Annotated in this window: 48 protein-coding genes (1 of these 48 cut by a window edge); 20 read left to right on the plus strand and 28 right to left on the minus strand. The window is 44.3% G+C overall.

Annotated features, from left to right (window positions below; genetic code table 11):
* The 4 genes from BMX56_RS20540 to BMX56_RS20555 all read left to right on the plus strand — a co-directional run.
* On the plus strand, positions 1–109 hold the 3' portion of the coding sequence (locus BMX56_RS20540) for a DUF2442 domain-containing protein (RefSeq protein WP_090651542.1). 107 nt of this gene lie to the left of the window's left edge; only the last 109 of its 216 coding nucleotides appear in the window; its start codon lies off the left edge, out of view; its stop codon occupies positions 107–109.
* Positions 110–197: 88 nt separating this feature from the next.
* Positions 198–1,202, plus strand: a complete 1,005-nt coding sequence (locus tag BMX56_RS20545) for a hypothetical protein (protein ID WP_090651543.1) — start codon at positions 198–200, stop codon at positions 1,200–1,202.
* A 296-nt stretch (positions 1,203–1,498) separates the two neighbouring features.
* Positions 1,499–3,886, plus strand: coding sequence for a DUF2339 domain-containing protein (locus tag BMX56_RS20550; protein ID WP_090651544.1), 2,388 nt, complete (start codon positions 1,499–1,501; stop codon positions 3,884–3,886).
* The gene (locus BMX56_RS20555) at positions 3,855–5,093 is read left to right on the plus strand and encodes a DUF3999 family protein (protein ID WP_090651545.1); all 1,239 of its coding nucleotides are present in this window, start codon (positions 3,855–3,857) and stop codon (positions 5,091–5,093) included. The genes BMX56_RS20550 and BMX56_RS20555 overlap by 32 nt, the downstream gene beginning before the upstream one ends.
* A gap of 258 nt (positions 5,094–5,351) precedes the next feature.
* Here BMX56_RS20555 and BMX56_RS20560 read toward each other — a convergent pair whose 3' ends face one another.
* The 3 genes from BMX56_RS20560 to BMX56_RS30620 all read right to left on the minus strand — a co-directional run bounded on the left by BMX56_RS20560 (position 5,352) and on the right by BMX56_RS30620 (position 10,048).
* Entirely contained in the window at positions 5,352–6,281 is a 930-nt protein-coding gene (locus BMX56_RS20560; protein WP_090651546.1) for a TIGR01777 family oxidoreductase, read from the minus strand.
* 4 nt (positions 6,282–6,285) lie between these two features.
* Positions 6,286–7,104, minus strand: coding sequence for a DCC1-like thiol-disulfide oxidoreductase family protein (locus BMX56_RS20565; protein ID WP_090651547.1), 819 nt, complete (start codon positions 7,102–7,104; stop codon positions 6,286–6,288).
* Between the two features lie 142 nt (positions 7,105–7,246).
* Positions 7,247–10,048, minus strand: a complete 2,802-nt coding sequence (locus BMX56_RS30620; protein WP_090651548.1) for a PKD domain-containing protein — start codon at positions 10,046–10,048, stop codon at positions 7,247–7,249.
* Positions 10,049–10,440: 392 nt separating this feature from the next.
* Between BMX56_RS30620 and BMX56_RS20575 the strand changes: the two genes are divergently transcribed.
* Positions 10,441–11,133 carry an OmpW/AlkL family protein gene (locus BMX56_RS20575; RefSeq protein ID WP_090651549.1) on the plus strand — a complete coding sequence of 231 codons (693 nt, stop codon included), beginning with the start codon at positions 10,441–10,443 and terminating at the stop codon, positions 11,131–11,133.
* Positions 11,134–11,290: 157 nt separating this feature from the next.
* Here BMX56_RS20575 and dnaA read toward each other — a convergent pair whose 3' ends face one another.
* From dnaA to BMX56_RS20590, 3 genes are all read right to left on the minus strand, one after another.
* Entirely contained in the window at positions 11,291–12,718 is a 1,428-nt protein-coding gene (gene dnaA / locus BMX56_RS20580) for a chromosomal replication initiator protein DnaA (RefSeq protein WP_090651550.1), read from the minus strand.
* A gap of 435 nt (positions 12,719–13,153) precedes the next feature.
* Positions 13,154–14,698: an acyl-CoA mutase large subunit family protein gene (locus BMX56_RS20585; RefSeq protein WP_090651551.1), complete on the minus strand. Its 1,545-nt coding sequence runs from the start codon at positions 14,696–14,698 to the stop codon at positions 13,154–13,156.
* 6 nt (positions 14,699–14,704) lie between these two features.
* Positions 14,705–15,235, minus strand: a complete 531-nt coding sequence (locus tag BMX56_RS20590) for a DUF7935 family protein (protein ID WP_090651552.1) — start codon at positions 15,233–15,235, stop codon at positions 14,705–14,707.
* Between the two features lie 93 nt (positions 15,236–15,328).
* On the opposite strand from BMX56_RS20590, the gene BMX56_RS20595 reads away from it, so the two are divergent.
* Together BMX56_RS20595 and BMX56_RS20600 are read left to right on the plus strand one after the other, a co-directional pair.
* Entirely contained in the window at positions 15,329–15,676 is a 348-nt protein-coding gene (locus BMX56_RS20595) for a HesB/IscA family protein (protein ID WP_090651553.1), read from the plus strand.
* Positions 15,677–15,951: 275 nt separating this feature from the next.
* The gene (locus BMX56_RS20600; RefSeq protein WP_090651554.1) at positions 15,952–17,190 is read left to right on the plus strand and encodes an ABC transporter permease; all 1,239 of its coding nucleotides are present in this window, start codon (positions 15,952–15,954) and stop codon (positions 17,188–17,190) included.
* Between the two features lie 119 nt (positions 17,191–17,309).
* Here BMX56_RS20600 and BMX56_RS20605 read toward each other — a convergent pair whose 3' ends face one another.
* From BMX56_RS20605 to BMX56_RS20650, 10 genes are all read right to left on the minus strand, one after another.
* Complete coding sequence (locus BMX56_RS20605) at positions 17,310–17,777, minus strand: phosphatidylglycerophosphatase A family protein (RefSeq protein WP_090651555.1); 468 nt, start codon at positions 17,775–17,777, stop codon at positions 17,310–17,312.
* Positions 17,778–17,894: 117 nt separating this feature from the next.
* Positions 17,895–18,713, minus strand: a complete 819-nt coding sequence (locus BMX56_RS20610; RefSeq protein WP_090651556.1) for a TerC family protein — start codon at positions 18,711–18,713, stop codon at positions 17,895–17,897.
* 37 nt (positions 18,714–18,750) lie between these two features.
* The gene (locus BMX56_RS20615) at positions 18,751–19,713 is read right to left on the minus strand and encodes a hypothetical protein (RefSeq protein ID WP_090651557.1); all 963 of its coding nucleotides are present in this window, start codon (positions 19,711–19,713) and stop codon (positions 18,751–18,753) included.
* 410 nt (positions 19,714–20,123) lie between these two features.
* Positions 20,124–21,266: a toxic anion resistance protein gene (locus tag BMX56_RS20620; RefSeq protein ID WP_090651558.1), complete on the minus strand. Its 1,143-nt coding sequence runs from the start codon at positions 21,264–21,266 to the stop codon at positions 20,124–20,126.
* Positions 21,267–21,359: 93 nt separating this feature from the next.
* Complete coding sequence (locus BMX56_RS20625; protein ID WP_090651559.1) at positions 21,360–21,974, minus strand: TerD family protein; 615 nt, start codon at positions 21,972–21,974, stop codon at positions 21,360–21,362.
* A gap of 5 nt (positions 21,975–21,979) precedes the next feature.
* Entirely contained in the window at positions 21,980–22,534 is a 555-nt protein-coding gene (locus tag BMX56_RS20630) for a TerD family protein (RefSeq protein WP_090651560.1), read from the minus strand.
* Positions 22,524–23,369, minus strand: a complete 846-nt coding sequence (locus tag BMX56_RS20635; RefSeq protein ID WP_090651561.1) for a phosphoribosyltransferase family protein — start codon at positions 23,367–23,369, stop codon at positions 22,524–22,526. Before BMX56_RS20635 ends, BMX56_RS20630 begins: the two co-directional genes overlap by 11 nt.
* A complete protein-coding gene (locus tag BMX56_RS20640) occupies positions 23,369–24,061 on the minus strand; it encodes an HAD family hydrolase (RefSeq protein ID WP_090651562.1) in 693 nt (230 codons plus the stop codon). Before BMX56_RS20640 ends, BMX56_RS20635 begins: the two co-directional genes overlap by 1 nt.
* 162 nt (positions 24,062–24,223) lie before the next feature.
* Positions 24,224–24,898, minus strand: a complete 675-nt coding sequence (locus tag BMX56_RS20645; protein WP_090651563.1) for a TerD family protein — start codon at positions 24,896–24,898, stop codon at positions 24,224–24,226.
* A 107-nt stretch (positions 24,899–25,005) separates the two neighbouring features.
* Positions 25,006–25,581: a TerD family protein gene (locus BMX56_RS20650; RefSeq protein ID WP_090651564.1), complete on the minus strand. Its 576-nt coding sequence runs from the start codon at positions 25,579–25,581 to the stop codon at positions 25,006–25,008.
* Between the two features lie 267 nt (positions 25,582–25,848).
* Here BMX56_RS20650 and BMX56_RS20655 point away from each other — a divergent pair, with 267 nt between their 5' ends.
* The 3 genes from BMX56_RS20655 (at position 25,849) to BMX56_RS20665 (ending at position 29,907) form a co-directional block, all read left to right on the plus strand.
* Positions 25,849–26,259 (plus strand): DUF1801 domain-containing protein, encoded by a 411-nt coding sequence (locus BMX56_RS20655; RefSeq protein ID WP_090651565.1) that lies wholly within the window; start codon positions 25,849–25,851, stop codon positions 26,257–26,259.
* A 231-nt stretch (positions 26,260–26,490) separates the two neighbouring features.
* On the plus strand, positions 26,491–29,169 hold the full coding sequence (locus BMX56_RS20660) for a ThuA domain-containing protein (protein ID WP_090651566.1): 2,679 nt from the start codon (positions 26,491–26,493) through the stop codon (positions 29,167–29,169).
* Between the two features lie 162 nt (positions 29,170–29,331).
* Complete coding sequence (locus BMX56_RS20665; RefSeq protein ID WP_090651567.1) at positions 29,332–29,907, plus strand: DUF6438 domain-containing protein; 576 nt, start codon at positions 29,332–29,334, stop codon at positions 29,905–29,907.
* 502 nt (positions 29,908–30,409) lie between these two features.
* Here BMX56_RS20665 and recO read toward each other — a convergent pair.
* Complete coding sequence (recO, locus tag BMX56_RS20670) at positions 30,410–31,135, minus strand: DNA repair protein RecO (RefSeq protein WP_090651568.1); 726 nt, start codon at positions 31,133–31,135, stop codon at positions 30,410–30,412.
* Positions 31,125–31,493: a diacylglycerol kinase gene (locus BMX56_RS20675; protein ID WP_090651569.1), complete on the minus strand. Its 369-nt coding sequence runs from the start codon at positions 31,491–31,493 to the stop codon at positions 31,125–31,127. Before BMX56_RS20675 ends, recO begins: the two co-directional genes overlap by 11 nt.
* A 211-nt stretch (positions 31,494–31,704) precedes the next feature.
* Between BMX56_RS20675 and BMX56_RS20680 the strand changes: the two genes are divergently transcribed.
* From BMX56_RS20680 to BMX56_RS20690, 3 genes are all read left to right on the plus strand, one after another.
* Positions 31,705–33,576 (plus strand): M61 family metallopeptidase, encoded by a 1,872-nt coding sequence (locus BMX56_RS20680; RefSeq protein ID WP_090651570.1) that lies wholly within the window; start codon positions 31,705–31,707, stop codon positions 33,574–33,576.
* A 3-nt stretch (positions 33,577–33,579) separates the two neighbouring features.
* Positions 33,580–34,878, plus strand: a complete 1,299-nt coding sequence (locus BMX56_RS20685) for a M20/M25/M40 family metallo-hydrolase (RefSeq protein ID WP_090651571.1) — start codon at positions 33,580–33,582, stop codon at positions 34,876–34,878.
* A gap of 174 nt (positions 34,879–35,052) precedes the next feature.
* Positions 35,053–35,577, plus strand: a complete 525-nt coding sequence (locus BMX56_RS20690) for an AAA family ATPase (protein ID WP_090651572.1) — start codon at positions 35,053–35,055, stop codon at positions 35,575–35,577.
* Between the two features lie 113 nt (positions 35,578–35,690).
* On the opposite strand, the gene BMX56_RS20695 is transcribed toward BMX56_RS20690, so the two are convergent.
* From BMX56_RS20695 to ileS, 4 genes are all read right to left on the minus strand, one after another.
* Positions 35,691–37,619, minus strand: a complete 1,929-nt coding sequence (locus tag BMX56_RS20695) for an LTA synthase family protein (RefSeq protein ID WP_090651573.1) — start codon at positions 37,617–37,619, stop codon at positions 35,691–35,693.
* Between the two features lie 354 nt (positions 37,620–37,973).
* Complete coding sequence (locus tag BMX56_RS20700; RefSeq protein WP_090651574.1) at positions 37,974–38,579, minus strand: lipoprotein signal peptidase; 606 nt, start codon at positions 38,577–38,579, stop codon at positions 37,974–37,976.
* Positions 38,580–38,963: a TraR/DksA family transcriptional regulator gene (locus BMX56_RS20705; protein WP_090651575.1), complete on the minus strand. Its 384-nt coding sequence runs from the start codon at positions 38,961–38,963 to the stop codon at positions 38,580–38,582.
* On the minus strand, positions 38,964–42,368 hold the full coding sequence (gene ileS / locus BMX56_RS20710) for an isoleucine--tRNA ligase (RefSeq protein WP_090651576.1): 3,405 nt from the start codon (positions 42,366–42,368) through the stop codon (positions 38,964–38,966).
* 83 nt (positions 42,369–42,451) lie between these two features.
* Between ileS and BMX56_RS20715 the strand changes: the two genes are divergently transcribed.
* Positions 42,452–42,652 (plus strand): hypothetical protein, encoded by a 201-nt coding sequence (locus BMX56_RS20715; protein ID WP_090651577.1) that lies wholly within the window; start codon positions 42,452–42,454, stop codon positions 42,650–42,652.
* Positions 42,653–42,919, plus strand: a complete 267-nt coding sequence (locus BMX56_RS20720; protein WP_090651578.1) for a hypothetical protein — start codon at positions 42,653–42,655, stop codon at positions 42,917–42,919.
* A 193-nt stretch (positions 42,920–43,112) separates the two neighbouring features.
* Here BMX56_RS20720 and BMX56_RS20725 read toward each other — a convergent pair whose 3' ends face one another.
* Together BMX56_RS20725 and BMX56_RS20735 are read right to left on the minus strand one after the other, a co-directional pair.
* Positions 43,113–43,889 carry an SDR family oxidoreductase gene (locus tag BMX56_RS20725; RefSeq protein ID WP_090651579.1) on the minus strand — a complete coding sequence of 259 codons (777 nt, stop codon included), beginning with the start codon at positions 43,887–43,889 and terminating at the stop codon, positions 43,113–43,115.
* A 241-nt stretch (positions 43,890–44,130) separates the two neighbouring features.
* A complete protein-coding gene (locus tag BMX56_RS20735) occupies positions 44,131–46,467 on the minus strand; it encodes an efflux RND transporter permease subunit (RefSeq protein ID WP_090651581.1) in 2,337 nt (778 codons plus the stop codon).
* A 266-nt stretch (positions 46,468–46,733) separates the two neighbouring features.
* Here BMX56_RS20735 and BMX56_RS20740 point away from each other — a divergent pair, with 266 nt between their 5' ends.
* Positions 46,734–47,015: a hypothetical protein gene (locus tag BMX56_RS20740; protein WP_090651582.1), complete on the plus strand. Its 282-nt coding sequence runs from the start codon at positions 46,734–46,736 to the stop codon at positions 47,013–47,015.
* A gap of 100 nt (positions 47,016–47,115) precedes the next feature.
* Here the strand turns inward: BMX56_RS20740 and BMX56_RS20745 are convergent, their stop codons facing one another.
* Positions 47,116–48,645 (minus strand): serine hydrolase, encoded by a 1,530-nt coding sequence (locus BMX56_RS20745; RefSeq protein ID WP_090651583.1) that lies wholly within the window; start codon positions 48,643–48,645, stop codon positions 47,116–47,118.
* A gap of 104 nt (positions 48,646–48,749) precedes the next feature.
* Between BMX56_RS20745 and BMX56_RS20750 the strand changes: the two genes are divergently transcribed.
* Positions 48,750–50,933, plus strand: a complete 2,184-nt coding sequence (locus BMX56_RS20750) for a S9 family peptidase (RefSeq protein ID WP_090651650.1) — start codon at positions 48,750–48,752, stop codon at positions 50,931–50,933.
* Positions 50,934–51,148: 215 nt separating this feature from the next.
* Here the strand turns inward: BMX56_RS20750 and BMX56_RS20755 are convergent, their stop codons facing one another.
* The 3 genes from BMX56_RS20755 to mutY form a co-directional block, all read right to left on the minus strand.
* Positions 51,149–52,642: a serine hydrolase gene (locus tag BMX56_RS20755; protein ID WP_090651584.1), complete on the minus strand. Its 1,494-nt coding sequence runs from the start codon at positions 52,640–52,642 to the stop codon at positions 51,149–51,151.
* A gap of 145 nt (positions 52,643–52,787) precedes the next feature.
* Positions 52,788–53,204: a single-stranded DNA-binding protein gene (locus tag BMX56_RS20760; RefSeq protein ID WP_090651585.1), complete on the minus strand. Its 417-nt coding sequence runs from the start codon at positions 53,202–53,204 to the stop codon at positions 52,788–52,790.
* A 24-nt stretch (positions 53,205–53,228) separates the two neighbouring features.
* The gene (mutY, locus tag BMX56_RS20765) at positions 53,229–54,275 is read right to left on the minus strand and encodes an A/G-specific adenine glycosylase (RefSeq protein WP_090651586.1); all 1,047 of its coding nucleotides are present in this window, start codon (positions 54,273–54,275) and stop codon (positions 53,229–53,231) included.
* Positions 54,276–54,624: 349 nt separating this feature from the next.
* Between mutY and BMX56_RS20770 the strand changes: the two genes are divergently transcribed.
* The 3 genes from BMX56_RS20770 to BMX56_RS20780 all read left to right on the plus strand — a co-directional run bounded on the left by BMX56_RS20770 (position 54,625) and on the right by BMX56_RS20780 (position 57,556).
* Positions 54,625–54,918, plus strand: coding sequence for an HU family DNA-binding protein (locus BMX56_RS20770; RefSeq protein ID WP_076378439.1), 294 nt, complete (start codon positions 54,625–54,627; stop codon positions 54,916–54,918).
* 9 nt (positions 54,919–54,927) lie between these two features.
* Positions 54,928–55,773 (plus strand): tetratricopeptide repeat protein, encoded by an 846-nt coding sequence (locus BMX56_RS20775; RefSeq protein ID WP_090651587.1) that lies wholly within the window; start codon positions 54,928–54,930, stop codon positions 55,771–55,773.
* A 232-nt stretch (positions 55,774–56,005) separates the two neighbouring features.
* Entirely contained in the window at positions 56,006–57,556 is a 1,551-nt protein-coding gene (locus BMX56_RS20780; RefSeq protein WP_090651588.1) for an Rne/Rng family ribonuclease, read from the plus strand.
* Positions 57,557–57,671: the final 115 nt, after the last annotated feature.

The following is a 57,671-nucleotide window of genomic DNA, read 5'->3' on the forward strand; positions in this document are numbered from 1 at the left end:
GGAGTGGTTCCCCAAACTGATGAACGCTACCGACGAGGAACGTGACGACTGGAAACAAACAGATAAAGGCATCCACTTTAATCAATTGGATGTGGACGTGACTTTATAGAGTCAAGATACAAGAATCAAGAATCAAGAGTTTTGAATGCAGACGATTTGTCTTGATTCCTGACTCTTGATTCTAATATCTAATTCTTATGCTATTCGAAGAGTTTTTTAAAAAGAAAAAGATTGACCTTGCTGCCTTACAAGTAGCCGAGGGATCATTGTTTTCGGAATTTAAAGATCACTTTGAGCAAATGGGCGAGAAAAGTTTTGATCATACCAAAAAATACTGGTTCAATAAACTAAGGCGCCGGTTTCCGTTGGCACCCGAAATTAAAACCGAACGGTTACACATTGCCAATCCTTTGGCCGAACAAACGATTACCGATGGTTTGACAACACCCGCAACACCATCTCCAAAAGTTGGTTTTACGCCAAAATTCAGGGCCACAGCGGTGCCACCAAAACCTGTTGAAGAAAAGCCTGAAGAAACGACACCGGCAGGTGCATCAATACCATCCGAAAATATGGTACCCAAACCAGCATTTAAACCACGTTTTAACCCGGGCATGGTGAAACCCAAAGCGGTTGAAGGTGCAGATGCTATTGAACAAAAAACGGATGTTGCAGGTGGAGCGGCTACACCGCCCGCAGAAACACCTGCTGCGAAGCCTCCCGGTTTTAAACCACGGTTTAACGCGGCAATGGTAAAGCCAAAACCCGCTGAAGAAAAGGATGCCCCTGCTGATGAGCCGGAAGTAAAAGAACAGTCACCTGTACCAGCCGCCGAAACGCCTGTTGCCAAACCCGGCTTTAAGCCACGGTTTAACGCGGCCATGATGAAGCCAAAGCCTGCCGAAGAAAGCGATGCCCCTGCTGATGAGCCGGAAGTAAAAGAACAGCCACCTGTACCAGCCGCTGAAACGCCTGTTGCCAAACCCGGCTTTAAGCCACGGTTTAACGCGGCCATGATGAAGCCAAAGCCCGTTGTAGAAGAAGATGTAACTCCGGCGCCCGAAGTAAAAACCGAACCCCTTGCACCATGGCCACCTGAAGCAGAAAGCGCCGGGCCCGCCACAGAAACGCCTGCCGCTAAGCCAGTTTACAAGCCCAAATTCAACATGAAAAACCTGCCGAAAAAACCGGACCAGGAATAGTTTTCCCGGTAAAGTATGCTGTAAACTTTCCTGAAGTTATGAAAATGCAAATGGTGCATATCGCGACGCGGGGCTAAAAAATGAAAGAATAAACTTCGCCCTCTGTACGGCGTAACCCGGCGGGTGGTCGGCCGGCGCTGCGTAGCCGGCGTTCAAACTGATGTTGATGTAACCGCACTACATTCTGCCTGTCGCAGTTATGCATCTTTGCGTTCAGGAACAAACCCCTCTTATTTGTTAAAAACACGTATTAATATCATAATTCCGCTATCTTTAATTTTAATAAACCTAAGGCTATGGATTTTTTTATCGTTGTTTTACTCATATTGATTATTGTTTTAATTGTAAATAACAAAAGCAGTGTTGGCCGCCATATAGAAGCGCTTGAAACCCAGGTACTGGAGTTAAAGCGGATGATTGAGCATTTGCGGGTATCCAAACTGACGGAAGACCATCCCAAACGCGAAGAGGTTGCTAAACCTGTTATCAAAGACATTCCCGTTATAAAGGCCCCCGAACCTCCTGTTTTACCGGTTCCTCCAGTAATAAAACCTGAGCCGGAACCTGTTAAAGTTGAAAGACAACCCCAAGTAATCAGCGATAGCATACCTGCTATTAACCGCCCTGTAAAAACAAACGCACCCACCCCACCGGTACCCGAACAGCCACAGCTTTCCTTTTTTGAACGCTACCCCGATCTGGAGAAATTCATTGGCGAAAACCTGGTTAATAAAATAGGTATAGCCATATTGGTGTTGGCCATTGGCTACTTTGTAAAATTCGCTATTGATAGCGGCTGGGTTGGCCCTGCCGGCCGTGTAGGTATTGGTATTGCCTGCGGCGCTATATTGGTAGGTATTGCCCATTGGTTACGCAACAGTTATAAAGCGTTCAGCTCGGTATTGGCTGGTGGCGGTTTGGCCGTGTTTTATTTTACCATAACGCTGGCCTTTCACCAGTTTCACCTGTTCAGCCAAACCGCGGCATTTATTATCCTTATTGTTATTACCATTTTCGCGGTGCTGCTTTCATTGCTATACGATAAGCAAGAACTTGCGGTTATAGCGCTTGTTGGCGGTTTTGCCAGCCCCTTTATGGTGAGCACAGGCAAAGCCAATTACGATGCTTTATTTATTTACCTGCTCATACTGAATACCGGCCTGCTCATCATTGCCTATTATAAAGCATGGCGGGTGCTCAATATCGTATCATTCGCATTTACGGTCATTGTATTTGGCGGGGTTGTGTATACGCTCACGGCCCCAACCTATCATTACGGGTTAATTTACGGCAGTATATTTTATGTACTTTACTTCGCCATCAATGTGGCCAATAACGTTAAGGAGAAAAAAAAATTTATCGGGTCAGATTTCAGCATCCTGCTAATCAATACCGGGCTTTATTTTGCGGCCGGCTTGTACCTGCTCACCGCAATGCACCAGGAGCAATTCCGCGGGTTGTTTTGCATTAGTTTGGCAGTAGTAAATCTCATCCTGTCATACATCCTGTTCCGTAACCGCAAGGTTGATACCAATGTATTGTACCTGCTTATTGGCATTACGCTCACCTTTATATCGCTGGCTGCGCCTATTCAACTGCATGGCAACAGTATTACCCTGTTCTGGGCTGCCGAAACCGTGGTGCTTTACTGGTTATATCTCCGTTCGTCAATCAAATTAATGAAGCTTACCTCGCTTATTTTATGGATAGCCATGTTGCTAAGCCTGCTGATGGACTGGTCCCAGATTTACCCCGATCACCTTATTAAGCTAACCGTTATTGCAAACAGGGGCTTTATTACAACGCTGGTAGCCGCCATCAGCTCGTTCCTCTTATCGGTGCTGGTAAGCCGCGGCGAAAGTGACGACACCGGGATAAAATTCAGCAAGCATATATTCAGCTCCGTAGGGTTGGGGCTGTTATTTTTAAGCGGCCTTGTCGAGATTAACCACCAGTTTTTAAACAGGTATCCAGATACATCGCTCAATATATTGTACATGATGCTGTATACGCCGGCTTTTATACTGGGCTATTACCTGGTATCGTTAAAAGTACCGGCAATTCAATTTAGTAACAACATCCGGATAGCCATACTTTGGGTTTGTATTATCATATACCTGGTTTTAATGCCGCAGTATTTTGGCTTATTAGCAGATATCCTCACCGGCAAAAAAACACCTTCGGGCCATTTTGCAGCACACTGGATAAGCGCCGTGCTTATCGGCCTGTTATTTTACCGTACCATCCGCCTTTGCCAAACCACTATGGACGAAGGGATGAAAACGCTTTTCACCTGGATCCTGAGCGCCGGCATTGTAGTGTTTTTAAGCCTGGAGTTTTGCCTGCTTAGTAACCTGTTATTTTACAGCAATATGCACTCCATTGAACGTGTAGAAACGGTGTACGTTAAAACCACGCTGCCTATATTATGGGGCTTGCTGTCTTTCGTCCTTATGTGGCTGGGTATGCGTAATAAAATGCGCACCATGCGGATAGTATCGTTAACCCTGTTTTCGGTAACGCTGCTCAAACTGTTTACTTATGATATTGTAGATATACCGCAGGCCGGAAAAATAGCGGCATTCTTTTGCCTGGGCGTACTGCTGCTTATTATATCCTTCATGTACCAAAAGGTTAAAAAAATTATTGTCGATGATGAAACTGCTAAAAACAAGGAAAACTAACATTGCCTTAACCGTTTTTTTTTGTGGATTGATGTTTACGGCATCGGCGCAAAAAAGCTTTAAATATGGCGCTGCCCTGCAACAGGTGGATAGTACGGGCTTTTACCGCATCAGCCTGAAACCCGGCTTTGTGGCCAAGGCCGGGAATGACATGGCCGATATCCGCATTGCCGATGCCAAAGGCAACTTTGTGCCTTACATACAGGCCGGCAGCCTGCCGCAAAGAAATCAGCAAAGCTTTGTTGTTTTTAACCGGGTAGATGCGCGCCTGCCGGCCGATACAGGCACCACTTATGTAGTTGAAAATAAAACAGGCCTGGCGCTTGATAGGCTGTGGATAAAACTGCAAAATACCGCCGTGCAACGCAAGGTAAACCTGATGGGTAGCGACGACCTGCAGCAATGGTTTGCCATACAGGAAAACATCCCCTTGCAGGAGGCAGTACAAAACAGCGAAGGCTCCTACATGCAATTGCTCTCGTTCCCGGCCAGCAGCTATCGTTATTTGAAAATGCTGGTAAACGATAAAAACAAAACCCCTATTAAGTTTTTGCAGGCCGGTATTTATACCGAATATGCCAAAACGCTGGCTTATACACCCATCCCCTCGCTTCGGTTTACGCATGCCGACAGCAATAAAACCACCTTTATCAGCATAAAACTAAATGATAATTACCAGGTAAATAAGCTGCATTTAAATATCAGCGCGCCTAAATACTTCAAACGGAACATAACGGTGTACCAAATTATTGGCGGCTATAAAGAAGTTGTTGCCGAAGCTGAATTAAATTCGACCAAAAATAACGACCTGTTGTTTTCTGCGAAGGCCAGCCAGCTGTTGTTACAGATAGCCAATGGCGATAACCAGCCATTAACCATTACCGGCATTGATGCTTACCAAACCGACCAGTACCTGGTAAGTTATCTTGATGGCAAACAAAGCTACCGCCTGCTTGCCGGCGATTCGACCGCGCAGACACCAGAATACGACCTGAAGTTTTTTGCCGATAGCATAAAGGATAATATCCCAACCATTAGCCACGGAGCTGTTGTTAAAAACAATACTGTTTTGCAGGCCCAGGCCAAAGCCGGAAAGGATTATACCGTATTGATTTGGGTGGCCATTATAATTGCTTTGGGGCTTTTGCTACTGCTTACTTTGAAAATGACGAAAGAGGTGGGGAAGAAAGTGGGGGATGATATTTAAATGCGGGCTGTTACTCCTCAATATATTTTGCTGATTTTCAGGTTTTGCAATTTTTAAGGGGAAAATGAGGTGCATCAAACGTAGACTCGCCAGCGTTCAAAGCTGATGCTTATTTGATCTCAAATACGTTATGGATGCAGAATTTTCGGCAAACGCTATTTCCCCGATCTGTGTCCTCACAGATTAATGTTCTCCGTTTGATCCGGTAAGCCGACAGCATAGCGGCAAGATGCCTGTGAGGACACAGGCATCCGATTCCTACCCCCTTATACTCAAAATATCATGTATCGCATATTCCGCCTTTTCATACTGAAACGTAAACCCGGCATCCAGTAAGCGCTGCGGTTTTACCCAGCGGCTTTTTAATATCAGTTCCGGCTCTGTACCGATAACCAGGGCGCCAATCTCCAACAACCATTGTGGTGCGGGCAGGCCAACAGGCATACCATATGCTTTGCGGATGAGTTGCATAAAGTCGGCGTTCTTTTCGGCATAGGGTGCGGCGCAATTGTAAACGCCTTCCGTTTCGGGATGATCAAGCAAAAATTGGGTGCTGCGGGCTACATCGTGCTCATGCACCCAGGCAAGGTATTGTTGCCCGCCGCCTTGCCGGCCTCCCATTCCCATTTTTACCAGGTTGAGCAGGCGCGGAAAAACACTGCCGCTGCGACCAAGCGCGATGCCCAGGCGCAAAGCTATTTTACGGGTGTGAGGCGTTTCGCACTTAAAGAAAGTGCTTTCCCAGATGTTGCATACGTCGATACTGAACCCGTAACCTATCTCGCCGGTTGCTTCGTCCTGCGGATGGTCTTCTGCGTGGCGGTAAATGGTGGCAGCGGTAATGTTGATCCACAGTTTTGGCGGGTCAACCATTTTATGGATGGCATCGCCTAATAATTTGGTAGGTATAACACGTGAGGCGATGATCGCAGCTTTGTTCTTTTTGGTATAGCGGCAGTTTACATTTTTACCGCAAAGGTTAATGAGCATATCGGCGTGGATGAGCTGTACTGTCCAGCCATTTTCTGTTTTGCCATCCCAAACTACCGTGCGGATGTTATCAACAGCGGGAGCTTGTTTGCGGGCCAGGATAATAACCTCATCGGCCAAATCTTTATAATATTGGGCCAGCACAGTACCCAGGTAACCATTGCCACCCGCCAATACTATCTTTTTGTATGCTTTCATGATGTCAGTTTAGGATAAGGATCAATAAAACAATGCGGTAAATTACCCAGCTGATGGTCATTACCCGGCCCAATTGCAGCAGCTTTGTACGGCGGATGTGCTCTAAAAACATCAGCCCGGCCACACCTATAAAAAACATGGTGCACATTAACGGCCCGGGATGAAACCAATGGTTAACAGCAAGCGGGATAAGCAGCAGCAAACTGCCGGCAAAAGAGATAGTCATCATGTTGCCCAGGTAGGCCCAAAGCTTGTTTTTGGCATAGGTGCTGACTATAATGGCCTGGAAAATGATTTGTCCGCCGCAAATCAGGTATTCGCGGTAAGCATTGCCCGGCGGTACCATGCCCACCAGCAAATGCGCATAGCGGGTTAATATATACGCGGTGCAAAACCAGGTAAACAGCAGGTAGGCTATCCGGTAATGGAGTTTAAAAGAAGGTTTGTAAGCAAAGTCCGTATCCTCATGAACCGGCGGAATGATAACCCGCCTGTTGTAGGAGATAAAAGCATATACCTTACTCATCAGCCAAACAAAAGGTTTAAAAGCAAATAAGGGTGTAAATACCGGCCAGGCGTTGCCCAATATTTTAAACAGGCTTTGGATGCCATAAGTAACCTCGCCGCTTTTTAGGTTGATAAGGGCTATTTCGTTAACGGCACGTTGCCTGTCATAAACCGGGCAGGTGTTTTGGGGCATGGTCTGGTAAGCAGTCCTGCCACCATCATCAAGCATGCCGGTTTTTACAAAGGCTTTGGTATAAACACTGCACATGGGGCATTCGGCATCAAAAAGGATCATGTGGTTGTTAAGCGTTTTCATTGTTGCGGGTATTGTTGTTGATTAACAATACAAACATACAGTTTATTTTATATTTTCAATAATTATTGAAAATATAAAATAAAAAAACAAATAGGTTATTTTCAACCGTCACGTCCTTTAATTTTTAGTCTGCTTTTGCAAATTACCTGACAATAGTCAACGACCCCGACATGGTACTCCTGCCATGTTTGGGGTTGATGATATAGTAGTATACGCCACCGGGCACGGCTGCACCATTGTAGGTTCCATCCCAGGGGACAGCATACCCTACCGAAGCAAATAACCTGGCGCCGTAGCGGTTATAAACTTCAACCGTGCAGTTAGTGTAGGTGTTCAGGTATTTGATATTCCATTGGTCGTTAACGCCATCGCCATTGGGCGAGAAGGCATTAGGTACCACCGGCCCCTGCAATACCGAAACATTCACCTGCCCGCTTACCTGGCAGCCCGAGTTGTTGGTTACCGTGAGTGTATAGGTGATATCGTCGGTAGGTGTAACCGTTGGGTTTAACAAAGTAGCATCATTAAGATAAGTTGCCGGCGACCATAAATATGTGAGGCCGGTACCCGTTGCAGTAGCCGGCAGCTTGGCAGTTCCGCCCGATAATACTGTTATATCTGGCCCCGTAGTAATAACCGGGATAGGATTTACCGTAATAGCCTGGCTTGCCGAGACCGGGCAGGAATTTGTGGCTGTATAAACATAAGTTATAGTAAAAGTGCCTGCCCCTGCTGCAGCCGGATCAAACAAACCAGCACTGCTTACCCCTGTGCCCGAGTATACACCCGTACCGGCTACCCCGGCAGTTTCCTGGGCGGCCAACTGTACAGTGCCGCCGTTAACACATACTGCCGATGGCGCGGTAAATGTTATATCGGGTACGGCAAGCAGCGTAATGGTTTTATCCATAACGGATACACAGCTACCGCCAGAATAAGCTACCATGCGCACCTGGTAGTTTTGCGTGGCCGGGGTATGGAAAGCCGTATAGGTGTGGTAATATAGCTTGCCGTAGGCCGGGCTTTCATCGGTTTCAACTGTGCCGGGGTTATTGCCATAATCATAATACCACTCTATTTTGGTAATACTGCCAAAATCCACAGTAGAGGTGTTGGTGAAGCTTACCTGCTGATCGCTGCACAGCGCCGATGAATTGGCTACAGTAAATGATGCTACCGGTATGGATCCATTTACGGTAAAACTTTGGGTGATGGTGGATGTACAGCCACTTGCCGATGTTACCGTAAGCGTAACCTGGTACACCGCCGCCCGGGTATATTTATGCGACGGGTTTTTCAGGGTGGATGTATTGGGATTGGCGGTAGTTGCGTTGGCATCGCCAAAATTCCACAAATAGGTAAAACTACCGGTGGTGTTATCGGCAATAGTGCTGTTATCTGTAAACGTAGCCGATGCATCGGCCAGGCAAACATCGGGCATACTGAATGCCGCTACCGGCAGCGGACTTACTGTAAGGCTTTTTGTAAGCACAGCCGTACACCCGCCCGTATTGGTAATGGTTAGCTTTAAACTATAAGTGCCTGCATTGGCGTACAGGTGAGTAAAAGCTGTATTGGTGGTTTTGGTTTCGGTTGTGCCGTCGCCGTAATCCCAAAGCCAGGTTGTAATTGTACCCGTGCCTGTTGTTGATTGATCGGTAATGGTAACCGCTTGGGTTAAACAATCGGGCGTGGTAAAGCTGAACGCCGCTACAGGCAACGCATTAATAGTTACGGTTTTGGTAGCAACCGACGGTGTGCAGCCAGTATTGCCTGCTACGGTAAGTGTTACTGTATAAGTGCCGGTTTTAGCGTAGGTATGTGTAGGGCTTTGTAATGCCGATGTTTGCCCGTCGCCAAAGTTCCAGGCCCATGATTGTATGGTTGATCCGTTGGTTACCGAGGCATCGGTAAATACATTTGCCGTGCCCAGGCAGGTTTGATTGGCAACGGTAAATGCGGCTACCGGCGCCGGGGTAACTGTCAGCGTTAAATTATTGGATGCCACAACGCAACTGGCCGATGTGATATTTGCTGTTATAGCCGAAACCAGGCGGTATAGGTAGGTACCGGCCGTGGTAGGTGCGGTTATAGTATAAGTAGTTGCTGTGCCAGCGGTGCTTAGGTCTGTCCATGCGCCATTGGTATATACCTGTAGTTTTTGCACATAGCCGCTGGCCAGCGTACTGGTGGCCTTGATGGTATAGGTTTGTGCCGAGCCCGCACAAGTGGTTTCGGTACCTGTGGTTGAACCGTTGAAAGCCGCCGAAACCGTTGATCCGTAAGGACTAAAGGTAATGTCATCTACCGCAAAATCGTTACCCTGAGTGCCGCTGGCATTACTTACCAGTTTAATTACTACGTCGCCTGTACCCGCTGGTAAGGTAAAGTTTGCGGTATAATTATGCCATACGTTACCGGTAGGTACATCGCCGGTTGATACGCCGGTACCTAATTCGGTTACACCATCGGCAGCGTAAATATGAAAAACCATATTAGGCAGTATGCCGCCGGTTGATAATACGTTTTTTATCCAAACGCCAAACTGGTATTGGGTATTGCCGCATAATCCGGGTACAGTTCGGGTATAAACTGTGCCGGCCTGTACGTTGCCGTTTACCACCATCATATAGCCGTTGGTATTGCCAGTTGTTTCATAGTCGTGATCATAACTGGTTACAAAGCCGCCGTGTACCGTAGTATTACTTTGGCTGGCTATGGTGTAATAGTTTTCGCCAATTTGCCCGCTTGCACTGTAAACATAAGTGGTAGATCCCGAATCGGCCGACAGCGCGCCCGCTCTGGAGGCGGTGCCCGATCCAAAGGTTATTTTAACAACCGGATCGCCCAGGCTTTGTGCCCCGGCCCGGCGGAATGAAAACAGGCTGAACAAAAAACATGCGATAAGGGCAAGCAACTTGCCGGGTTTTAAAGTAAACAACATCTATAAGCACAATTAATTATGGGTGAATTGGCGCAACAATACCAGCTGAGTAAGCGAACAGCCAATTTGTACTAAAGATGTTGTAACAACGGCGTATTTATAGCGATGTATCGATTAACGGGCTATTTCAATCGGTAAATGAAACACAACATCACAACATTTAAACTATTGCAGGCTTAAGCATTGGGTAGTTTTTTTGCTGGTTTATGCAGCCGATAGTAAACGGTTAATCAACGGTATGCGAGCCTTTTTAGGTGCATAAGTATGCCGCTGTAAAATTAGCGGTCAACCATCTAAACAGCCATGATTAGTATCATTTTGCTTCATGGCGTTAGGCATATTTAGATATTTTGAAGCAAATACCTTTGACCTGTAATTAAAAATTAAACAACATGAACAAATTATTATTATCCGTTTTTTCAATATTAATGATAACCTCTTTAAGGGGTTTTGGTCAACAAAAAAATGAGTTGGACGTACGCGTTCGCGGCGTATATGTTGCCCCGCAGGAAAGCGCAGCTATTGGTGTAATTGGCGGCGGTATCAATATCAGCAAGGTTGTTATTCCCGAAATTGACTTTACGTACTTCTTTATGAAGGATTTTTCGGCCGAACTGATATTGGGCACATCAAGGCATAAAGTAAACACCACGGCCTCAAATTTAACGGCTATTGGCGGTAGTTCGTCTGCCGATGTTACGTTGGGCAAGGTTTCGCTGTTGCCGCCAACGCTTACACTGCAATATCACCTGCCAACGGGTACTGCATTTAAACCATACTTAGGCGCAGGGGCCAACTATACTATTTTTTATAATGCCAACGCAGGCGGAGTGGTAAAAAACGTTAGCTATCAAAACAAATTTGCCTTCGCCACGCAGGCGGGATTCGATTATGATCTGAATAAGAAATTCTTTTTGAACATAGATGTTAAGAAAGTGTTCTTATCAACCAACGCTACCGTTGACGCATCAAATTTAACACCGGCATCAAATCCGGAACTGGCGCCTGCACTTGCCGGTATCAAAGCTGATGTTAAAATTAATCCGTGGCTGATTGGCATTGGTTTTGGCGCCCGGTTTAAATAAAAATCAGGTAACGATATCAACAAACAACTAATTGCAACCATCGCAGGCAACCATGCTTACGGTGGTTTTTGTATTTATATTATATGTTGGTTTTTTATCAAAAAAAAAGCCCTGCATGTTGATACAGGGCCTATCGTAATATGATTTAATAGGTCGTTTAGGACATTTTTAGCTTCTTTTGGATGTCGGCAACGTAGCCTTTGAACTTTTTATCGGTATCAATCAAATCTTCTACTGTTTGGCAGGCATAAATCACAGTAGAGTGATCGCGGCCACCAAAGAAATTCCCTATTGATTTTAATGAACTTTTAGTATGCGCTTTGGCCAGGTACATCGAAATTTGACGGGCCTGCACAATTTCGCGTTTGCGGGTTTGCGATTTTACCATCTCGATAGGTACTTCAAAGTATTCGCAAACCAGGCTTTGTATATACTCCATCGAAATTTCTTTTGATGAATTCTTCACAAAGTTTTTCAACATTTGTTTAGCAAGGTTCAGGTCAATTTCCTTGCGGTTAAGAGTTGATTGTGCCAGTAATGATACCATTGCGCCTTCCAGTTCACGTACATTGTTATCAATATTATGGGCTACATATTCAATAACATCGTTTGATAGTTCGATACCATCCTGGTAGATCTTATTTTTAAGGATAGCCATACGGGTTTCCAGATCAGGGATCTGTAAATCGGCCGACAGGCCCCATTTAAACCTTGATAACAGGCGTTCTTCTAAACCAGCCAAATCCTTTGGCGCTTTATCTGATGTAATGATCAGTTGCTTGCCGCTTTGGTGCAAGTGGTTAAAAATATGGAAGAAAAAATCCTGAGTTTTTTCTTTACCGGCAAAGTTGTGCACGTCATCCATAATGAGTACATCAATGGCCTGGTAAAAGTTAACAAAATCGTTAATGTTATTATGTTTAAGCGCGTCTACAAATTGCTGTGTAAATTTCTCGCACGATACATAAAGTACCAGTTTATCGGGCAGTGAACGCTTTATTTCGTTACCGATGGCCTGGGCAAGGTGTGTTTTACCTAATCCAACGCCGCCATAAATCATCAATGGGTTAAATGAAGTACCACCTGGTTTGGCGGCTACAGCATAACCGGCCGACCGGGCCAAACGGTTACAGTCGCCTTCAACAAAATTTTCGAAGGTATAGTTCCTGTTTAACTGCGGGTCGACATTCAACTTTTTGAGGCCGGGTATCACAAAAGGATTTTTAATATCCTTATTTATAGAGATAGGGATCGGCATCGACTGATTTTTTGACTCTGCTCCGTTTCCGTTCGAGGGCATATTAGTTGTATAGGGTTTACTTGATGATGATTGCTCAACAACAATATTGTACTCTAAACGCCCTTCATCGCCCAATTGTTTTTTAATTGTTTTGCGCAATAACCCTACGTAGTGCTCTTCAAGCCATTCGTAAAAAAACAAACTTGGTACTTGTATCGTCAAGACACTCCCTTCCATTCTCAAGGCTTTTATCGGCTCGAACCAGGTTTTAAAGCTCTGGGCCGGTATGTTGTCCTTTATGATCTGAAGACAGCTATTCCAAACGTTAGTACAAGTTTTTTCCATAGTAAATATAAGTAATTATTTGATTTCCAACCCCTCAGTCAACTTCTTTTGGGACTGTTACGGAACATCAAATGTGTCCAAAAAAAGTGTATAAAAAAATTAAATTTTCACTTTTTTAACATTTCGTTAGTTATCAACAAAAGTTGTTTTTAAGTATAAAATTTGTATATAACGCAATGTTTTGTAATAAAAAATGCAATTGAATTATTTTAAAATTAATTTTTAGGCTTTTTGATTAATCCGTTAAAAACCACCTGGATAGCCCCGCTTTTTTTGCTGCTATATGGTAAAATAAAGGCAATTGCTTAGCCATTTTAGCCTTTTACGTTGCACTAAAAACTAAAGCACTGGTTTAATGCTTATTAAAAATAAAAGCTGTTCTTTTGTTAATTATGGCACGGTACCCGCACAAATTCTGAAGCCACACCCGCGATACTAATATTCCCCAAAAACCTCCCGCAGTATATCCGCGATTTCTCCTAAGGTAGCATAATTTTCAACCGAAGATACTATAAAAGGCATTAAATTTTCTGTGCCCTCTGCTGCTATTCTTAATTGTTGTAAAGTTGTTTCAACAGCCTGGTTATCCCTTTTGTTTTTGAGTTTTTTAATTTTTTCTATCTGCATTTTGCGGATGGAGTCGTCAACCCTGAACACGCCCGAGGGAGCATCTTCCTGCTGGGTAAATTTGTTTACGCCAACCAGAATTTTTTCGCCGCTTTCGATATCGATCTGGTACTGATAGGCCGATGCGGCTATCTCCTGTTGAATATAATCCTGCTCAATGGCTTTAACGGCGCCGCCCATTGCTTCTATTTTATCCAGGTATAATTGCGCAGCGGCTTCAACCTCGTCGGTCAGGGCTTCTATAAAATATGAGCCCGCCAGCGGGTCTACGGTATCGGTAACTCCACTTTCAAAGGCGATGATCTGCTGGGTGCGCAGGGCTATTTTAGCAGCTGCCTCCGTTGGCAAGGATAGTGCTTCGTCATAACCATTGGTATGCAGCGATTGTGTGCCTCCTAATACTGCGGCCAAAGCCTGGTTGCTTACCCTGATGATATTATTAAGCGGTTGCTGTGCGGTTAAGGTTGATCCACCAGTTTGGGTATGGAAACGCAGTTTCTGCGCCCCGGCATCGGTTGCCCCTAATTCTTTGGTAATATGCGCCCACATTCGCCGTGCGGCCCTGAACTTAGCTATCTCCTCGAAAAAGTTATTATGGCAGTTAAAAAAGAAAGAAAGGCGCTTGGCAAATACATTAATGTCCAGCCCTTTTTCAAGTGCCGCCTTTAAGTAGGCTTTACCATTGGCCAGGGTAAAAGCCAGTTCCTGTACCGCCGTTGAACCCGCCTCGCGAATGTGGTAACCGGATATGGATATGGTATTCCATTTGGGCACCTCCTTGCTGCAATACTCAAATATATCGGTAATTAACCGCATGGATGGCGTGGGCGGGTATATATAGGTACCGCGCGCGGCATACTCCTTTAATATATCGTTTTGAATGGTGCCCGAAATCTGACTTAAATCTGCTCCTTGCTTTTTTGCTAACGCGATGTACATGGCCAGCAAAATAGCAGCAGTGGCATTAATGGTCATGCTGGTGGTGATATCCTTTAGCTGGATGCCATCAAACAATATCTCGATATCTTCTAACGAATCGATGGCGACGCCAACTTTGCCTACCTCGCCTTCGGAAAGCTCATGGTCGCTATCATAACCAATCTGTGTAGGCAGGTCAAACGCTACCGAGAGGCCATTGGTGCCCTGGCTTAATAAATAATGATACCGTTTGTTTGATTCTTCGGCCGTTGAAAACCCCGCGTACTGGCGCATGGTCCAGGCTTTACCCCGGTACATATCTTTTTGAATGCCGCGTGTAAAAGGGAACTGGCCGGGCAGTTCGTCCATTTTGGAAGGTTCGGTGTAAACCTCCTTTATTTCGATACCCGATGTGGTGCTGAATTTTTTAGCCATCGTGGTTTAAAATAATTCTTCCAGGTCCTGTCGTACCAGGTTAACGGCTATCTCATACGGATCATCTTCCAGCTGACTTAGGTGGATGAGCACCGTTTTGCTCAAATCCATTGCGGTGGCGTTTTGGGGAAGTCCTTTCACCGCGTTGTTCACCAGGCTCAGGGTATCGTCCTTTACTCTTTTCATCACGGCCCAAACCCGGCTGCTTACATAAATTTGCTGGGTAACATTGTGCTGAAACTCGGTACGGATCTCGTTAACAATAACAATATGTAAATCGGCAGCCGAAAGGCCGCCCGCATTAAGACGGATGAGCATGTTGGCCGGATTGATACGGTCGATAAATAACACAACACGCTCATAAGCCTGTAACCGTAAAGGTAGGGTTTGGCTGCTTACACTGCGCTTAAGCTCCAGCAGCTGCACCTGGTTTTGTTTATCAAGATGGGGCTTAACCAGGTAAAAGGCTATCCATATAACACCGGCACCGGCAATGGTAAACTTTAAAATATCTAATAAATATTGGGTTGTAAGCATGGTTATTAAAATGTTATACAGAGGTCATAAAATAGCTGTGGATGTAAAAATCCACATTTTACCTTATATTTGTATAGTTAAATATAAAATAAGATGAGTACTGCTGTTGAAATTTTGCCGGTATCATTTACACCGGGCGCCGTTAAGGAACTTTTTAAATTGAAGGACCAGCAAGAGATTGGCGAAGAGTTTGGCCTGCGTGTTGGCGTTGAGGGTGGTGGCTGCTCGGGTATGAGCTACGTACTGGGCTTTGATCAGAAAAAAGATGGCGACCAGGAATATATTATTGACGGCATAAAAGTATTTATGCACAAAGCCCACGGGATGTACCTGATGGGCATGCAAATAGATTTCCAGGATGGCTTAAATGCCCGTGGCTTTACATTTAACAACCCTAATGCAGCAAGCAGCTGTGGTTGCGGAACATCGTTCTCGGTATAAAAATAGAGTCAGGAGTTAAGAACAAAGATTCAAGACTAACAATATTTAAGAAAAGCAGTCAGGTATAAAGTAATGTAAATTTGTAATTTTATTACTTACGATATTTAGGCAACTCGGTGAGTTGCTTTTTTTATTGGTGTGCAAAATAGCGTGAGTCTTATCTATGGAATCCATCATTGCTGTTTTTATTGTTAAACGTATTTACTTTTAAATCGCTGTAACAAACCGGTAGGCTTGTTAGTCATATAACTGCTTATTATTACATAATTACGCCCATGCCGGTAAAAACCTCTTACAGAGAAAATATTTCGATAGCGTTACAATCCATTGCCGGTAACAGGTTACGTACATCGCTTACGGCTTTAATTATTGCCATTGGCATTATGGCACTGGTGAGTATTTTAACGGCAATTGAAGGCATCAGGCAATTTACCAACGATGCGTTTGCCGATTTGGGGGCTAATTCCTTCACCATCCAAAACCGGGGCGAAGGGTTAAACTTTGGCAATGGCGGCCACCGTAAAATGTACCCGCCCATTACTTATGACCAGGCCGACCGTTTTAAAAAGACCTTTAAACTGCCCGTTACCATTGCCGTTAATATTGATGTTACAGGCACCGCTGTTGCTAAATTCGGCAGTGAAAAAACAAACCAGAATATCTCGATATCCGGCTCAAACGAAAACTACCTGGCCACCAGCGGCAAAAAGCTTTCTTTCGGCCGTAATTTTTCAACTTCCGAACTTGAGCACGGATCAAACGTGGTGCTCATTGGTGATGAGATTAAACAAAAACTTTTTAAACACTCCGACCCGGTTAACCAAAACGTTTTTATTGGTGGCAACAAGTATAAAATAGTAGGCGTAATTGCTTCAAAAGGGTCAAGCTCATTTGGTGGCGACAAGTTTTGCATTATCCCGATATTAAAAGCCAAGCAAATTGACACCAATAAAAACGCATCCTATACGGTTACTGTTAAAGTGAAAGGCCCCGGAGCTTTGGATGCTACTATTGGCGAGGCAACCTCATTATTCAGAAATGTGCGGGGGCTTAATGTGGCCAGTCAGGATAATTTTGAAATATCACGAAGCGATTCGATCCAGAAGGAATTATCCGGTCAGCTGCAGGGGATTACAGCAGGAGGGTTTGCCATTAGTATTATAACGCTGATTGGCGCAGCCATAGGCCTCATGAATATTATGCTGGTATCGGTAACCGAACGTACCCGCGAAATAGGGGTGCGTAAAGCCATAGGCGCCACACCCGCCGTAATACGTAAACAGTTTTTAATTGAGGCCATAGTAATTTGCCTCATAGGTGGGGCCGCGGGTATTGTATTAGGTATGGCTGCCGGTAATGTCATTGCCGTTCAGATAAGCGGAACTTTTGCCGTGCCATGGGGATGGCTCGTATTCGCGGTTGTGCTTTGTACATTCATCGGCCTGATATCCGGTTATTACCCGGCTAAAAAGGCCGCAAAGCTGGACCCGGTTGAAGCCTTGCGATACGAATAAGCTGAAGGCTCAAGGCTGAAAGCGGGAATAAAAATGAATAACCCACTGTAATTCTTATCATAATAAAAATGCCGCAAGTTGTTAACGGGCGGCATTTTGCATTAATATCTTTTTTTAAGTTAGCAGGTAAATTTAAGTCTGAATATAATACAAACCAGCCAAAGCACGGCGTTGGAATATACGCCGGCCAGCACGTCGTCCATCATTACACCGGTACCACTGGGCAGGGCTTCCATTTTACGGATACCAAGCGGTTTAACGATATCAAAAAACCTGAACAGCACGAGCCCGCCCAATAAAATGTAAAGGTTTTGCGGTAAAAACAATACCGAGATGAGCATACCGGCAACCTCATCTATCACCACGCGCGAACTATCTTCGCCCCAGTCAGGTTCAACCTTGTTGCTCACGTATACACCCCACAGGGTTATAAGGATGGCTATCGCCAGCAAATAGAACGGATTTTGTAAAGCGGGACATTGCCACAATAACCAAATACCGCCGCAGGTAACTATAGCCGCATAGGTGCCGCCGCCTTTTAAAAAACCGATGCCGAATATGGAAGCTATTATTTTGTTAAAGTTCATTGGTATTCGTTCATTTGTTCACTGGTTCATTTGTTCATTGGTGCGTAGTTTGTTAGACTGATTACTGCCGGCCAGTTTTGCCAACTGCCAACTGAAAACCGCCCACTGCCAACCGAACTACTGCTTATCCAAAACATCCTCCGCGGCTTCGGCTACTTCCGGTTCGATGGTGTGGCGCTTGGGGAAGTTGAATAACAACGATGTTAATACAGGTATAATGAATATGGCTACGGTAAATACCGATGTAGCTATATCGGCTCCTTCGCCTTCCATCATCTTAGAGAAACCTGTTTCGGGGTAAAAGTGGATATATAATGATGCTGATAATTTTAAGCCCAATACTCCTATCACAATAAACGCTACAGTTTCCAGGAAGGTAAATTTTTCCATCAGCTTAACAAAGGCCTGGGCAACAAAACGCATAGCCAGTATACCAATGAATACGCCTATGTAAATCAAAACCACGTGGTCTGTAAAAGCTACCGCAGCGAATACGTTATCAATAGAGAAGGCCAGGTCCATTAATTCAACCAGCGCAACGGTGGCCCAAAACACCCCAAATACACCCACTGTTGATTTATATAACCAATTTTTGCTTTTGTCAACTTCCTCCTCTTCGCCGCCCGCGTTTGCTGCCTGAATTTTACCTTTAAAATAATCAAAGCAAAGGTATAACAGGTATAAGCCACCAATTGGTTTTAGCCACCATATTTTCACCAGCCATGCGGCCAGGAAAAGACAAACGCCCCGCAATACATAAGCGCCAATGATACCATAACGTAAAGCTTTTTTACGCTGATCTTTCGGAAGATCGAGTACCATCGTTGCAAGCACGGCGGCGTTATCTACAGATAGCAAACTTTCTATCAGGATCAGGTTTAAAATAATGAGCAGGCCGGCTTTAATGTCGGGGCCTAAAATTGTATGTAAATCCATATAAACAGGTAATGTATTTTTGTTAAGGTTAAATAAACTAAATTAAATCGGTATTGAGCATGCTTTTTAAAATATTGGCTTGCACATCAATATTGCTGATATTATCCAGGAAGGTGATATCCGAGATCTTTTTATAATTGTCGGCAAGCAGGGCAGCAATTTCTGGCGGCATGTGCGCTTTCATCGCAGCGGCATTGCCTTCAAGCCGGTCATTCTTGTCTTTCAGTTCATACATCAGCCGCTCTTTTTTCGACATGTTGGTGGTCATATCCAGCCCGGCTATCTTTGCAACGTCAAAAAAAACAAACAGGTTATCGCCGGGGGCATATATAAAATACCTGTCGGTATCAATAAACTTGTAAACCTCTATTACCTGGGAGCCCGACTTTAAACCGCAATAAAATTCTGTTTTAAAATCATATTTGCACAACACCCCCATTAGCTTACGCTGAATTTTGGCGTATTCATTTTTGTAAACGTCCGCAAGATTAAAAGCCGTAACTTCTTCCATCAGGTCGGTACTAATAGTATAAAAAAAATCGGCCGCAAACCTTGAGCTAAACGCGTTGATGTTTTTAGACAGCGGATTTTCTGTTGAACTATCAGACAATACCTGGAACAGCTTACGCAACGACAAATTGATCTTGAGTGCCTGCCTTTGCTTTTCGAGGTTGAAATTTGCCAGGGTATAAGTTGGGTCGTTCAGCCGTTCAATCATTTCGCGGTTAATCTGTATCTCGTCAAACAACAGGCTTACGTTGGTCTCGTTATTTTTTTTGATCTTGCGGAGCAGGTCGATAAGGCTTTGGGTAAACTGGAGGTGGAACAGGTCGAGTTTATTGATATCCAGCTCGGGATTGGCCTCAAACAGCTTATGGATCACCTGGCTGCGCAGGTAAATTTTATAAATCATATCGTCGCCAAAAAATACAGAAAGCAGTTGCAGCTTACTGAGCATCCGGTTACTCTGATTTAAAATATTTAACCTGTTTTCGTCCATGAATCAAGTACAAATTTACGAAAAAAGAAACCCCACCCAAACCCACCCCTGAAGGGCAGGGCTTTAAAAGAAAATCGCCTGTGTCATGCAGGCGATGGGGAAATTATGTCATTGCGAGCGCAGCGCGGCAATCGCGAACTATGTATGGTGTGTAAGATTCGCGATTGCTACCTTCCGTAATAATAACGTGTTTGTAAGTTATAGACTGCCACTATCGAATATCCGTCATTGCGAGGCACGAAGCAATCCCCTACATGCTAAGTCCGACATAGTTCGGGATTGATTCGTACCTCGCAATGACGGTAGTTTAAAGCATTCGTTTAACTATTTCCCTTACACGTCATAACGATTTTTTTCAGCTTTTACCTGATAGATACGCGCATCAACATAAAGGGACAATATGGCTTTGCTTACGCGTTAGTCACGTGCTTTTTCAACTCTGTTTCCAGTGTCTGCAATTCGGTGTTAAGCACCTTCCTGTTGGCAGTACCTTCATCATGAATACGTTTTACCTCGGTAAGGGTTTCAATCAACGATGCGGTTGTGCGTTTCAGGGTATCCAGGGATACTACCGTTTTCTCGTTCTCGCGGGCAACATCAATGCTGTTTTGTTTAAGCAGCTCGGCATTTTTTTGCAGGATGGTGTTGGTGGTATCCGAGATCTTTTTCTGCATTTCCACGTTTTCCTTCTGGCGGTTTAGGGCAACGGCTATGGTGAGCTGATTTTTCCAAACCGGGATGGTGGTTGATACTATGGATTGCGCTTTTTCGGCTATGGTAGTGTTATTGCTTTGCACCACGCGTATTTGTGCCAATGATTGCATCATGATAAACCTTACCACCTTTAAATCGGCAAGGCGTTTATCCAGGCGGTTCACAAAATCGCGCAGGTCGGCAATTTCGTAGTCGTTATAGGCCGATGGGTTGGCATCCATTTGCGCCAATTGCTCATTTAGCTCATTATATTTTAACTGACCGGATATGATCAACTCCTCCATCTGGTGAATGTAGGTTACGTTGCTGTCAAACATGGTTTGCAACGAACTATTGTCCTTAAGCGAGTTAACACGACCTGCCTTGATCTTATTGGTGATCTTATCGATGTTGTTAATCACGGTATCGTACTTCTGGAAAAGCTTTTTGGCATCAAACACCAGCTTTTTCATAAAAGGGATATGCGAGATGAAGGAGGTGAACGCGTTTTGGTTCAGCTCATCTACATCAATATAGTTCAGTTCGGTAAGCAGGTCGTTTATCAGTAAACCAACTTCGCCGGAGTTATAGGTACGTACCGAAGTTAAAAAGTTGTTACTATACTTCTCCATCGAAACCTGCACATCGGTGCCATAGTTAAGGATGGAGTTAACATCTTTAGGGTCGAGGGCTTTGGCCACCTCACTATATTTTTGTACTTCGGTAGGCGTAATGTTAGCTAAATCTACATTGCCTTCCTTATCCAGCAATTTTACAGGAGTTGTTGTTCCCGGCGCCGGAGTTATATCCAGGTTAACCGGGGTTATATTTATCGGGTTGTTATTTGGTGCGCCTTCCATTTTCTTGAGTTTTAAGTTATAATCTGAGGTCTGATTTCTGAGGTCTGATGTCCGATCTCAGGCCACAGACCTCAGAACACCGACCACAGAATATTATAAATAATTATTGGTAACAGTTTTAACGGTTTCTTCCAGTTTGCGGTCGCGGGTTGGTTCGCCAATGGCGTTAAATTTCCATTCGCCGTTCTTTTTGTAAAAAACGCCCATCACCATGGCAACGTGGCCGGCAAAATCTTTGCTGTGTGCAATATCATAGGTAGCAAACACTTCGTTTACGCGGGTTGGCGTACCTTCATAAATGCGGATAGACGCAAAAGGAATGGTGCCAAAATCCTGCCCACGGAAACTGTTCAGCATAAATGCCACGTAAGTTACCGATGCAGGCAAACCTGGAAGGTTTACAGTAATTACTTCATTGTCTATACCGTCGTTGCCATTTAAATCACCGGTAAGATCATCTCCGCTATGTTTTACCGAACCATCTTTTGATTTTAAGTTGCCGAAGTAGATCACATCTATCAGGCGTTTACTTTCATCAAACAAAGCACAGCTGGCGTCAAGGTCAACCGCTTCTTTGGTAACGCCAAAGCCAAAAAGGCCTTTTTTTTCGATGGCCCCCCAGTTAATGCCCACGCAAACACTTTCTAATTTATTGCCGTTACTTTTCTCGAGACTGATGCGTTGTCCCTTTTGAAGATTAATTGCCATAGCTGTTATTGATATTTGTTTAAATAATCCTGCAGGCCGCCTTTCATGCCAACGCCAACAGCTTCAAATTTCCAGTTGTTATCTTTTTTGTAGATGCGGCCAAACTCAACAGCGGTTTCTATCGAGAAATCTTCTTCCAGTTCATACTTCAAAATATCGGCGCCGGTTTCAGCATCAAATATCCTGATGAAGGAGTTGCGTACCTGGCCAAAGTTTTGTTTGCGCGCCTCGGCCTCGTGAATAGTTACCACGATGCAAATTTCCGAGATTTTAGCATCAGCCTTTGATAGATCGACCTTTACCTGCTCGTCATCACCATCGCCCGCGCCGGTAAGGTTATCGCCGGTATGCTCAACTGCGCCATCCGGGGATACCAGGTTGTTATAAAACACAAAATATTCGTCGGCCAGTAATCTTTTATTGTCGCCCAAAATAAAAACAGAGGCGTCTAAATCGAATGCGCTGCCTGTTGATGAGCTATTGGTATCCCAGCCCAGCCCTATAGTGAATTTTGGGGCATGGATGCTTTCGCGCTGGCCTTTTTGCAAATTAATTGCCATGTTTAATCAGATTTTTATTGTTTATAAATAGGTTTTTGCTAATAAAGTTAAGGTTTTGGGCATAGGCATCAATAGTATGGTAACCATTGCCCAAAGCCATATCATATAGCAAGTTTACAAAATCCATTGTTTGGTTTTGTATAAAAATGCTAAAGCAATCGGGATTATAATTTAATATGTATTTAACTATGCGGGTGTTAATAACAAAACTGCCGCTTTGAATAATAGGCTCCAGGTCGAAAATGGTTTTTACCTGGTGATAGTTTAAAAAATTTTCGATGTTGGGGTGGATGTTTTTATTCATCAGTTCGGCAAAGTAAAGCATGTAAATATCATTGCTTAGGCCGTATGCATTCACCATTTTCATGATCATGCGCTCGTGGCTGCCGGTTATTTTAATATCATCCAAAAATATCAGCGTTTTGCCGGTCAAAAAGTCCTTATCAATATGGAACGAATCGTTACCTATCAGGTTCATCCTTTGCTCTGCATCCAGCTCGCCATAATCCTCTTTATAAGTAATAGTGCGGTGTACCTTGGTTTCCTGCACTACCGGGTAGCCGTGTTGTGCCAGCCAGCGGTTAAGCCCGTAAACAAACCATGTTTTCATGGCAAAAGTAGCCGTCGGGATAAACGAATAAGGGCTCGATATCACCACAATTTGTTGCGTTATTGGTTGGGCCAACAGTACTTCTGCTATAAAACCATCAATCAAAGCGCTGCCAAATTCACGGGCTACCGCTTCATCGCCAAATTTGAAACGGCTGTAGCTATCCGGGCAAAAGCCGAAGTTACTATCGTTGCTGATGTGATGTAATGAGTAGGTAGTGTTCATTAACTTAATAAGGCTAAAATAGATTGGTTGTTTGAGTTGATGAGCAAACTTTTTATGCCCGCTGCATGGGCGCCTTCAATATCAGCCTTAGGGTTATCGCCTATATGAATGATATCGCTTAAACGAATATCCTTATTTATATTGACCTGTTTGATATTTTGCAACATTAAATTAAATAAGGCAGGGTTTGGTTTCGACATACCCACTTCGTCCGAGTATAGCTGAAAATCAAAGTAATCGCTCATCTTTAACTCCGCCAGTACCTTTCTTAATGTTGCCCCTTTTATAAAACCGGTATTGCTTAACAAACTAAAGGTACTACCTGTTTTATCTTTTAGATGCTGCAACGTGGAAATTGTTACAGACGAGTATACCAGCGGCATGTAATAGAACAACAGCTTCTCCATATCCAGGTACAGTTTGCCGGTATCAATATCTGATAAGCTAAGCTGGTTGTCATTAATCAGGCTAATCACCATCAGGTACATCTCGTCGGCATCAATGTTTTTGCCTGTACTTTCGTTTACCGCGTTGCACATTAAATCAACCTGCCTGAAGGCTTTGGCCACCTCATCGATGCTTTTACCCATCGGGTTAAAATCCCGGTGGAAGATTTTGGTACGCTCTATTTTAAAATAAGGGTTTGATTTGATCAGCGTAAGCCAGAGATCGAAGGAGTAGTGTTGATACATAGGTTGGTTTGAGAGGGAGTCAAGAATCAAGACAGCTGCACTCGTATGGTGGATTTCTCAGGCCTTATATCGGGTTTTACTCCCATGATAATGGGCTATGGACTATAGGTCGCGTTAAAACGCAGCAATCTTGATTCTTGATTCTTGACTCTTGATTCTTCTTCAATATTGCTTAAGTAACTCTAAAAAATTATCCGTTGCAAACGGATCGCCAATGGCGCGGAATTTCCAGGTGCCATCTTTGCGGTATACTTCGGCAAATTTCATCGAGCACATACCGTTGTAAGTGGCATCGCCCGATAGGCTGAATTTGGCTATCTCCTTACCATGATTGTCAACGGCGCGGATAAAGGCGTTCTCGACCATGCCAAAATGCTGGTTTTTCCGCTGACCCTGGTATATGGCTACGATAAACAAAATGCGGTCGTATTTGGGGTCCAGCGAATCCAGTTTTACGATGATCTGCTCATCATCGCCATCGCCTGCCCCCGTGCGGTTATCGCCGGTAAGCCAGATGTGGTTTGACGGATGGCGCATGGAGTTAAAGTACACCACATCGCCCTCGTATAAATTTATTTTGTTGCCGTTGGGCTTTTGAAAAGTGCGGCCCCTGCTGGCAACGTGGCCGTTTTTATCAAGCACAAAAGCAATGGCATCCAGGTCATATTCTACCTCTTCGGCGCCGCCACCAAATAGTTTACCTAAAAAACCGCCGCCACCGCGGCTTTGCCTCACATCCCAGCCTAAGCCGATAGTTACCGACGACAAATCGAAGCTTTCGCCTTTATCATTTTTACGCAGGTCAATGGTTTGACCTTTTACCAGATTAATTGCCATAATAATATTGTTAATTAATAGAAGCCAGCCCCCTCTAAATCTCCCCCGGAAGGGGAGACTTAAAAAAGCCCTCCCTTCCGGGGAGGGTTGGGTGGGGCCGGCCCTTTTTATTTAATAATTTGCCCTTTAAAATATTTACTTAAAAAGAAGGCAAGGTCTTCCTTGTAACCCACGCCCGATGCCTCAAATTTCCAGGCCCCGTTGCGCCGGTATAAACGGCCAAACTCAACAGCTGTTTCGATAGAGAAATCCTCACCCAGCTCATATTTACAAACTTCGCTGCCGGTTTGCTCGTCGATGATGCGAATATATGAATCGCGTACCTGGCCAAAGTTTTGCCTGCGTGGTTGTGCTTCGTGGATGGTTACCACAAACAATATCTCCTGTATTTTGCCGTCAACTTTAGTTAAATCAATATTGATGGATTCGTCGTCGCCGCCATCGCTGTTGCCGCCCGAAGGATCGTCGCCGGTATGATGAACGGCGCCGTCCGGCGAATCTACGTTGTTATAAAAAACGAAGAACTCGTCTTCGGGTACAAACCTGTTGCCATCTATCATGATAGCCGATACGTCCAGGTCAAAATCATAACCTGTGCCTTCATTTGGGTTCCAACCCAAACCAACAGTCATTTTCGACAGTCCGATATCTATTTTTTGTCCTTTTTGAAGATTAATAGCCATTGTAAAATGTATTTATATATTGACAAGCAGGCCGCGTAATTGTTACGAAAACGGCCGCGAATTTTGCTTAACTAAGGTTTAAAATGCAGAACTAAGGTATATGTTTTTTTGATAAAAAAAGCCCCCTCTAAATCTCCCCCGGAAGGGGAGACTTAACCTCTCTCTTTTTAAGTCCTCCCTATCGGGGAGGATTTAGGAGGGACTGCCGCTTTCAATGCTCCCCGATATTCAACATATTTGTATAACCTTATTAACCTGCAAATAGCCATGGCCAAATTACCGCCGAAAACAAACAGCCAACAGGTAACCGAATACATTGAAAAACTGGATGCCCCGGTTGCCCAAATTGTGCAAGCCATCAGGCAGATAGTTTTAAACGTCGACCCCGAAATTGGCGAAGAGATAAAATGGAACGCCCCCAGCTTTGTGTACACGGGCGAAATGAAGCCTTTTAACCCTAAAGAATATAAAAGGTATATCATTGTGATGAACCTGCATAAACGCATTCTGCTCGTTTTCCCCAGCGGGGCAAAAGTTAATGACACCAGCGGTTTGTTAACAGGCGATTACACAGACGGCCGCCGCCTGGTATACATTAAGGATATGGATGATTTAAAAAGCAAAGAGCCCGCCATAAGAAAAGTGGTGCTTGATTGGCTGGCGCTGATTGAGAAATAACCACGATTGATTTATCAAAAACAAATCTTGTTTTCTGAGCCGCCAGGCGCTTCCTTTTTTAAATTCATCTTAATCTGCAGTTCGTTTTCTATCCCGGCAAACCACCTTGTTATAAACTTGTAATATTTGCGATACTAAAGTTACGCAATCGATGGAAATGGCTACATTTGGCCGGCTTTAAGTATAAAATGGCAAGCCATAACAACCAATAAAACCTATCAATAATTTTATATGCGAATAAAAATTACTTTACTGCTGGCGCTTGCTATGCTTGTATTTAACTTCAGCAAAATAGTTGTTAAGCCCAAAATCCTGGTATTCACAAAAACATCCGGTTATCATCATGCATCCATTGCGGCAGGTTCTGCAGCTATCATTAAACTGGGTGCCGAAAACGATTTTTCGGTTGATACCACATCCAACGCTGCAAAAATCAGCGAAGCCAATCTTAGCCAATATGCCGCAGTTGTTTTCCTGAGCACTACCGGCTATATGCTTAATAATTACCAGCAGGCCGACCTGGAACGCTATATGCAGGCAGGGGGCAATTTTGTAGGCGTGCATGCTGCCGCCGATGCCGAATACGACTGGCAATGGTACGGCCGTTTGGTAGGCGCCTACTTTGACAGCCACCCTGCTATGCAGGAGGCCATATTAAAAGTGGTGGATAAAAACCATCCCTCAACCCGCGCTTTGCCCGATGAATGGAAAAGGACAGATGAGTGGTACAACTTTAAAAAGATCAGCAAAAACCTGCATGTGCTTATTAAAATTGATGAAAATAGCTACAAAGGCGGCATCAACGGCGATAACCACCCAATGGCCTGGTACCACAATTTTGAAAACGGGCGCGCTTTTTATACCGAACTTGGCCATACCGACGAATCGTACAGCGACCCTGTATATTTAGGCCACCTGCTGGGCGGTATTAAATATGCCATTGGCGACAATAAAAAACCCGATTACTCCAAATGTACCACCCTGCGCGTACCGGAGGAAAACCGTTTTGTAAGAACATCCCTTATTCAGGGCACTTTTTACGAGCCTACAGAAATGACCATTTTACCCAACCTGGATATTTTAGTAACCCAGCGTCGCGGCCAGATCATGCTGTTTAAAAATGCCACCAAAACCATTAAACAGGTTGGTTTCCTGAACGCTTATTTTAAAACGCTGCACACCAAAGGGGTAAATGCCGAAGAAGGCGTTTTAGGCATCCAGGCCGATCCGGATTTTAAAACCAACCATTACGTTTATATTTATTACAGCCCTGCAGATACTTCGGTAAACCGTTTATCGCGCTTTACACTTACGGGTGATACTATCGATAATAAATCAGAAAAAGTTGTATTGCAGCTGTACTCCCAGCGCGAAATTTGCTGCCATACAGGCGGCTCCATAGCGTTTGGGCCAGATCATTTGTTGTTTGTATCTACCGGCGATAATACCACGCCATTTGATGAGGGCAAAAACCTGCCCCATGACACACATTCATTTGCTCCGTTGGATGACCGCCCGGAGCACTTAAATCACGACTCCAGGCGCTCTGCCGGGAATACCAACGATTTAAGAGGCAAAATCCTGAGAATAAAAATAAAAAGTGATGGATCTTATACCATTCCCGAGGGCAACCTATTTAAACCGGGCACCGCAGGCACCCGCCCGGAGATTTATGTAATGGGCGACCGAAACCCATACCGTATAGCCGTTGATAAAAAGAACGACTACCTGTACTGGGGCGAAGTTGGCCCCGATGCCAATAACGATAGCTTAGCCACCCGCGGCCCCCGCGGTTATGATGAATTTAACCAGGCCAAAGCAGCAGGCTTCTTCGGCTGGCCGTTGTTTATTGGCCCCAATATCCCTTACCATGCATATAACTATGAAACCGGCGAGTCGGGCCCCAATTTTGACCCGCTGCATCCGATAAATGATTCCAGGAACAACACAGGCTTAAGAGAACTGCCGCCTGCGCAGCCTGCATTTATCTGGTACCCTTATGGCGAATCGAAAGATTTTCCGCAAGTTGGCTCTGGCGGCCGTACTACTATGGCCGGGCCCATTTATTATACCGACTTGTATCCAAAGGCAACCCGACTGCCCGATTATTACAACAAAAAGGTATTTTTTTATGATTGGATCCGTGGCTGGATAAAAGTACTTACCCTGCAACCAAACGGCGACCTGGACAAAATGGAGCCATTTATGGCCACTACCAAATTCAACTCACCTATTGATATGGAGACCGGCCCCGATGGTAAAATATATGTGCTGGAATATGGCTCGGGCTGGTTCACCAAAAACAAAGATGCCGGTTTGGCCCGCATTGATTACAACACCGGCAACCGCGCGCCCGAAGTAAAAAGCATTGCTGCAAATAAGGCTTTTGGTAAATTGCCTTTAGCGGTAACTTTTACCGCAACAGCAACCGATCCGGAAAATAACACAATGACTTACACCTGGAACCTGGGTAACGGCATCAAAAAAACAACGGCTTTGCCAAAACTGGTTTACACCTATACCAAAAAAGGTAACTACAATGTATCGGTTGAGGTTAAAGATGATGAAGGCGCAGCCACGCTAAGTAAAACCACCCCGGTATTAGCCGGCCAGGATTCGCCTGATATGAAGCTAAAAATGGCCAACATGAAGGCTAACGCCGCAGGTATGAACTTAATGATGTCGTTAGATTGCAAGGCCTGCCATAAGGTTGCCGAAAAATCTGTAGGCCCGGCATTTGCCGATGTTGCTAAAAAGTATGCAAAAAACCTGGCTTCAACCAATCATCTGGTTAAAAAGATAGCAACCGGTGGACACGGCGTTTGGGGCGATGTGGATATGCCCGCACACCCCAACCTAAAACCGGCCGAGATTAAACAGATAGTTAACTGGGTATACTCGCTTAAATAACCCGCTCTTATTTCATACCAACAAATCCGGCTTGCAAAATAGGCCGGATTTGTTGGTTTTAGAGCAGTATTATATACTCCAGTTATAGGCCGCATTGAAACTGCCGATATAAACTGCAACTTTAGCATCACCGATATAGTGGGGAATTTTAACTAAGATGTAATGGAATCACGCAAAAGTTTGTTTGTTAATGGTATTGTTCTGGTGCTGTTTTTAGTGGGATTGCTCATGGCCTGTAATAAGCCGTTAGCCCACAGGAACAACGAGATAACCAAAATAGAAATTGCCACAGGCGGGTGCTTTGGCCCCTGCCAGTTCACTGCTACAAGTATAGATAGTTCGCTCAGCTTTAAATTTTATGGTGGCAAGCTTTTGCAGGGCAATAAAAGGAAAGTTATTAAAGGTTATTATTCGGGTACAATAAGCAAACAAACCTGGGATACATTGAACATGAAGCTGGAAGCTATTCATTATAAAAAACTTGCCAACCGCTATGACCATAGCGCCGACGATCAAAGTTTGGAACTGATTATTTATTACCAGGGAAAGGTAAAGCGCATCACGGCCCGGGACGGGAGTTTGCCAGATAGTGTTAATAAGGTTTTTTATTGGCTGGCCGACAAATATAAAAGTGTTAAGATCACGCCGACCAAAGCCCCCATCAGATTTGATGTAACGTTGCAATACCTCAGTGTGGGAGGTATTAAATTTCTGCCACCAACTAAGCAAATAAAATAATATTTGTGCCATTTTTCACCCCGGCCAATGATAGGTTGAAAGGCAAAGACCACTGAGATCCGCAGTTAAAAGAGAGTCATTTTTGTGATTTTTGATTGAAAAAATGGCAAAATAAGGGCCTTTTTTTCAAAAAACACGCCTTTTTAATCAAAATATGGCGTTTTTTCATAAAAATGAAGCTTTTTTTGCCAAAAATTAGTCTACTAACCCTATAGTGCTTATATTTGTCCTAATTGTTATTATCGATCTAACCAATTAGTTCTTTATGGTAAATAATGAGGTCAGTCAACTTAAAAAAAAAGAGAGAGCCACCTGGCTATCTCTTTTTTTATTTTAGGCCCGTATTTATACTTAAATAAAGCATCCAACCGGCAATAATAATATTCACCAACGCCATATTATAACCCATCTTTTAGGAGAGAAAAGAACTTTCAACTCAACGGCATTGGTTTATAAAGAAGATCTTTTTTTGACTTAAAACTTAAGACTTCCGGTTCAAGGCTTAGGAAAGAACCTCTTCCAGCACATCGCCCGACCGGATATTGCCAAAGCCCTCAATATGCAGGGCATAATACTCCATTAATTTTTGGATCAGGTAACGCCGCTCGTCGTTGGTTAGTTTCAGCTCATCCATGCTGTCAAAACTGCTTTTAAGCAGCAGGCTAAAGTTTTGCGTATGCGGCGGCGAAAGGTACATTACCGTATCCGGCTTATATTTGCTAAACGTGCCGTTCTTCAGGTCGAAGTAATCGGCGTTATCAATCAGCGCCCTGTCGGGATAAAACCCCAGGTACCGTGTAAGCCGGGTTAAAAACAACAGGTGGAAGTTGGCTACGTTGCCTGTCTGATGATCCAGCCACTCTATCGCGCTAAAAACAAAATCAAAAATATTCTCTTCGGCCGATTGCTGTTTGATGGATTTGTATAGTACCTCGTTTAAAAAAATAGCGATGCAGCTTTTAATCACATCATAAGGGATGCTTTGTAATACAGGCGAATTTTTAAGCTCGGCTATACGTTGTACGCTGCCGGTATTTTTATGATAAACAACCAAATCAAGCAGGTGCAGGGGTTGCAACATATTGCGGCCTATTTTTGCCTTTGGCTTTTTGGCCCCGTTTATGATGTATGATTGCAAGCCGAACTTCTCGGTAAAAATTTGCACAATTACACTGCTTTCGCCATAATCGGTGGCTTTAAATACTATACCACGGGTTTTATGCAGCATGCCTTACCAGTAAAATAAGTTTTGGTAAAAATATTACGATGCCTGTTATAAACGCAAATAAGGCCGCTATTACCACTGCGCCGGCGCAAACATCTTTAACTCTGCCTGCCATTTCATTATAATCCGGCGATACCAGGTCGGTTAACGTTTCAATCCCGGTATTTAAAAGCTCAATTACCAGTACAAGGGCAATGGCCAGCATAATCCATTGCCATTCTGCAAAGGCAATATGGAGCGCAAAACCCAGCATAACTGCAATGAAAGCCAATACCAGGTGTATCCTGAAATTAGGTTGCGTTGCCGCAGCATACCTTAATCCTTTAAAAGCAAAACCAAAACTACGTATCAGTCTTTTCATAATTCAAAAATACGTGTAATTGGTGTAACTGATATATTAAAGATTGTTTCGCGCAAAGCCAGAAAAGGCTCAGCGTAAAAAGGCTTAACTCCTGGCGGCTTTGCTTCTATGCTTTTAAAATACAATAGTGGAGCCCTGCGACATCTGTAATAATATTGATATATTACAATTGGCCGATTAGTTGTAATTTCATCGCTGCTAATCATAATACATGAAAAAAACATTACTACTCGCGTTTGCTTCCCTGTTTTCGGCCGCTGCCATGGCCCAGCAGGACGCACCCAAAGCTATTTATTATTCCATATCGTTCCCTAATGCTGCCCACCACGAGGCCGAGATAACCATAACTATACCGCAGGCACCAACCGGGCCTTTGCTGGTTAGGATGAGCCGTTCATCTGCCGGGCGTTACGCCACGCATGAGTTTGGTAAAAATATTTATAATGTTGCGGCTACTGATGTAAACGGCAAGGCCCTTGAATTGAAGCAGGTTGAAGGTGACGTTTACTCGATAGAAGAACACCCGGCTACTGTAAAAGTAAGCTACACCCTTTTTGGCAACTGGACAGATGGCACTTACGCCAGCATCGACCCAAGCCACGCCCACCTGAACATGCCAGCTACTTTTATGTGGGTTGTTGGGCAGGACAAAAGGCCGCTTACCTTCCAATTTAACGATTTGGATAAATATGGCTGGCATGTGGCTACCCAGCTAAAACACGAGGATAAAAATGTGTACAGCGCCCCCAACCTGCAATACATGATGGATTGCCCAACCGAGTTGTCTGACTATAAAATTGCCAGCTGGGATGTGGTTAATTATGACAATAAAAAAGAAAAGATAAACCTTACCGTTCACTCCGATGATAGCCAGGCCGTGATAGATAATTTCGGCAAAATGGTTGCCCGGATGGTACAGGAAGAAAAAGCCGTATTTGGCGAATTTCCGGCCTATGATTATGGCGAATATACTTTTATCAGCGATATACACCCAACTACCTCAGGCGATGGGATGGAGCATCGTAATTCAACCTGCATTACCATACCTGCCCCTAAGGTTGAAGGTTTGGAAAAAAGGCTGTTAGGCGTTTATGCGCACGAATACTTCCATAGCTGGAATGTGAAACGCATCCGCCCAAAATCATTGGAGCCTTTCAATTTTGAGCATGCCAACGTGAGCAGCGAGCTTTGGTTTGCCGAAGGCTTTACCCAATACTATGGTGAGCTGCTGCTGGTACGCTCAGGCTTTATTGATCTTGATGATTATACCGGCACCGTAGCAGGACTGGTAAACCAGGTATTAAACACCCCTGCCGCCGCTAAATATCCCGCAACCCAAATGAGCCGTTATTCGGTATACGCAGATGCCGGTGTTTCTATCGACCCTAACAACAACGCCAACGACTTTACCAGTTACTACACCTATGGCGGCGCCATTGCCCTCGCGCTTGACTTGCGCCTGCGCAGCGATTTCAACATTACGCTTGACGATTATATGCGCCAGGTTTGGCTAAGCCGCGGTAAGGTAATGAAACCTTATACCATTCCTGATTTGCAAACCGACCTGGGCAAAATAACCAACCCCAAATTTGCTGCCGACTTTTTTAGGAAATACATTACCGGCATTGATAAAAACAATTACGAAGAGTTATTGGCCAAAGCAGGTTTGGTTTTACGCAAAATTAACCCCGAAAAAGGCTGGGCAGGATCATTGGCAACCACCGCAGGCCGTGGCAGGGCAGGCCAGCCTCGTGCGGGTAATGCCGAAGGTTTGCCCATACTATCAAGCACCATTATCGGCTCGCCGGTATATAAGGCCGGCCTGGATGCAGGTGATGTGATATTGAAGGTAAACGGCGCTGACATTAAAGACCAGAAAGGTTTTGACGACCAGCTTACAGATAAAAAGCCGGGCGATAAGCTTACCATAAATTATAAAAACCGCACCGGCAGCCACGAAACAACCATAGTATTAGAGGCAAATCCTAATTTTGAAGTAGTTACCTTTGAAAAAGCAGGCAAGCCATTATCAAAAGAACAGGAAACATTCCGCAACAATTGGTTGCAATCAAAAGTTAAATAATAAATGAAAAAGATTTTTATAGTAACCGTAGCATTATCAGCAATTACCGCGTTGGGCTTTGCCCAAAATGTAAATAAGCTGATTAAAGAAAAAAATGTAGGCCGCATTATTAAAACCCTGTCGGCAGATGATATGCAGGGCCGCGCGACATTTACCCCAGGCATCGAAAAAGCCGCCAAATTTATTGAAGGCGAGTTTAAAAGCATTGGCTTAACGCCGCTGGCAGGTAGCACCGGTTTCAGGCAGGATTTTAAAATGATCCGTTCTACCCCTGTTAAATTAACGCTGAGCATTAACGGCAAAAGTATTGCGGCTGATAGCGCTTTTGCAACCGGAAGCGAATCATTTAGCTGGGCCACCAATGCCGATGTACAGGTGGTACAGGTAACCGGCGATAAAAATTTCAGGCAGGAGTACGGCGCCATTACACGTAGCGGCAAAAAATCGCTGGTGCTGGTTGACCCTAAATTTAAAGATTTGTTTACACGCGTACGCGGGTTTGCCGGCAGGGGCAGTGTAATATTTAAAGGTAAAACAACGCCGCCTGTTGTATTTGTGCTGGGGAGTTTTGATAAAGTAACCGCATTTGATGCGCGCTACGAAATCAAAAGCGAAGAACTTCCGTTGTTTAATGTTGCAGGCATGATACCCGGTAAAACCAAACCGGATGAGTTTGTAGTATTCTCGGGCCATTATGACCACCTGGGTATCCTTAAACCGATGGAAGGCGACAGCATTGCCAATGGTGCCGATGATGATGCATCGGGCACAACGGCTGTAATATCGTTGGCTAAATATTATAAAAAGCTAAAAAACAACGCCCGCACCCTCATTTTTGTAGCTTTTTGTGCCGAAGAAATTGGCGGTTACGGATCGCAATACTTCTCAGGCCAGGTAAACCCCGATAAAACGGTTGCCATGTTTAATATCGAAATGATTGGCAAGGCATCAAAATTTGGCCAAAACTCGGCATTTATAACCGGTTATGAGCGTTCGGATTTCGGCAAGATCCTGCAAAAAAACCTGGATGGTACGGCTTTTAAATTTTACCCCGACCCATACCCCGAGCAGGATTTGTTTTACCGCAGCGATAATGCAACGCTGGCCAGGCTTGGCGTACCGGCGCATACCATATCAACCGATCAGATAGATATTGACAAACTATACCATACCGTTAAAGACGAGTTTGGCTCGTTAGATGTAAGTAATATTACTTCAACCATCAGGGCTATCGCGCTAAGCTCGCGCAGTATTGTTGCCGGTACAGATAAGCCAACAAGGATAGCAAAGCTGGAGAGGTAGTGGATTTGCAAACAATCAAGAAAAAAAAGGCCTGTGCGATTCCTTCCTCGGGGAAGGGGGAGGAAGGGGTTTAGCCCACTGATAAGTAAGGCGACGAAACCCCTCCCCGCCATAGCGCAAATCGCCGCCCCCCTCCCAATGGAGGGAATTTAGCTTCAATATTTAGATTCCACAATGCCCCACATCCCCAAAATAGCAGTAGTAGGTCCCGAATCGACAGGAAAATCAACCATGTCTGATTACCTGGCGGCGCATTATCAAACCATTGCCGTGCCTGAGTACGCGCGTGGTTATTGCGAAAAACTGACAGAGCCTTGCACCTGGCAGGACGAGATCAATATGTTTTACGGCCAGCTGGCTTTGGAAGAACAGTTGCTGCCCACGGCCAATAAAATACTGATCTGCGATACCACTTTTATCACCGTAAAAATATGGAGCGAAGAAATGTTTGGCCGCTCGCCACAGGAAGTATTGGACGAATTGCCGCGGCACCCTTACGATTTATACCTCCTGCTCAACATAGATCTGCCCTGGCAGGATGATCCGTTACGCAATTTCCCTACCAAACGGGAGTATTTTATGGACGTTTGGCATAAAGAACTTCGTGCCCTTAATGCTGATTATGTGGTGATATCAGGCATCGGCACAGATAGGTATGAAAGCGCCGTAAAAGCAATAGACAAGTTTTTGGCGAAATGAGGCAGGTGTGCAGGTTAACTACGTGGAGGGCTTCGCCGTTTCAGATTTACAAATTCAATCTGCACATCTGGAATTTGAAATCTGCACATTCTTAATATGATCGCCGTTCCGCCTCAATTCAGCTTCTTATTTACAATCCTGTCGGCATAATCCTGGATGAAGGCCTTGCAATCGGCTATGCCGGTATTCATTTCGGGATTCGGGTTGTTAGTCATCAGGTTTTTTTTCAAGCCTTTGTCGGCAACGGCGTATATCCCGGTGATATTTTTCCCGTCGAACAAATAGGTGTAATTGCCTTGCATCAGCTGATAAATATTGCCGGTGGAGTTGATTACCCTTGGTAATTCGGCAGGTGCAGGGTTAATCAAACTTCGGCCCCACGACCTGAAGGGGTTGTTGTAGCCTATTAAATCTGCAACCGATGGGTATATGTCCATTTGCGAGGCCAGATCGGTGCGCACGCCCTTTAGTCCATAGGCATTATTGGCGCTATAAAACAATATCGGCACAGCAAAACGGTTAACGCCCTCACTGTATTCGGGATAGTACGTTTGGCTGGTGTGGTCGGCAGTTATTACAAAAATGGTGTTGCTGTACCATGGCTGGGTTTTGGCATAGTTAAAAAATATCCGCAGCGCGTTATCAGTATATTGAACGCATTTATCAATTGCGAGGGGGCCACCCTTAAACCTGGCCTTATATTTTTCGGGCAGTTGATATGGGTCATGCGATGAGAGGCTGAACAAAGTAGCCATAAAGGGCTGTTTTTGAGTGCTGAGTGTTTTGCCCATAAACTGAAAAAAGTGCTCATCCCAAATACCCCAGATGCCGTCGAAATCCCTGTCGTTATTGTATTCTGTTCTGCCGTAATAGTTTTTAAACCCTAAAATGCTGCCAAAGCCCTGGAAGCCCATCGAACCATCTGCCGCGCCATGAAAAAACGAAGTTTGGTATCCCATGCTGTTACATACTGACACGATAGATTCGATTTTTTGCTTGGCAAAAGGTGATGATGTAAATGCCGTTTGAAACGAAGGAATGCCCGCCAAAACCGACGACATAGCGTGAATAGACTGGCGGCCATTGGCGTAGGCGTTGGTAAATATCAAGCTATTATCTGAAAGCGAATCTAAAAACGGTGTATACGATACAAAGCCTGGTATATTGGCGCCCCTGTTCATACTACCCCAATACTCTTTGGCCATACTCTCCAAAATAATAATCACCACGTTGGGTTTTGCAGTTGGCTTACTGTTGTACTGTTTTATTGGTTTAATGTTGGCGTTAATATAATCTGTAGTTGTCCAATGCTGAAGCTTAAAATTGTTGCTGCTGATTGTGCGGATAATGGCGAAGGGGGTATTTAAAACCACATCGCCCTGGTTGGGCACAGTAACGTGTTTATAGGCATCAACCATGTTGATAGGCCTGGTACTGTGTGCAAAATCGCCCCGGATACCGCCGATAACCAGCGCCACAGCAACAAGTAGCAAAATTACCGATGTTATAAAGTAGGGCTGCAAATGCTTTACAGGCCGCGGTTTAACTTTTACGTGGGAGTACATCCAAACCCAGCAAATACAACACAATATGTATATCACCAGGATATACCAATAGGCCCCGGTGAAATGCTCGAACAGTGCTTTTTTATTGGTTTCATCGGCCAATACATCAAGTGCCGCTTTGGTTGAACGTACCTGGCTGAAGCGGTAGTAAATGATATCGACAAAATTGGTGGCATAGGCCAAAAAATTGGTCGCAAAATATAAAATGGTAATGCCTTTTTGATAGCCCGGCCGGGTGTTTACGGTTAAAGGCAGTATGCTTAATAAAATAAATAAGCTGTTAACGTACAGTAGGGCAGTGGTATCAAAAGCCATCCCGTAATAGCAAAGTTTTAACAGCGTGGAAAGATTATCAACGGCCAGCAGGTGCGTGTTATAGGCAAAAAATAAAACCCTGGCTATAAAATAGAACAGGTAGCCTAAAAACAGGCGATATATAAGAACCTTATATTCGGATAACCTAAATTTATCTTCCATGAAAGTATTGTTTTGGCTACCCCCAAATTGTGTAAGGCGAAAGGTGGTTATTCCTGGTTAAGGAATAATTGTGAATTTATCGTCGTTTAAATGCAGGGGCGCTTGTAAAAGCAACGAATGTAATAAATAAGCAAAAACCTTGCTTTGATTTTTTGTCATAATTTAAAATAACTTGTGAGTTTAGTTAGTGTTATAAAATTATGAATATTTCCGGTAGCCTGTGCCCTTACTGGCAGCTATTCCGAGAGAACGGCAGGCATCTGGGAAGGCGTTTGTGTCCTCTCAAATGCCAAAAGTGCTGAAAACAAAAAAGCCGCATTAAGCGGCTTTTTTGCATATTTTATTAGTTGTTCATTATTCCTCAACCATTTCGCTATTGGGGCTTGCTACCTCGGGCACTTCGTGTTTGAAGTAGCGCTTTTGGTATAGCAGTATCATGATAACGCCTACGCATATTGCCGAGTCGGCCAGGTTAAATACCGGCCTGAAAAACTCAAATGCCTCGCCGCCCCAAAACGGAAACCATGAGGGATAGGTGCCCCGGAGCAAGGGGAAGTAAAACATATCTACAACGCGGCCATGAAACAGTTTGCCATGCTGAAACAGGATGCCGTAAAAGGTAGAGTCGATAATGTTCCCTACTGCGCCGGCTAAAATAAGCGCCACGTTCATGATCAACCCGCGATGGTATTTGCGTTTAATGAGGTAAACCAAGCTGTATACAATACCTGCAACTGCCGCTATGCGGAACAGGGTTAACGCCAGCTTACCGGCATCGCCGCCCCACTCCATGCCGAATGCCATGCCGTTATTTTCGGTGTAGTGCAGCATGCCGTGGCTGCCCAGGAAACGAATTTCTTCGCCCATGTACATATACCTGCGTACCCAGGTTTTAATAGCCTGATCGGCAAGGATAATGATGAAAGCGGTAAAAAAAGGTTTGGTGTAAGCAGCCTTCATTTATTGCCTCATTTTTGCTTCCATCGTCATGGTGGTGTGTGGCACCGCGCGCAAACGCTCCTTAGGGATCAGTTTACCAGTTTCGCGGCAAATACCGTAGGTTTTGTTTTCAATGCGCACCAATGCAGCTTCCAGCTGATCGATGAATTTTTTCTGACGGGCTGCCAACTGGTTAATTTGTTCTTTTTCCAGTGTGGCCGAGCCATCTTCCAATGTTTTATAGGTGCCTGCGGTATCATCGGTGCCGTTCGCGTTTGGCGAGCTTAATGATGTTGCAAGCGAGTTTAATTCTTCTTTAGCAATACGCAGTTTATCCAGGATTAGCGCTTTAAATTCCTGCAGGTCTGACTCAGAATATCTGGTTTTTTCGTTTTCTACTTTCATTTATATTTTACTAATTACAATCAAAATTTCATGTCCGTCAATGGCTATTAAATCGCCTTCATTCAACTGGGTATCAAGTGTTATACCCACGGCCAAAACTTCGGCGCAAATATAGGTTAAATTATTTTTTACCGCTTCGCTGATGTAAGGGTGGTCAAAAAGCTTAATATCTATTTTATCCGTTACTTCAAGGCCTTTTTCCTTGCGAAGTCGTTGTATCTGGCTTACTAATTCGCGCGCTATACCCTCCTGTTTTAACTCGTTGGTTATAGTAACATCCAAAGCAACGGTTAGTTTGCCCTGGTTTGCAACCTGCCAGCCGGGTACGTCTTCGGCGATAATCTCTACGTCAGTGGTGAGTAGTGAGTAGTGAGTAGTGAGTGCGTTGGCGCCAGTCACTTCTAAATCAATACTCCCGTTCGCTTCCAGCTCGGCTATCTGCTCATTTGTAAAGTTATTTATCGCCTCGGCTACTGCTTTCATGTCCTTGCCTACCTTTTGCCCAAGGGCTTTAAAGTTTGGCTTTATCTTCTTTTTGATGAAGCCTGCGGTGTCGGTAATATACTCAATATCCTTAATGTTGGTTTCAGATAATATCAATTCTTTAACCAGCTCCACGTGTGCTTTAAAGTCCTTATCTAATATAGGTAAAAGGATTTTACTAAGTGGCTGCCTTACATTAATTCCTATTTTTTTACGTAATGATAACACCAAAGATGAAACGTCCTGGGCCAGTTTCATACGCTCTTCCAGGTCGGTATCAACCAGGTTGGCGTTATACTCGGGGAAGTAAGCCAGGTGAACAGATTCATAAGCTTCTTTGCCCGTAACGCTGTTTAAATCGCTGTATAACCTATCGGCAAAGAACGGCGCTATAGGCGACATTAGCTTACTGATGGTGATTAAACAGGTATATAACGTTTGATATGCCGATAACTTATCATCCGAGTTATCCGACCTCCAGAAACGGCGGCGGCTTAAGCGGATAAACCAGTTACTGAAATGCGCATCCACAAATTCCTGTATGGCACGGGCTGCTTTGGTTGGTTCAAAATCGGCATAAAAACCATCAACATCCTGGGTTAAGGTGTTTAGCAACGAAATGATCCAGCGGTCGATCTCCGGCCGTTTGCTGATCTCTATTTCGGCCTCGCTATAAGTGAATTTATCAATGTTGGCATAGAGCACAAAAAATGAGTAGGTATTATAAAGCGTACCGAAAAACTTACGGCGGACTTCGTCAATGCCCTCTACATTAAATTTCAGGTTATCCCATGGCGATGCATTGCTAATCATGTACCAGCGCGGGGCATCGGCACCAAACTGCTCGATGGTTTCAAACGGATCGACACCGTTGCCTAAACGTTTAGACATTTTGTTGCCGTTTTTATCCAGCACCAAACCATTCGAGATTACGTTTTTAAAAGCTACACCGCCATTGCCAACTTTTGCGTTAACGGCCTTTACTTCATCGCTGCACTCGCTCAGCATTACGGCTATAGCATGCAGGGTGAAGAACCAGCCACGGGTTTGGTCAACGCCTTCGGCAATAAAATCGGCAGGATAGGCCTTCGCAAATTCTTCCTGGTTTTCAAACGGGAAATGCCATTGCGCGTAAGGCATGGCGCCGCTATCAAACCAAACGTCAATCAGGTCGGGCTCGCGGAACATTTTGTTACCGGTTGATGAGGTTAATATCACATCATCTACATAAGGCCTGTGCATATCTTCCAGCGCGAAGCCTTCAGGCATAAAACCGGCGGCTATTGATTTTTCAATCTCGGCGTTCAATTCGGCAATCGAGCCAATGCATTTTTCTTCTCCGCCATTTTCCTCGCGCCAGATAGGTAGCGGGGTTCCCCAGTAACGGGAGCGCGACAGGTTCCAGTCAACCAGGTTTTCAAGCCAGTTACCAAAACGGCCGGTACCGGTCGATTCGGGTTTCCAGTTGATGGTTTTGTTAAGCGCTACCATTTTATCCTTAACAGCAGTTGTTTTGATGAACCAGCTATCCAGCGGATAGTAAAGTATAGGCTCATCAGACCGCCAGGAGTGCGGGTAGCTGTGCTCGTATTTTTTTACGTCGAAGGCTTTATTCTCGGTTTTTAGTTTGATCGAGATCTGCACGTCGGTGGCCCTGAAACCTTCCACGGCGCGCTCTTCGGCGCTATAATATTCTTCTTTAACGTATTGGCCTGCAAAATCGGTAACCTCGTCAACAAAACGGCCTTGCTTGTTCACCAAAGGAACTTCCTTGCCATTTTCGTCCTTCACCATTACCGATGGTACGTTGTTTTCTTTACAGGCCCTGAAGTCATCCGCGCCAAAAATAGATGCGGTGTGTACTATGCCCGTACCATCTTCTGTCGTAACAAAATCGGCAGGGATAACACGGAAAGCGTTTTTCTCCAGGTCTTCATTGGTTACATAAGGCATCAGCTGTTCGTAGTGGATGCCTAATAACTGGCTTCCTTTAAATTCGGCTGCTAATGTCCATGGGATGATCTTGTCGCCGCCTTTGTAATCATCAAAGGATGCGTTTTCGCCTTCGGCCTTAAAGTATTTTTTTACAAGGTCCTTTGCTAAAACAACGCAAATTGGTTCAAAAGTGTAAGGGTTAAAGGCGTTTATTTTAACGTAGGTGATATTCTCGCCAACGGCAAGGGCACAGTTTGATGGCAGTGTCCACGGTGTGGTTGTCCAGGCCAGTATAAACACATCGGTATTTACGCCCTCAAACAAAAAGGCCGAATCCTGGTCGCGTTTTACTTTAAACTGAGCAACAATGGTGGTATCTTTCACCATTTTGTAAGTGCCCGGCTGGTTAAGTTCATGCGAGCTTAAACCGGTACCCGATTTTGGTGAATAAGGCTGTACGGTGTACCCTTTATATAAATAACCCGCTTTATAAAATTCCTTCAGTATCCACCAAAGGCTTTCAATATATTCGTTTTTGTAGGTGATGTACGGATCTTCCAGGTCGACCCAGTAACCCATTTTTTCGGTCAGGTCGTTCCACACATCGGTATAGCGCATTACCTCTTTGCGGCAGGCATCGTTGTACTCTTTAACGGTGATTTTTTTGCCGATATCGTCTTTGGTTATTCCCAAAGCTTTTTCAACAGCCAGTTCAATGGGCAGACCATGGGTATCCCAGCCGCCTTTACGTTTAACCTGGTAACCCTTAAGTGTTTTATAGCGGCAAAAAATATCTTTGATAGACCGTGCCATTACGTGGTGAATGCCGGGCATGCCATTAGCGCTCGGTGGCCCTTCGTAAAAAGTGTAAGGGTTATCTTCCGGGCGATTGCTGATACTTTTTTCGAAAATGTTATTCTTTTTCCAAAATTTAAGTACTTCTTTGCCTGTTTGCGATAAGTTTAACTGCTTATATTCCTTGTACATGTATATATTCTACCGTTTATCACCTCTTTTTTAAGAGGTTGCAAAAATACGGAAATTATAAATGATTTTTTTAATTTAGACAGGTGAAAAATAATAAAGTAAAGCGCACGATATTAATGTTGTTAGTAGCCGTGATCCTGTTTTCGGCAACAATGGTTATCCCGGCTTTACAGGGCTCCAATTGGAAGGTTTATATGCAGGGTGGCGCTACAGGTTTAACCATGGCGGCTATTGTGAGTATTATTACTTTGATTATTGATTATTTGAAGGAGAGCAGGGGGTAGATGATCCTATTTGCACTTTTTGGCTTACTCGCTTTATTGAGCATTTATGTAGGAGTAAAACAAAACGATCTTTACCGCTCTTGTATCATCAACACCACTAAGCGGTTGTCGTTAAAAATCATTAATGACGCGTTGGCGAAACCCTTGAGCGATGGAGATAAACAGGAGGTTAATTATGTAAAACGCGTTTACATTGTTTATTTGGTGGTATTTTATTGCTCTGTTTCTTACGCTTTATTTGAGGTTTATCGCGCTGCTATAAAGTAGACTGATTGCAGAACCTTTCTGAACCCGGATTAAGCAGATTTATCTGATTTGATTTGCAGATTCCTGATTTGGAGAGAAATTGTTTCTCCTGCCAGCCCGAGACAGTCAAAAAAAATCCGTATAATCTCATAAATCTGCTTAATCCGAGTTCAGACAAAAAATCCTGTCAATCCTGCAAAATCCCTAAATCCTGTTAAAAAATAGCCCTGTTCGCACCGCCATCAACCTGTATAGTAGTCCCGCTAATGTAAGCCGCCTGTTCTGATGCTAAAAATGCAACCAGTGCCGCCAGCTCTTCGGGTTTGCCAATGCGGCCAAGGGGGATGGCTTTTGCTTTATCTTTTATAGCTTGTTCCGGGTCAACATCTTTAGGGAGTGTGTGCTTAATACGGTCGGTAAGGATTAAGCCGGGAGCCACATTGTTTACGGTGATATTGTAAGGGCCAAATTCGTCGGCCATTAATTTGGCCATGCCCACAACGCCCATGCGCATGGTGGTGGATAGTACGGAATTACCCAATACTGCCTTTACCGAACCACTGATGATGTTGATGATTCTGCCGCTGCCCGTTTTTTGCATGTGGGGTAATACCAATTTGCTAAAGCGGGCAACACTAAGCAGGTTAAGCTCAAATGCTTTTTGCCATTGCTCATCGTCAAAGTTCTCAAACTTATCAAAGGGTGGCCCGCCGGCGTTGTTCAGCAAAATGTCTATCCGGCCAAATGTGGCTGCTGCTTTGGCAACAAAGGCATCAATTTCATCAGCGCTGGAAACATCAACAGGAATAACCACAACCTCGTTACCGGTTAGCTTCCTGATTTCCCCGGCAGTTTTATTTAGCTCTGCCTCATCGCGGGAGCCGATAATTACCTTGGCACCCTCGGCAGATAGCGCTGTGGCTATTGCCTTGCCTAACCCTTTGCTGGCTGCCAGCACCAGGGCTACTTTGTTGTTGAGTTTAAGATCCATGTTGATGTTCTTCGTTCAGTTAAATTCTAAAAGGGAAATGTCATTTCGAATGAGCCAGGGAGGCCAAAGTGGAGTGGCGCGAAGAGAAATCTTATACGCCTTGCATCCCATGGGGCAAAGTTCGAATGCAGGGGGTATAAGATTTCTCCTCACCCCTGCGCTCAATCCCTGCCCCGGTTCGTTCGAAATGGCATGTCATTATTAAAGCGAACCTCCTCCTTTGGAGAGGGCAGGGTGAGGCCTACTCCTCTATATCCGGCCCCTTTATTTTTTTCCTATCTACCCCTTTTTCAAGCGTTAATAAAAATGCCGGCAACAGGGTAAGGTTGCTGATCATCGCTACTAACAATGTAATTGATAGCAGGATGCCAAGGGCCTGTGTACCGCCAAATTTTGATACCACAAACACACCAAAGCCAAAAAACAGTACAGTGGCTATAAATATCATACTCACCCCGGTTTCACGGATGGTATCGGATACAATTACCGATATGCTTTTGCGGGTGTTGCGCAGTTCGTGGCGGTAACGGGTGATGAAATAAATGGTCTGGTCGGATGAAATACCCATGGCTATACTGAAGATGAGGATAGTTGAGGGTTTAAGCGGGATGCCGAAAAAACCCATAATGCCGGCTGTAATAATAAGCGGTACCAGGTTGGGTACCAGGGATACAGCGATCATTTTAACACCACGAAACAATATCCACATTACAATGGCAATCAGGAAAATAGCCCAGGCCAAACTTTCATACAGGTTAATAAGCAGGTAATTGGTGCCTTTAATAAATATGATGCTGCTGCCCGTAAGCTCTACATGAAACTTTTTAGGGTTGAAGATAGAGTCGATGCGCGGTTGCAATTCGGCCAGCACCACGTTCATTTTTTTTGACCCGGCGTCAATCATTTCAAACGTTACGCGGGTTACCTGTTTTGTGCTATCTACATAACTGTTTAAAGCGCTGGTGCCTTTGCCCGCCGAGTTGCCTGCATAGTTCAGGATAAAGTTTTGCTCCAGTCCATCGGGCAGCCGGTAATATTCGGGCGCGCCGCCGTAAAATGCCTGGGTGCTGAATTTTAAAACCTGGATAAGCGATATCGACCGGCTAAACTGCGGGTACGACGAAATTAGTTTTTCAAGCTTCTCTACCTTGCGGATTACGCCCAGGTTTACCACGCCGTTTTTACGTTTGGTATCAATGCTTACCTCTAAGGGCAATACGCCGTTAAAATTGGCCTCGAAAAATTTAAGGTCTTCCAGCGTGTTATTATGCTGGGGCAGGTCATCAACCACAAACCCGTTAATGTTTATTTGATAAATACCTACGCACGATATGGCAATTAAAACCAACGTGCCTATATAAATAGTTTTGCGTTTGTTATGCACCAGCTTATCTAAACCGCTAAGTACTTTGGCCATCAGTTTGCTATCCTTAATGCCGGCTTTTTGAGGTTTGGGCGATGGCAGGTAGCTGAAAATAATGGGCACTAAAATTAAGCTTAATGCAAAAGTAGCTATAATGCTGATGGAGGCTACCAGGCCAAACTGGGTAAGCAATTCGCTGTTGGTAAAGCATAATACGCCGAAACCTATGGCGGTTGTAATATTGGCAATAAAGGTGGTTATGCCGGCTTTTTCAATTGCCAGGTGCAACGCCTTCATTTTGTCGCCGCATAACTCATATTCGTGGTAGTATTTGTTAAGGATGAAGATGGTATTAGGAATGCCGATAACCACAATAAGCGGCGGAATGATGCCGGTGAGGATAGTCATTTCGTAATGCATCAGCACCAATGTGCCCAGGCTCCAAACTACTCCAAGCACAACAATGATTATGGGAAATACCACCGGGAAAAACGAGCGGAAAAACGCCAGCAGTATGATAGCGGTAATTAACACCGACAGGCTCAGGAACATCGAAAACTCATGCGCCACCAAATCGCCAACCACGGTACGGATAAGCGGCAGGCCCGAGTAGTGCACTTTAATGCCGTGCTTTTGTTCAAATGCAGCACCCAGCTTTTTTATTTTGTTGATGATAGGTACACGGTAGGGGGTATTGATGATTTTATCATCAAAAGTAATAGCCATCAGGGTTGATTTGCCATCGTTGCTCAATACCACCGCTTTATAAAATGGCAGGCTGGCCAGCTTTTGTTTTATACTATCAACCGCCTGTGCTGTTGGCAACATGCCGGTAACCAATGGTTTGATGATAAAACGATGTTGGGCGGTATCCTTTTGCAGGTTATAAACATTGGCTACCGAAATAACTGCTTTAACGCCTTTTACCTGCCTCAAATCGTTGCCGATCTGGAACCAATCGTTAAATACATCCTTGTCAAAAATTTTATCCGATTTGATGCCGATAACCATGGACGATGCATCCTGGCCAAACATTTTTTTAAACTGGTTATACCGGATATAGGCCGAATCGGTAACGGGCAACACCTTGCCGCCATTAAAGGTTATTTTTACTTTGGATGCCTCATAGCTCATAAAAACACTTAACGCCACAACGCTTATCAACACAAGAAGCCTGTTTTTAAGAATAAATGATGCTGTTTTTTTCCAGAACATGAACAGTAAATTATGACCGCCGCTAAACTACGAATTTAGATTTAACCCCCCGTTGAAGATATTGACTTTATGACAATAGGGAGGTATCCAAAATTTAAAATATAAGAAATAATGTTGCCGCCCGTTAAAGCTCGCTAACGACGTTACTATAAGCTGTGTACTACCGCAATTTGTTAACTTTATTTTAATGATTAGGCGCATATAAAATGGGCTATCGCCAAATACCGGGTTAATTATCCGTACCTTTAAAGAAATTCTTTAAGCTCATGATCCTTTTTTCGAAGCGAAACCTGCATTATACTGATTACAAATGGACTAATTATACCCAAAATGATCCACGCGTAAACGGCAAACCAGATGCAACCCCGTTTGCAAAAGATGAAGGCAACGAAGTTGTTTACCTGATAAACAAACTGATGATATTGTGGGATTACCGTTTTGCGAATACGGGCAACAAAATGGAAAAACTTATTCACGATAAACTGCCCGCCGAAATATTTACCCAGGAAGATGTACAGGTTTGGCTTAAGTCGAATTTGAAGTTTTAGGTGGTGAGTAGTCAATGGTTAACAGTGAGTAGTGAGCCTATAATGTAACTTCTACTCACAACTGACCACTGACCACTCACCGCGCTCTCCATTCACCACACTACTCCTTCTTAAAATCATAAGGATTACGCTCCACAAAATCGGCTACTTTAACCCGTACGCCGGTTACCCGGCCGTTTTGAACGGTAAAGGGGAACACCGCCTTGCCTAAAGTAGGATCTGAAAAGGTTACGTAGTAGCGGTTGCCACCTAAAGGTTGCAGTTTGGCAAACATTTTAGGATGGTGTTCAAAACGCATCTCCAGGTCGTTATTCTCGCCCTGGGTTACAGTCATGCTGCCGTAAAGGCTGTTGGTATATTTGCCGGTATAGTTTTCAGCGGGTAAGGCAGGGCGCAGGTTTAACAAAACCGAATCGCGCAGCTTTTTATCTGTGGCCTGGTCGGCAGTGGCGCGGGTTTTGTAATTAGCCAGGTAAGTATCACTATAATTGCGGTATCCCTGGCCAAAATAAGCATCTAATATTTCCCAGCGAAGGGCTTCAAAAAACTGGTTCTGATCGGTATTGGTTAAAATGACAATGCCCAGGTGGTCTTGCGGAGATAATGTCACCGAAGATAAATATCCGTTTACCCCGCCATCGTGCATCACCAGCCGGTGGCCCGAGTAATCCTGTATAAACCAGCCCAACCCGTATAGTTCAAAATTGTTTTCGCCATTTAGGTGGTGTTCGCTGCCTACAATATCCTGTGGTTGCCGGGTGGCCTGTATCGCCGCCGCCGGAATTACCTGCCTGTTGCCAACTTTGCCGTCATTCAGCAATGCCATAACCCACTTGCTCATGTCATTTACCGACGAGCTGATAGCACCGGCCGGCGCAAGCCCATCTATCTGGCAATAAGGTATAGCGGTTAGCCGGCCATCATTTAAGGTATGTGGTACGGTACGGTTTATTGATTTGGGCATTTCGGCCGTAAGGGCAAGGGTGTTGCTCATGCCCAGCGGGGCAAAAATGTTTTCTTTCAGGTAAACTTCCCAGGGTTTGCCGGTTACTCTCGGGATAATTTGGCCGGCCGTTAAAAATGCCGAATTGGTATAGCCCCATTTGGTGCGGAAAGGATAAGGCGCCTTAATTTGCCCCAGCTTTTGAATAATTTCTTCGCGGCTAAGGTTGGTATTGTAAAAAGTAAAATCGCCCTGGAAGGTTTGCAGCCCAAGGCGGTGGCATAATAAGTCGCGTACAATGGCCTGCTCGCCGGCAAGTTTATTATCAAGCTTAAACTCCGGGATGTATTTGGTTACCTTATCATCTAACGAAAGTTTGCCGCTGCTTTGCAGTATGGCCAGGGCAGTAGCCGTAAAGGCTTTGGTATTGCTGCCTATCATAAATAAGGTGTTTACGTCCACCAGGTTTGGCAGGCCAAGTTCCTTAATGCCGTAACCTTTCATCAGCACAATCTTATTGTCTTTAACAATACATACAGCTACGCCCGGGATGCGCCAGTTGGTTAGGGCTCGGCTTACATACAGGTCAAGGCTATCGCTTATAAACTTGCTCCGGTTGGCGCGTTGGGCCTGGGTAACAGTAACTAATGAAACAAAGAGAACAATAAGTAGAAGTATTTTTTTCATTACACTGGTTTTATGCTTGGCGAATGTGCTAATTTAACGCAAAATTTACGGCGGCATTGCTTATTTTTAAAATAATGCCGCATTCATTATTCAAAGTATTTTATATGAAATTTTACCGTTCAGGCTGGTCGTTCCTGTTAATCGTTCTGTTTATTCTAAACAATAACCTGGCTAAAGCGCAACGCGCACCTACACACTGGGCCAATGATGGCTATCAGTATTATAAAACAACGGGCGGCGAAATTACCGTTTACGACACCCGCGACAGCAGCAAAAAAACAGTTTGGATAAGCGCAGCCATGCTTACACCCAAAGGCAAAACACCTATTGGTGTAAAAAGGTTTACCATATCTGACGATGGAAAAAAAGTGCTTATTAACACCAATACCAAAAAAGTATGGCGCTATGATACCCGTGGCGATTATTGGGTGTTTGATACCGGTACGCAAAAGCTATGGCAATTAGGCAAAAATCTGCCCGAATCGTCATTGATGTTTGCCAAACTATCGCCCGATGCAACTAAAGCTGCTTACGTAAGCGGCCATAATATTTATGTAGAAGACCTGGCCAGCGGCGATGTTAAACAGCTAACCACCGACGGCAGTACTCACGTTATCAACGGCACTTTTGACTGGGCATACGAAGAGGAGTTTGGCTGCCGCGATGGTTTTCGCTGGTCGCCCGATAGCCGCAATATAGCTTACTGGAAGATAGATGCTACCAAAATTAAAAGCTATTATATGCTGAACACAACCGACTCGATATATCCGTTTGTGGTACCGGTAGAATATCCTGTGGCGGGCGAAGACCCAAGTTCGGCAAAAATTGGGGTGGTTGATGTCAGCACTGCTACCACCAAATGGATGGATATTCCCGGCGATAACGTGCAGCACTATATCCCCCGTATGGAATGGACTTTAAGCCCCAACGAAATTATTGTTGAGCAACTGAACCGCGCCCAAACCGAAAGCCGCGTATTTATCGGCAATATATCAAACGGCACAACCCGCCTTATCCGCGAGGAAAAAAGCAACTCATGGATTGACGGCAAAGAGCGCTGGAACAATGGCGACCCAATTGGCTGGGAATGGATAAACAAAGGAAAGGACTTTTTATGGGTAAGCGAAAAGGACGGCTGGAAACACATTTACCGCGTGAGCCGCGAGGGTAAAGAAACCCTGCTTACCAAGGGCGATTATGATGTAATTACCGTAAGCCTTATTGACGAGGCCGGTGGCTATATTTATTTTATGGCTTCGCCGGATAATGCTACCCAGAAATATTTATACCGCATAAAACTGGCCGGTGGCAAGGCCGAACGTGTTTCGCCTGCTGATCAGCCGGGTACCCATGGTTACGATATTTCGCCTAACGGAAAAGTGGCGCTGCATAATTTTAGCAATAGCTATACCCCGCCTGCAAGCGAAGTGGTAAGCCTGCCCAATCACAAGCATATTGGCGGCAACGTGATTGCTGTTAATAAAGACGCTAAAAATAAACCAGAGTTTTTCAAAGTAAAAACTGTTGATGGCATTGAAATGGACGGCTGGATGATGAAGCCAACCAACTTCGATCCGAATAAAAAATACCCTGTTGTATTTACCGTTTATGGCGAACCCGCAGGCCAAACAGTAACTGATACCTGGGGCACCGGCCGTAATGGCTTATACGTAGGCAGCATGGCCGACGATGGCTACATATACATGTCTGTTGAAGGGCGTGGCGCACCAGCCCCAAAAGGCACGGCATGGCGCAAGGCTATCTATAAAAATATTGGCATCATCAACATTCGCGACCAGGCCATGGCAGCCAAAGAGATTCTGAAATGGCCTTTTGTTGATTCCTCCCGCATTGCAGTACACGGCTGGAGCGGCGGCGGTTCATCAACCCTTAACCTGATGTTCCAATACCCCGAGATTTACAAAACAGGGATAGCTGTAGCAGCGGTAGGCGACCAGTTAACTTATGATAACATTTACCAGGAACGCTACATGGGCGTACCGGTTAATGACGAAGGCAGGGCGGCATTTATCAAAGGATCGCCAATTACTTATGCCAAGAACCTGCGCGGTAACCTGCTGTACATACATGGCACAGGCGATGATAACGTACATTACAAAAACGCCGAAGAATTGATTAACGAGCTGGTTAAATACAACCGCCAGTTTGAACTAATGGCATACCCCAACCGTACCCACGGTATTTTTGAAGGCCCGGGCACCAGCCTGCACCTGCACACCATGTTCACCAAATATTTGAAAGAGCATTGCCCGCCGGGTGGGAGATAGGATGTAGGTTTGATAATAGATAGGCCTCTCGTGAAAATGAGGGGCTTTTTTTAATTTGCACGTGTGGTGTTTTGCCCCTCTGGGGCAGATGAGTTGTGTGGCTTATTTCTACAAAGCTTTTGTCCCTCTGGGACATAATACGTATGTGTAGGGTTGTAGGTGGAATTTTAATATTATATAATTTCTTCTTTAGATAGTACAAAAAGAACTTTCCATTACTGCCTCGCCAGTAACATCCCGTCCACATTAACCGTGCTCACTTTACCCAGTTCATCAATGTTAAACGTTGCCCCAATTTTGCCGTACTCCTTGCGTGCGTATGAGCCAACAAAGGTGTCATAGTTCCAGCAGGTGGCTTCGGCGGTTATAAAATTGTTGATGTTGAATGTTAGTTTATCGGCGGTGGCGGTTATTACTACTGTCCCGTAAAGCGGATCGGAGTAGGTGCCGGCATAGGCTTTCAAGTCAAGTGTAGGATGGGTGCCCATCACCCGCTTGGCTTCATATTCTTTGGTTGATTTTTGCCGTTTGGCAAGGATATCTCCATAAAGTGCTAAGAATTCCTTGCTCCAGTCGCGGTTGCCGCCTAATGCAAAAAAATCAAAGGCTTTAAACATCAGGGCGTGACGCAATTCGGCGTGGTCAAGATTGGCCAGTATGTATACGCCTACCTTTTTATCTACAATCATTCCGTTTATGGCAACCAGGCCGGTTAAGCTGCCGGTATGAAAATCAACTTTTTGCCCCTGGTAATCCTGCTGAAACCAGCCCAGTCCGTAAGTTATCCAATGGGGTTTTGTAACACGGGCTGTGGGGTAAAATTCGCTCTCAGGTACAAAGGTTTGCGGTTTAAGCAGCATGGCCCAGCTTTCGGGTTTAAGCAGGCGCTGGCTGCCGCTATACTTGGTGCTATCCAGCATGCAATTAACCCATTTGGCCATATCCTCTACGCTCGACCATACCCCACCGGCCGGGCTAATGGCATCCGTAACATCCTTTTGGGCCACAACAATACTGCTATCAACCTTAATGTGTGCTGATGATTGGTTGGGTACTCCTTTGATTTTGCTGAAGGTGGGTACAGAACGTATCATTTTTAGCGGTGTAAAAATCCTTTTCTGTACAAAATCTTGCCAGGGCATGCCGCTGGCTTTTTCAATCACTTTACCAGCCGTTACATAAAACAAGTTTTGGTACACAAAACCGGCCCTGAAGCCATATTCTGGTTTTACCAGGCGCAAACGGCGAAGCATGTCATCAGCAGGAATGTTCATGTAGGCCCATAAATAATCTGTATTGCCTACGCCGGTATCGTGCAAAAATAAATCGCGTACGGTTAGTTCGCGGGTTACGTAGGGGTCATTTAGCTGAAAACCGGGCAGGTAATCTGTTACCTTATCATCCCAGTGCAGTTTACCTTCGTCAACAAGCATGGCGGCACAGGCGGCGGTCATGGCCTTGGTTGTTGATGCAATGGCAAAAATAGTTTGTGTATCAACCTTATCGGGCTTGCCCAGTTCACGTACGCCATAGCCTTTGGTAAATACTACCTTGCCATCTTTAACTATTGCTATGGCCAGGCCCGGCACATGCCAGTCGGTAACGGCCTGCTGCACGTAGTTGTCAAACTCCTGAATATTCGGATTGGTTTGTGCAAACGCTATGGCGGGGGCAAGGCATATAAATAGCAGGCATTTTAAGAGTTTCATGATTTTGGGCTAAAGGTTTTCTGCACTCAATATAGCGATAAAATATAACTTGGCCCCGCTCCTGCTATCTAAATAAAAAGCACAAAAAATACCCCTTGCTGTAAGTGCAAAGGGTTGTGATTATAATTTGACTTGAATGTTGATTTTAGTAAGCAGCTGGCAGGTCGTCACCGTCTGCGTAAGTTACCTGTTCGCCGTGTTTTACAGGCTTTGGCCCCTCGGCCTCAAAATCGCTTTTGCGGCCAAGCATGGTAAAGTTTTCGGCAACTACTTCGGTAGTGTACTTTTTAATGCCGTCTTTATCTTCAAACGAGCGTGTGCGCAGTTTTCCTTCAATATAAACCAGTTTGCCTTTTTGTAAAAATTTTGCAGCCATATCTGCAAGGCCGCGCCACATTACAATATTGTGCCACTCGGTTTGCTCTATCTTACGGCCATCCTTGTTAAATGTTTCAGAAGTGGCTAACGGAAAGCTTGTTACCGATACTCCGCCATCTAATGTACGCAATTCAGGGTCCTTGCCTAAATGGCCGACAAGGATAACTTTATTAATTCCAGACATGCCATAAAATAACGAAAAATTCTTTTATAAATTAAAAATATTTTTTATTAATATAAAAATGACCTTCGGAAGTGCCAATTCATGCAGGGTTTTCACGGGGATATAAGCCCAGTTTTGGTTCAATACGGATGGGAAATTATCGGTTTTAATCATCCGCACAAATAACTGCTGGTGGGTAAGGATGTGTTTTATTACGGGGGTATCTTCTATAATGTTCAGTTTATCGCCAAAAATACCGGTCACCCCGGGTAGTTTTGCCAGTTCGTGCGCCGGTAATAATGATGCGGTTTCAATCATGGGCAAATCGTACATATTGGCCCATATGTCTTTATCGCCTCTTTTATTCATTAAAACGGTTTGGCCATCGGTGATTAAAAAGTAATTAAAAAAGCGTTCGCGCACTTTTACGGTTTTTAATTTCACCGGCAAAGCTGTAGTTGCGTTGTTTAAAAAAGCGGCGCATCCCATATGTACGGGGCAAACGCCGCAGGCCGGGTTTTTAGGTTTACAAAGCATCGCCCCAAATTCCATCATGGCCTGGTTATGCAATGCTGCATTTTTCTTATTAAGCAAATCTGTTGCAAGCGACTGGAAAGTTTTTTTACCGCCGGCGGAATTAATGGCTTCATCAATTCCAAAATATCGCGCCAGCACCCTGTACACATTACCATCAACAACGGCCTTGGCCTCGTTTGATGAAAAGGAGGCAATGGCGGCGGCTGTGTACTCGCCGATGCCTTTTAGTTTAATTAATTCGTTGTAGGTTTTGGGGAACACGCCATTGTACATTTCCTGTACAAGCCGTGCGGTTTTAAGCATATTACGGCCACGCGAGTAGTAGCCAAGGCCCTGCCAAAGTTTAAGCACTTCATCCTCGCTGGCGGCCGCAAAATCGGTCACTGTTGGGTACTTTTCAACAAAGCGGTTAAAGTATGGCAAACCCTGCTCAACCCGGGTTTGCTGCAAAATAATTTCTGACAGCCATATGGTATAAGCATCGGTAGTATTACGCCAGGGCAGGTCGCGTTTGTTTGCAAGGTACCATTGTACCAGTTCGTCGGTAAAGTTCATTGGGGTAAAGGTAGGGAGGATAAAGTTAATGAGGATAAAGGTGAAAGGATAAAGGCGAAAGGTATCTGCGGTTGAGGGGGAGAATAAAGGGAAAAGGAAAAGGCGAAGGGTAAAAGGTATCTGCGGTTGAGAGGGTACGGGCTTAAAAACCTTTCGCCTTTTACCTTTCGCCTTTCACCTAAAAATAAAGCCTTTTGCCCTTGATTGTCTATACTTTGTAACGAAAATGTGCGTTTTAGGTACTGGGTAAAAAAAAACTGTTAAATATTTCGCACTTAAATATTAAAGCGATACTTTTGCAACCCCAAAACAGTTAAGTATTTATATAATTAAATAAGAAAAATTAGACATGACTAAGGCAGAAATTATAACTGAAATCTCATCTAAGACAGGTATCGAGAAAGTAGACGTGCAGGAAACTGTTGAGGCGTTTTTTAAAGTTGTTAAAAGCTCAATGGTAGGTGGCGAAAATGTTTACGTCAGAGGATTCGGTAGTTTTGTAGTAAAGAAAAGAGCAAAAAAGACAGCACGTAACATTTCAAAAAATACTGCCATCATTATTCCAGAGCATTTTGTGCCAAGCTTTAAACCAGCAAAAACTTTTGTTGAAAAAGTGAAAACAGGCAACAAAACCAGCAAATAATTTTAAGATATGTATAAGAAACAAATAGCCGTTAGTGTAGCAATAGTTGCTGTTATGGGCTATTTGTATTATTTACCTGTTAAAGGTTTAATAAAACCTAAAGAGGCCAAAAGCGATAAAACAACGGTACTTAACAGCCGTAAAGCTGTTACAACGGTAACGGTTGATATGGTATCTGAGCCCGCCAAAGCAGCAATTGGGGCAGCATTGGCAGCAAAGATAAATGACCTTGAAGGGCAATTGAAAACTGCATCGGGCGCTGATGCCGATAAGTTGCAGCTGCAACTTGCCAAACAGTGGGACGATGATAACCAACCCGCACCCGCGGCGTTTTACTACCAGGCCCTGGCCCGGAAAAATAACAAAGCCGAGGATTGGTTAAATGCAGGTGGCCGTTTTAACGATGCATACAAACTTACACAGGATACTTTATTGCAGCCCGCTTTTGTAAGCAACGCTGCCGAGGCTTTTCAAAATGCCTTAAAGTTACAACCTGAAAGCCTTGCAGGCAAAACAGGATTAGGCGTAGCGTACGTAAATGGCGCAGGCGCACCTATGCAGGGGATAGCCTTGCTGCTTGAAGTAGTAAAAAAGGACCCGAATAACTGGAACGCCAACCTTAATTTAGGAATGTTTGCCATGAAATCGGGCCAATTTGAAAAAGCAGTTGCAAGGTTTAAAACATTGCTTGCCCAAAAAACAGAGCTTGAGCCGGAGTTTTACCTGGCCGAAAGCTATAAGCAACTGGGCATGAAAAAGGAAGCCATTGAGGCTTACCAAAAGTGCAAAAGTATGGTGCCGGATCAAGCATTTGTGCAACGTATTGATGACGATATAAACGAATTAAAGAAGTAATCAACATTTAAAAATTATTATTATGCCCAGCGGTAAAAAACGTAAAAGACACAAAATGGCTACCCACAAACGTAAAAAACGTTTGAGAAAAAACAGACATAAAAAGAAATAGGCTGCGATAACCAAAGCAGATTTTACCCGCCTTTTTTAAAGGTGGGTACTTTTTATTATGAGTGTTTTTTACCCTCTTATTTACATACGGTGTTTACCGTTTTAAGAAATGGAGTAGCAGTTGATAAAAGAATTAATTATCGATTCATCCCCCAATGGGGCTACCATTGCATTATTACAGGACAAACAACTTGTAGAGCTTCATAAAGAGCAAATCAGCAACAATTATACTGTTGGTGATATTTACCTTGGGCGTATTAAAAAAATAATGCCCAGTTTAAATGCCGCTTTTGTGGATGTAGGCTACGAGAAGGATGCCTTTTTGCATTATCTTGATTTGGGGCCGCAGGTGCAAAGCCTGCTTAAGCTAACCAAGCAAGTACGTAGCGGGGGATATCAGTCAAAGCTGTTGGACGGCTTTAAGCTGGAAGCCGATATCAATAAGGGTGGAAAGATTTCTGACCTGTTGACAAAAGGCCAGCTTATACCTGTACAAATAGCCAAAGAACCTATATCAACCAAAGGGCCGCGCTTAAGTTCTGATCTTTCTATCGCAGGGCGATATGTAGTACTGGTTCCGTTTTCGGAAGCCATCTCTATCTCCAAAAAAATAAAAAGTAACACAGAGCGTAACCGCTTGCGCAAGGTTGTTGAAAGTATTAAGCCAAAGCATTTTGGCGTAATTATCCGTACGGTATCTGAAAGCAAGGGCGTTGAGGAATTACAGAAAGACTTGCTTGATCTGATATCAAAGTGGGAAGCATTTATTACCAGGTTGCCGTCTATCGAACCATCTAAAAAGGTTTTGGGCGAAATTGGGCGTACATCAACTATCCTTAGGGATATATTGAACCCCGATTTTCAGCACATCTACGTAAATGATAACAGTATGTTCGAAGAAATTCGGTCGTACATCCACGAGATTTCGCCGGATATGGAAAGTATAGTGCGTATGCATAAGCATAAGGAGCCTATATTTGAACATTTTGGCGTTGATAAGCAGATTAAAGGGGCCTTTGGTAAAACCGTAAACCTTGCCGGTGGGGCCTACCTGGTAATTGAGCATACCGAAGCGTTGCACGTTATCGACGTAAACAGCGGTAACCGCACAGCCAGTAAGGAAAACCAGGAAGAGAACGCCTACCAGGTGAACAAAGAAGCGGCTAAAGAAATTGCCCGCCAGCTACGCCTGCGCGATATGGGCGGTATTGTTGTTATCGATTTTATTGATATGCACAAGCCCCAAAACCGCAAAGAGCTGTTTGACCACCTGCGTGCCGAAATGCAGCTTGACAGGGCAAAGCACACCATTTTACCGCCGAGTAAATTTGGGCTGGTGCAAATTACCCGCCAGCGTGTAAGGCCCGAAATGAATATTGTAACCAGCGAAGTGTGCCCTACATGTAATGGTACCGGTACCATTAGGCCAACCATTTTGCTGATGGACGACATTGAAAATAACTTCAATTATATATTGGACGAGCAAAACGAAAAGGGCATCACCCTATCTGTGCACCCATATATTGAAGCTTATATTAAACAGGGTATTTATACCCGCCAAATGAAATGGTTCCTGAAATACGGACAGTGGATTAAGGTTAAAAGCAATCCTGCTTACCAGATTACCGAATTTCACTTCTTCTCCTCAAAAGACGAAGAGATCAAATTATAGATGTGCATTTGATGTGCAAATTACAGATTAAAGATGTGCAGATGTTGATAAAACACCTGCACATTTTTTTTGGGGAGGGCGCCTCTGTTTAAGCTTTAAATTTAGCAGGGGACCG

Source organism: Mucilaginibacter sp. OK283 (assembly GCF_900110415.1).
GTDB lineage: Bacteria > Bacteroidota > Bacteroidia > Sphingobacteriales > Sphingobacteriaceae > Mucilaginibacter.

Excerpts from the sequence above, each read along its gene's own strand:
- BMX56_RS20595 (WP_090651553.1), top strand. The coding sequence starts at position 15,329 with ATGAGTACTGCTGTTGAAATTTTGCCGGTATCATTTACACCGGGCGCC.
- BMX56_RS20680 (WP_090651570.1), top strand. The coding sequence starts at position 31,705 with ATGAAAAAAACATTACTACTCGCGTTTGCTTCCCTGTTTTCGGCCGCT.
- BMX56_RS20610 (WP_090651556.1), bottom strand. The coding sequence starts at position 18,713 with ATGGATTTACATACAATTTTAGGCCCCGACATTAAAGCCGGCCTGCTC.
- BMX56_RS20695 (WP_090651573.1), bottom strand. The coding sequence starts at position 37,619 with ATGGAAGATAAATTTAGGTTATCCGAATATAAGGTTCTTATATATCGC.
- BMX56_RS20650 (WP_090651564.1), bottom strand. The coding sequence starts at position 25,581 with ATGGCTATTAATCTTCAAAAAGGACAAAAAATAGATATCGGACTGTCG.
- BMX56_RS20755 (WP_090651584.1), bottom strand. The coding sequence starts at position 52,642 with ATGAAACTCTTAAAATGCCTGCTATTTATATGCCTTGCCCCCGCCATA.
- BMX56_RS30620 (WP_090651548.1), bottom strand. The coding sequence starts at position 10,048 with ATGTTGTTTACTTTAAAACCCGGCAAGTTGCTTGCCCTTATCGCATGT.
- BMX56_RS20675 (WP_090651569.1), bottom strand. The coding sequence starts at position 31,493 with ATGAAAAGACTGATACGTAGTTTTGGTTTTGCTTTTAAAGGATTAAGG.
- BMX56_RS20775 (WP_090651587.1), top strand. The coding sequence starts at position 54,928 with ATGTATAAGAAACAAATAGCCGTTAGTGTAGCAATAGTTGCTGTTATG.
- BMX56_RS20605 (WP_090651555.1), bottom strand. The coding sequence starts at position 17,777 with ATGAACTTTAACAAAATAATAGCTTCCATATTCGGCATCGGTTTTTTA.
- BMX56_RS20565 (WP_090651547.1), bottom strand. The coding sequence starts at position 7,104 with ATGAAAACGCTTAACAACCACATGATCCTTTTTGATGCCGAATGCCCC.
- BMX56_RS20560 (WP_090651546.1), bottom strand. The coding sequence starts at position 6,281 with ATGAAAGCATACAAAAAGATAGTATTGGCGGGTGGCAATGGTTACCTG.
- ileS (WP_090651576.1), bottom strand. The coding sequence starts at position 42,368 with ATGTACAAGGAATATAAGCAGTTAAACTTATCGCAAACAGGCAAAGAA.
- BMX56_RS20590 (WP_090651552.1), bottom strand. The coding sequence starts at position 15,235 with ATGCTTACAACCCAATATTTATTAGATATTTTAAAGTTTACCATTGCC.
- BMX56_RS20690 (WP_090651572.1), top strand. The coding sequence starts at position 35,053 with ATGCCCCACATCCCCAAAATAGCAGTAGTAGGTCCCGAATCGACAGGA.
- BMX56_RS20750 (WP_090651650.1), top strand. The coding sequence starts at position 48,750 with ATGAAATTTTACCGTTCAGGCTGGTCGTTCCTGTTAATCGTTCTGTTT.
- BMX56_RS20660 (WP_090651566.1), top strand. The coding sequence starts at position 26,491 with ATGCGAATAAAAATTACTTTACTGCTGGCGCTTGCTATGCTTGTATTT.
- BMX56_RS20620 (WP_090651558.1), bottom strand. The coding sequence starts at position 21,266 with ATGGAAGGCGCACCAAATAACAACCCGATAAATATAACCCCGGTTAAC.
- BMX56_RS20640 (WP_090651562.1), bottom strand. The coding sequence starts at position 24,061 with ATGTATCAACACTACTCCTTCGATCTCTGGCTTACGCTGATCAAATCA.
- BMX56_RS20735 (WP_090651581.1), bottom strand. The coding sequence starts at position 46,467 with ATGTTCTGGAAAAAAACAGCATCATTTATTCTTAAAAACAGGCTTCTT.
- BMX56_RS20630 (WP_090651560.1), bottom strand. The coding sequence starts at position 22,534 with ATGGCAATTAATTTGCAAAAAGGCCAGCGCGAAAGCATCCATGCCCCA.
- BMX56_RS20685 (WP_090651571.1), top strand. The coding sequence starts at position 33,580 with ATGAAAAAGATTTTTATAGTAACCGTAGCATTATCAGCAATTACCGCG.
- BMX56_RS20760 (WP_090651585.1), bottom strand. The coding sequence starts at position 53,204 with ATGTCTGGAATTAATAAAGTTATCCTTGTCGGCCATTTAGGCAAGGAC.
- BMX56_RS20635 (WP_090651561.1), bottom strand. The coding sequence starts at position 23,369 with ATGAACACTACCTACTCATTACATCACATCAGCAACGATAGTAACTTC.
- BMX56_RS20550 (WP_090651544.1), top strand. The coding sequence starts at position 1,499 with ATGGATTTTTTTATCGTTGTTTTACTCATATTGATTATTGTTTTAATT.
- BMX56_RS20725 (WP_090651579.1), bottom strand. The coding sequence starts at position 43,889 with ATGGATCTTAAACTCAACAACAAAGTAGCCCTGGTGCTGGCAGCCAGC.
- BMX56_RS20770 (WP_076378439.1), top strand. The coding sequence starts at position 54,625 with ATGACTAAGGCAGAAATTATAACTGAAATCTCATCTAAGACAGGTATC.
- BMX56_RS20575 (WP_090651549.1), top strand. The coding sequence starts at position 10,441 with ATGAACAAATTATTATTATCCGTTTTTTCAATATTAATGATAACCTCT.
- BMX56_RS20545 (WP_090651543.1), top strand. The coding sequence starts at position 198 with ATGCTATTCGAAGAGTTTTTTAAAAAGAAAAAGATTGACCTTGCTGCC.
- BMX56_RS20655 (WP_090651565.1), top strand. The coding sequence starts at position 25,849 with ATGGCCAAATTACCGCCGAAAACAAACAGCCAACAGGTAACCGAATAC.
- mutY (WP_090651586.1), bottom strand. The coding sequence starts at position 54,275 with ATGAACTTTACCGACGAACTGGTACAATGGTACCTTGCAAACAAACGC.
- BMX56_RS20700 (WP_090651574.1), bottom strand. The coding sequence starts at position 38,579 with ATGAAGGCTGCTTACACCAAACCTTTTTTTACCGCTTTCATCATTATC.
- BMX56_RS20645 (WP_090651563.1), bottom strand. The coding sequence starts at position 24,898 with ATGGCAATTAATCTGGTAAAAGGTCAAACCATTGACCTGCGTAAAAAT.
- BMX56_RS20745 (WP_090651583.1), bottom strand. The coding sequence starts at position 48,645 with ATGAAAAAAATACTTCTACTTATTGTTCTCTTTGTTTCATTAGTTACT.
- BMX56_RS20600 (WP_090651554.1), top strand. The coding sequence starts at position 15,952 with ATGCCGGTAAAAACCTCTTACAGAGAAAATATTTCGATAGCGTTACAA.
- recO (WP_090651568.1), bottom strand. The coding sequence starts at position 31,135 with ATGCTGCATAAAACCCGTGGTATAGTATTTAAAGCCACCGATTATGGC.
- BMX56_RS20625 (WP_090651559.1), bottom strand. The coding sequence starts at position 21,974 with ATGGCAATTAATCTTCAAAAGGGACAACGCATCAGTCTCGAGAAAAGT.
- BMX56_RS20740 (WP_090651582.1), top strand. The coding sequence starts at position 46,734 with ATGATCCTTTTTTCGAAGCGAAACCTGCATTATACTGATTACAAATGG.
- BMX56_RS20720 (WP_090651578.1), top strand. The coding sequence starts at position 42,653 with ATGATCCTATTTGCACTTTTTGGCTTACTCGCTTTATTGAGCATTTAT.
- BMX56_RS20555 (WP_090651545.1), top strand. The coding sequence starts at position 3,855 with ATGATGAAACTGCTAAAAACAAGGAAAACTAACATTGCCTTAACCGTT.
- BMX56_RS20705 (WP_090651575.1), bottom strand. The coding sequence starts at position 38,963 with ATGAAAGTAGAAAACGAAAAAACCAGATATTCTGAGTCAGACCTGCAG.
- BMX56_RS20585 (WP_090651551.1), bottom strand. The coding sequence starts at position 14,698 with ATGGCTAAAAAATTCAGCACCACATCGGGTATCGAAATAAAGGAGGTT.
- BMX56_RS20615 (WP_090651557.1), bottom strand. The coding sequence starts at position 19,713 with ATGGACGAAAACAGGTTAAATATTTTAAATCAGAGTAACCGGATGCTC.
- dnaA (WP_090651550.1), bottom strand. The coding sequence starts at position 12,718 with ATGGAAAAAACTTGTACTAACGTTTGGAATAGCTGTCTTCAGATCATA.
- BMX56_RS20665 (WP_090651567.1), top strand. The coding sequence starts at position 29,332 with ATGGAATCACGCAAAAGTTTGTTTGTTAATGGTATTGTTCTGGTGCTG.